General features: G+C 39.3%; 48 protein-coding genes and 1 pseudogene (1 of these 49 running past the window's edge). 44 read left to right on the top strand and 5 right to left on the bottom strand.

The genetic code is table 11. The features are described 5' to 3' along the window. Nucleotides 1-817 carry the 3' portion of an MATE family efflux transporter gene (locus BMX21_RS09535; RefSeq protein WP_092043768.1) on the top strand. It extends 542 nt beyond the left edge of the window, so only the last 817 of its 1,359 coding nucleotides appear in the window; the start codon falls outside the window, past its left edge; it ends in the stop codon at nucleotides 815-817. Between the two features lie 342 nt (nucleotides 818-1,159). Beyond that, nucleotides 1,160-3,955 carry an alpha-L-rhamnosidase gene (locus tag BMX21_RS09530; RefSeq protein ID WP_177173992.1) on the top strand — a complete coding sequence of 932 codons (2,796 nt, stop codon included), beginning with the start codon at nucleotides 1,160-1,162 and terminating at the stop codon, nucleotides 3,953-3,955. Nucleotides 3,956-4,025: 70 nt separating this feature from the next. Here BMX21_RS09530 and BMX21_RS09525 read toward each other — a convergent pair whose 3' ends face one another. Further along, nucleotides 4,026-5,879, bottom strand: a complete 1,854-nt coding sequence (locus BMX21_RS09525) for a diguanylate cyclase (protein WP_092043762.1) — start codon at nucleotides 5,877-5,879, stop codon at nucleotides 4,026-4,028. Nucleotides 5,880-6,153: 274 nt separating this feature from the next. On the opposite strand from BMX21_RS09525, the gene BMX21_RS09520 reads away from it, so the two are divergent. The 5 genes from BMX21_RS09520 to BMX21_RS09500 all read left to right on the top strand — a co-directional run bounded on the left by BMX21_RS09520 (nucleotide 6,154) and on the right by BMX21_RS09500 (nucleotide 9,749). Next, on the top strand, nucleotides 6,154-6,960 hold the full coding sequence (locus BMX21_RS09520) for a Cof-type HAD-IIB family hydrolase (protein WP_177173991.1): 807 nt from the start codon (nucleotides 6,154-6,156) through the stop codon (nucleotides 6,958-6,960). 30 nt (nucleotides 6,961-6,990) lie between these two features. Continuing rightward, on the top strand, nucleotides 6,991-7,332 hold the full coding sequence (locus tag BMX21_RS09515; RefSeq protein WP_022756014.1) for an arsenate reductase family protein: 342 nt from the start codon (nucleotides 6,991-6,993) through the stop codon (nucleotides 7,330-7,332). Between the two features lie 77 nt (nucleotides 7,333-7,409). After that, on the top strand, nucleotides 7,410-7,976 hold the full coding sequence (locus BMX21_RS09510; RefSeq protein ID WP_022756013.1) for an N-acetyltransferase: 567 nt from the start codon (nucleotides 7,410-7,412) through the stop codon (nucleotides 7,974-7,976). A 19-nt stretch (nucleotides 7,977-7,995) separates the two neighbouring features. Then, nucleotides 7,996-8,667, top strand: a complete 672-nt coding sequence (locus BMX21_RS09505; RefSeq protein WP_022756012.1) for a DNA alkylation repair protein — start codon at nucleotides 7,996-7,998, stop codon at nucleotides 8,665-8,667. Between the two features lie 158 nt (nucleotides 8,668-8,825). Then, complete coding sequence (locus BMX21_RS09500) at nucleotides 8,826-9,749, top strand: aldo/keto reductase (protein WP_022756011.1); 924 nt, start codon at nucleotides 8,826-8,828, stop codon at nucleotides 9,747-9,749. 153 nt (nucleotides 9,750-9,902) lie between these two features. Here BMX21_RS09500 and BMX21_RS09495 read toward each other — a convergent pair whose 3' ends face one another. Continuing rightward, the gene (locus BMX21_RS09495; protein ID WP_034490124.1) at nucleotides 9,903-10,679 is read right to left on the bottom strand and encodes a transglutaminase domain-containing protein; all 777 of its coding nucleotides are present in this window, start codon (nucleotides 10,677-10,679) and stop codon (nucleotides 9,903-9,905) included. 76 nt (nucleotides 10,680-10,755) lie between these two features. Then, the gene (locus BMX21_RS09490) at nucleotides 10,756-12,006 is read right to left on the bottom strand and encodes an RNA-guided endonuclease InsQ/TnpB family protein (RefSeq protein WP_092043756.1); all 1,251 of its coding nucleotides are present in this window, start codon (nucleotides 12,004-12,006) and stop codon (nucleotides 10,756-10,758) included. A 421-nt stretch (nucleotides 12,007-12,427) separates the two neighbouring features. Between BMX21_RS09490 and BMX21_RS09485 the strand changes: the two genes are divergently transcribed. After that, nucleotides 12,428-13,519, top strand: a complete 1,092-nt coding sequence (locus tag BMX21_RS09485; protein ID WP_022756010.1) for an NAD(P)H-dependent flavin oxidoreductase — start codon at nucleotides 12,428-12,430, stop codon at nucleotides 13,517-13,519. Between the two features lie 362 nt (nucleotides 13,520-13,881). Continuing rightward, on the top strand, nucleotides 13,882-16,326 hold the full coding sequence (locus BMX21_RS09480) for a glycoside hydrolase family 31 protein (RefSeq protein ID WP_177173990.1): 2,445 nt from the start codon (nucleotides 13,882-13,884) through the stop codon (nucleotides 16,324-16,326). A gap of 277 nt (nucleotides 16,327-16,603) precedes the next feature. Here BMX21_RS09480 and BMX21_RS09475 read toward each other — a convergent pair whose 3' ends face one another. Further along, entirely contained in the window at nucleotides 16,604-18,622 is a 2,019-nt protein-coding gene (locus BMX21_RS09475; protein WP_092043751.1) for a DUF2339 domain-containing protein, read from the bottom strand. 225 nt (nucleotides 18,623-18,847) lie between these two features. Between BMX21_RS09475 and BMX21_RS09470 the strand changes: the two genes are divergently transcribed. Both BMX21_RS09470 and BMX21_RS09465 read left to right on the top strand, forming a co-directional pair. Further along, on the top strand, nucleotides 18,848-19,306 hold the full coding sequence (locus BMX21_RS09470; RefSeq protein WP_092043748.1) for an NUDIX hydrolase: 459 nt from the start codon (nucleotides 18,848-18,850) through the stop codon (nucleotides 19,304-19,306). Nucleotides 19,307-19,572: 266 nt separating this feature from the next. Continuing rightward, nucleotides 19,573-20,148 (top strand): DJ-1 family glyoxalase III, encoded by a 576-nt coding sequence (locus BMX21_RS09465; RefSeq protein ID WP_022756052.1) that lies wholly within the window; start codon nucleotides 19,573-19,575, stop codon nucleotides 20,146-20,148. A gap of 56 nt (nucleotides 20,149-20,204) precedes the next feature. Here the strand turns inward: BMX21_RS09465 and BMX21_RS19680 are convergent, their stop codons facing one another. Beyond that, entirely contained in the window at nucleotides 20,205-22,166 is a 1,962-nt protein-coding gene (locus BMX21_RS19680; protein ID WP_242952905.1) for a flagellin N-terminal helical domain-containing protein, read from the bottom strand. Nucleotides 22,167-22,604: 438 nt separating this feature from the next. On the opposite strand from BMX21_RS19680, the gene BMX21_RS09450 reads away from it, so the two are divergent. The 33 genes and pseudogenes from BMX21_RS09450 to BMX21_RS09300 all read left to right on the top strand — a co-directional run bounded on the left by BMX21_RS09450 (nucleotide 22,605) and on the right by BMX21_RS09300 (nucleotide 57,268). After that, nucleotides 22,605-23,831, top strand: coding sequence for an EAL and HDOD domain-containing protein (locus BMX21_RS09450; RefSeq protein ID WP_092043746.1), 1,227 nt, complete (start codon nucleotides 22,605-22,607; stop codon nucleotides 23,829-23,831). A gap of 92 nt (nucleotides 23,832-23,923) precedes the next feature. Further along, nucleotides 23,924-24,715: a CPBP family intramembrane glutamic endopeptidase gene (locus tag BMX21_RS09445; protein WP_092043743.1), complete on the top strand. Its 792-nt coding sequence runs from the start codon at nucleotides 23,924-23,926 to the stop codon at nucleotides 24,713-24,715. A gap of 154 nt (nucleotides 24,716-24,869) precedes the next feature. After that, nucleotides 24,870-26,393 (top strand): autotransporter outer membrane beta-barrel domain-containing protein, encoded by a 1,524-nt coding sequence (locus BMX21_RS09440; protein ID WP_092043739.1) that lies wholly within the window; start codon nucleotides 24,870-24,872, stop codon nucleotides 26,391-26,393. A gap of 406 nt (nucleotides 26,394-26,799) precedes the next feature. Further along, nucleotides 26,800-28,425, top strand: a complete 1,626-nt coding sequence (locus BMX21_RS09435) for an ABC transporter ATP-binding protein (RefSeq protein ID WP_092043736.1) — start codon at nucleotides 26,800-26,802, stop codon at nucleotides 28,423-28,425. A 30-nt stretch (nucleotides 28,426-28,455) separates the two neighbouring features. After that, nucleotides 28,456-28,704, top strand: coding sequence for a hypothetical protein (locus BMX21_RS09430; protein ID WP_092043733.1), 249 nt, complete (start codon nucleotides 28,456-28,458; stop codon nucleotides 28,702-28,704). A 39-nt stretch (nucleotides 28,705-28,743) separates the two neighbouring features. Continuing rightward, nucleotides 28,744-29,994 (top strand): MFS transporter, encoded by a 1,251-nt coding sequence (locus BMX21_RS09425; RefSeq protein ID WP_092043730.1) that lies wholly within the window; start codon nucleotides 28,744-28,746, stop codon nucleotides 29,992-29,994. 377 nt (nucleotides 29,995-30,371) lie between these two features. After that, nucleotides 30,372-31,532, top strand: a complete 1,161-nt coding sequence (locus tag BMX21_RS09420) for an MFS transporter (protein ID WP_092043727.1) — start codon at nucleotides 30,372-30,374, stop codon at nucleotides 31,530-31,532. Nucleotides 31,533-31,912: 380 nt separating this feature from the next. Then, a complete protein-coding gene (locus BMX21_RS09415; protein WP_092043724.1) occupies nucleotides 31,913-32,944 on the top strand; it encodes a helix-turn-helix domain-containing protein in 1,032 nt (343 codons plus the stop codon). A gap of 54 nt (nucleotides 32,945-32,998) precedes the next feature. Continuing rightward, nucleotides 32,999-33,823 carry a GNAT family N-acetyltransferase gene (locus BMX21_RS09410; protein WP_177173989.1) on the top strand — a complete coding sequence of 275 codons (825 nt, stop codon included), beginning with the start codon at nucleotides 32,999-33,001 and terminating at the stop codon, nucleotides 33,821-33,823. A 156-nt stretch (nucleotides 33,824-33,979) separates the two neighbouring features. Then, the gene (locus BMX21_RS09405) at nucleotides 33,980-34,399 is read left to right on the top strand and encodes a GNAT family N-acetyltransferase (protein ID WP_034483717.1); all 420 of its coding nucleotides are present in this window, start codon (nucleotides 33,980-33,982) and stop codon (nucleotides 34,397-34,399) included. A gap of 515 nt (nucleotides 34,400-34,914) precedes the next feature. Beyond that, the gene (locus tag BMX21_RS09400) at nucleotides 34,915-35,304 is read left to right on the top strand and encodes a contact-dependent growth inhibition system immunity protein (RefSeq protein WP_092043718.1); all 390 of its coding nucleotides are present in this window, start codon (nucleotides 34,915-34,917) and stop codon (nucleotides 35,302-35,304) included. Nucleotides 35,305-35,437: 133 nt separating this feature from the next. Further along, a complete protein-coding gene (locus BMX21_RS09395) occupies nucleotides 35,438-35,887 on the top strand; it encodes a GNAT family N-acetyltransferase (RefSeq protein ID WP_092043715.1) in 450 nt (149 codons plus the stop codon). A 142-nt stretch (nucleotides 35,888-36,029) separates the two neighbouring features. Continuing rightward, nucleotides 36,030-36,152, top strand: a complete 123-nt coding sequence (locus tag BMX21_RS19845) for a hypothetical protein (protein ID WP_278304521.1) — start codon at nucleotides 36,030-36,032, stop codon at nucleotides 36,150-36,152. A gap of 40 nt (nucleotides 36,153-36,192) precedes the next feature. After that, the gene (locus tag BMX21_RS09390; RefSeq protein ID WP_022758094.1) at nucleotides 36,193-36,660 is read left to right on the top strand and encodes an HIT family protein; all 468 of its coding nucleotides are present in this window, start codon (nucleotides 36,193-36,195) and stop codon (nucleotides 36,658-36,660) included. Nucleotides 36,661-37,059: 399 nt separating this feature from the next. Then, nucleotides 37,060-37,971, top strand: a complete 912-nt coding sequence (locus BMX21_RS09385) for a hypothetical protein (RefSeq protein WP_143057237.1) — start codon at nucleotides 37,060-37,062, stop codon at nucleotides 37,969-37,971. A 113-nt stretch (nucleotides 37,972-38,084) separates the two neighbouring features. Then, nucleotides 38,085-38,537, top strand: coding sequence for a tRNA (N6-threonylcarbamoyladenosine(37)-N6)-methyltransferase TrmO (tsaA, locus tag BMX21_RS09380; protein WP_022755733.1), 453 nt, complete (start codon nucleotides 38,085-38,087; stop codon nucleotides 38,535-38,537). Nucleotides 38,538-38,564: 27 nt separating this feature from the next. Further along, nucleotides 38,565-39,197 (top strand): RpiB/LacA/LacB family sugar-phosphate isomerase, encoded by a 633-nt coding sequence (locus BMX21_RS09375; protein WP_092043709.1) that lies wholly within the window; start codon nucleotides 38,565-38,567, stop codon nucleotides 39,195-39,197. Then, nucleotides 39,194-39,448, top strand: coding sequence for a TIGR04076 family protein (locus BMX21_RS09370; protein WP_073388067.1), 255 nt, complete (start codon nucleotides 39,194-39,196; stop codon nucleotides 39,446-39,448). The genes BMX21_RS09375 and BMX21_RS09370 overlap by 4 nt, the downstream gene beginning before the upstream one ends. Before the next feature lie 11 nt (nucleotides 39,449-39,459). Beyond that, nucleotides 39,460-39,606: a hypothetical protein gene (locus BMX21_RS19360; RefSeq protein ID WP_177173988.1), complete on the top strand. Its 147-nt coding sequence runs from the start codon at nucleotides 39,460-39,462 to the stop codon at nucleotides 39,604-39,606. After that, entirely contained in the window at nucleotides 39,596-40,180 is a 585-nt protein-coding gene (locus BMX21_RS09365; protein ID WP_092043706.1) for an HD domain-containing protein, read from the top strand. Before BMX21_RS19360 ends, BMX21_RS09365 begins: the two co-directional genes overlap by 11 nt. Before the next feature lie 15 nt (nucleotides 40,181-40,195). After that, entirely contained in the window at nucleotides 40,196-40,780 is a 585-nt protein-coding gene (locus BMX21_RS09360; protein ID WP_092043703.1) for a hypothetical protein, read from the top strand. 38 nt (nucleotides 40,781-40,818) lie between these two features. Continuing rightward, complete coding sequence (locus BMX21_RS09355; RefSeq protein ID WP_092043700.1) at nucleotides 40,819-41,355, top strand: GNAT family N-acetyltransferase; 537 nt, start codon at nucleotides 40,819-40,821, stop codon at nucleotides 41,353-41,355. A gap of 1 nt (nucleotide 41,356) precedes the next feature. Further along, entirely contained in the window at nucleotides 41,357-41,797 is a 441-nt protein-coding gene (locus BMX21_RS09350; protein WP_092043698.1) for a hypothetical protein, read from the top strand. Nucleotides 41,798-42,067: 270 nt separating this feature from the next. After that, on the top strand, nucleotides 42,068-42,475 hold the full coding sequence (locus tag BMX21_RS09345) for an acyl-CoA thioesterase (RefSeq protein ID WP_092043695.1): 408 nt from the start codon (nucleotides 42,068-42,070) through the stop codon (nucleotides 42,473-42,475). 25 nt (nucleotides 42,476-42,500) lie between these two features. Further along, the gene (locus BMX21_RS09340; RefSeq protein ID WP_027205461.1) at nucleotides 42,501-43,496 is read left to right on the top strand and encodes a hypothetical protein; all 996 of its coding nucleotides are present in this window, start codon (nucleotides 42,501-42,503) and stop codon (nucleotides 43,494-43,496) included. Nucleotides 43,497-43,531: 35 nt separating this feature from the next. Beyond that, nucleotides 43,532-43,657: pseudogene (locus tag BMX21_RS20185) on the top strand (N-6 DNA methylase); the annotation flags it as partial. A 386-nt stretch (nucleotides 43,658-44,043) separates the two neighbouring features. Then, nucleotides 44,044-46,152: a glycoside hydrolase family 3 C-terminal domain-containing protein gene (locus BMX21_RS09330; protein ID WP_092043692.1), complete on the top strand. Its 2,109-nt coding sequence runs from the start codon at nucleotides 44,044-44,046 to the stop codon at nucleotides 46,150-46,152. Nucleotides 46,153-46,309: 157 nt separating this feature from the next. Next, on the top strand, nucleotides 46,310-48,016 hold the full coding sequence (locus BMX21_RS09325; RefSeq protein ID WP_092043689.1) for an SGNH/GDSL hydrolase family protein: 1,707 nt from the start codon (nucleotides 46,310-46,312) through the stop codon (nucleotides 48,014-48,016). 77 nt (nucleotides 48,017-48,093) lie between these two features. Then, complete coding sequence (locus tag BMX21_RS09320) at nucleotides 48,094-50,523, top strand: endo-1,4-beta-xylanase (protein WP_177173987.1); 2,430 nt, start codon at nucleotides 48,094-48,096, stop codon at nucleotides 50,521-50,523. Between the two features lie 35 nt (nucleotides 50,524-50,558). Next, entirely contained in the window at nucleotides 50,559-52,115 is a 1,557-nt protein-coding gene (locus tag BMX21_RS09315) for a glycoside hydrolase family 43 protein (protein WP_092043684.1), read from the top strand. Nucleotides 52,116-52,206: 91 nt separating this feature from the next. After that, nucleotides 52,207-53,949 (top strand): sensor histidine kinase, encoded by a 1,743-nt coding sequence (locus BMX21_RS09310; protein ID WP_177173986.1) that lies wholly within the window; start codon nucleotides 52,207-52,209, stop codon nucleotides 53,947-53,949. A gap of 11 nt (nucleotides 53,950-53,960) precedes the next feature. Beyond that, on the top strand, nucleotides 53,961-55,556 hold the full coding sequence (locus tag BMX21_RS09305) for a response regulator transcription factor (RefSeq protein WP_092043678.1): 1,596 nt from the start codon (nucleotides 53,961-53,963) through the stop codon (nucleotides 55,554-55,556). Nucleotides 55,557-55,621: 65 nt separating this feature from the next. After that, nucleotides 55,622-57,268 (top strand): type 2 periplasmic-binding domain-containing protein, encoded by a 1,647-nt coding sequence (locus BMX21_RS09300; protein ID WP_092043675.1) that lies wholly within the window; start codon nucleotides 55,622-55,624, stop codon nucleotides 57,266-57,268. The last annotated feature ends 403 nt before the right edge of the window (nucleotides 57,269-57,671 follow it).

The raw sequence follows: 57,671 nt of genomic DNA, 5'->3' as shown, positions 1-57,671 counted from the left end.
TGATCCGGTGTTCATATTCCTTTTGGGCATGGGAATAAGAGGCGCTGCGCTTGCGACTATCATCTCACAGGCATTGTCCGCCGCTTATGTTATGAAGTTCCTGTTAAGAAAAGACAGTAAGTACAGACTTCACTTTCTGACCATAGATGAGATCAAAAAGTGCGGCAAAAGAGCCAGAAACATCATAGGACTTGGTACAGCAGCTTTTATAATGCAGTTTACCAACGCTGTAGTTCAGATATCCTGTAACAATGTGCTGTCAGCTGTAGGCGGAGACATCTACGTATCTATTATGACAATAGTCAATAGTGCAAGGCAGATGATGGAGACACCTATCCTTGCTATTACAGAAGGTGCATCACCTATCATAAGCTATAACTACGGTGCCAAAAGGCCAGGCAGGATAAAGCATGCGATCGTGATAATGTTTATCCTTGATATGATCTATTCTGTATCCATATGGTTGATCATCAGATTCTTCCCGGCCTATATAATCGGTATATTCAGTGATGATAAGACTATCCTTGCTGATGCTATCCCTGCATTTAACCTGTACTTCTCGACATTTATTTTTATGACATTCCAGCATACAGGTCAGGTAACCTTTAAGTCACTGGGACTTAAAGGCAAGGCTATATTCTTCTCACTTTTTAGAAAAGTTGTCATAGTAGTGCCACTTACCTACATGCTTCCTTATTTGCTTAAAATGGGAACAAACGGAGTTTTTGCAGCAGAGCCTATCAGCAATGTGGTGGGAGGACTTGCTTGCTTTATCACCATGTGCTTCACAGTAAGAGCTATGTTCAGAGAGACTTGAGTAAGCCTTTATATAGTTAATTAACTGACTTCGCGCTTGGACGGTGCAGTATCATCAAGGGATTTGCAGTGACGGGGCACATCTTAAAATATGTCGTATTATGCCATAAATAAAGTCGCATACAGGTACGTGATTATTTTGCCTATACGTGGTATATTGGCAACATGAGCATTTTAGACAAGGTCATAATAATATAACCTATAAGAGTAAAAAATCTTTAATATGCAGCCAGACTTGTAATCGCGTTGGATAATTATGCTGGATAAACACGCTGGATAATTATGCTGGATGATTACGATTATAAGTCGGGTGCAAAACATAAAGTATTGCGAGGACATACATATGAAGATTACAAGAACTAAACTAAATGGAATAGTTAATCCCATCGGCTATGAATTTAATAAGCTTATTGCATCCTGGAACGTAGAAGATACGGATAGTAAGATCCTTAAAGCCGGCAAGCTTGAAGTTGCAAAAGATAAGGCATTTACCGATATCATATTTAATAAAGAATCAGAATACCTGGATCAGACAGGAGAGAAGATTGATATAACCCTAAGCCCAAGGACCCGTTATTACTGGAGAGTTACTGTGACTGGTGATAAGGGCGACAGCGCTGTATCAGATATTCAGTATTTTGAAACAGGTAAGATGGACGAAGACTGGAGTGGTAAGTGGATTGCGGCTGACGGCGACTATCATCCTATTTTTTCTAAAAAGATAGATCTTGAAAAGAAGGTTACAGCTGCAAGACTGTATGTCAGCTGCCTTGGCGTATTTGAAGCCTATATTGATGATAAGAAGATAGGAAATGAGATCCTGACTCCATACATCAATGATTATGAGACAGGCATGCAGATCATCACCTTTGATGTGACAGATGATCTAAGGAGCGGCTGCACACTTAGCATACAGGTTGCCAAGGGCTGGTATATGTCAAACTTCGGTCTTGATAATGGAGTCAACTTTGGCGACAGGATGGAAGCTATAGCAGAGCTTCATGTGACATATGAAGATGGAACGAGCGAAGTTATCGGCACAGATTCAAGCTGGGACGTTGCAGAGTCTGATGTCAAAGAGTCAGGAATCTACTACGGCGAAGACCTCAACAGATCTGCAGGTATCGTAGAAAAGGGTAAGGCTATAGAAGTTCCTGCAACAAGGAAACTTCTTGACAGGTACAGTATCCCTGTTATCGTCAAGGAAGTTATTCCTGCCAAAGAGATCATTCATACTCCTGCTGGCGAGACTGTTATTGACTTTGGTCAGAACCACGCCGGTGTTATGGAGTTTGACGCAGACTTTCCTAAAGGGACAGTTATCACTATCGACTGCGGCGAAGTCCTTCAGAAGGGCAATTTCTACAGAGATAACTATCGAAGCGCAAGATCAAGATTTGTATACACCTCAGATGGAAGAAAAGAGACTGTTCATCCAAGATTCACTTTCTTTGGATACAGATATATAAGGATCCAGGGATGGCCTGAAGATAATGAACTTACATTAGATAAGGTCCGTTCCAATGTCCTGTACTCAGATATGGAGCGAACAGGCTATATTGAGACCAGCAATCCCAAAATTAACAGACTCTACGAGAACTGCATCTGGGGACAGAAGTCCAATTTCCTTGATATGCCTACTGACTGCCCTCAGCGCAATGAGCGTCTTGGCTGGACAGGCGATGCACAGGTATTCTCTCAGACAGCAAGCTACAACATGGATACAAGAGCTTTCTATAATAAATACCTGAAGGACCTGTATTATGATGCGAAGCGTCACGACGGAGCTGTAGCGAGCTTCCTTCCCTCTAATGCAGGTCTTAATCAGGCGGCAACAGCCAGCATATGGGGCGATGTAGGAACATTTGTACCAAACGTTCTCTACAATACATTTGGAAGCCTTGATGACGTGAGAGAGCATTATAGCCTTATGAAGGGCTGGGTTGATTACATGCACCGCTATGATAAGGAGCATGGCGATAAGGGTCTTTTCATACTTCCATTCCAGTTTGGAGACTGGCTTGGACTTGATGGTATTACAGAGCAGAGCGTCAAGGGCGGAACTGATGATGGCTATCTTGGATCTGTATATTATTACCGCTCAACAGTGATCACAGCCAGAATGGCAGAGCGCCTTGGCTTTGAAGCTGACAGGAAGGAGTACGATGATCTTGCGGATAAGATCAGGAGAGCTATACTAAAAGAATACTTCTCACAGACAGGAAGACTTGCCTGTGATACTCAGGCAGCATATATAGTTGCTCTTGCCTTCGATATCTATGTAGACAGGGATAAGCTCATAGATCAGTTCATAGCAAGACTTAACAAGGACTGCTATCAGATCAAATGCGGCTTTGTAGGAGCACCTCTTTTGTGTACTACACTTGCTAAGTGCGGACGCATGGACCTGGCATATCACTTTCTTCTTAGCGAGAACTTCCCAAGCTGGCTCTACTGCGTCAACCTTGGCGCTACAACCATCTGGGAGAGATGGAATTCGCTCCTTGAGGACGGCTCTATCTCAGGTACCGGCATGAATTCACTAAACCACTATTCATACGGAACCATCGTACAGTTTATGTATGAATATATAGGTGGCATCACACCACATGAAGCCGGATTCAGGGTAGCTGACATATGCCCTCAGCCATCAATGAGATTCAGGCATTTTAATACATGTATGACCACCGCATCAGGCAGATATGTATCAAACTGGAAGATAGCAGAAGATGGAACACTTACTCTTAACATAGAAGTTCCATTCAATGCCAAAGCCAATGTAACACTTCCAAGATTCTCTAAAGAAAAGCTGTCAGTATCAGAATTTGATGCTTCTATCATAAATGATGATGGAAAGGTAACACTTGATGCAGGCACCTATGAGATTTCATATATGCCTTGTCATGACTATAGATGCATATATTCAGAGAACACCAGACTATCAGAGCTTGCAGGAGATAAGGAAGTACTGGATCTTTTGAAAAAAGACCTTCCGCAGGCATATGGAGCTATTGAAAAGAAAGATAAGGAAATGGGTAACCTTACTCTGGGAACCCTTCCCACACTTTTCTACATGGGATTTAAACCTGAAGTTGTAAATGCAGTTAATGATAAAATCTTTGCATTAAAGCGCTGGTGATCTGATGACCTACATGTAACACAAACGTCCCAAATCCTTGCAGTATCCTTGAGGATTTGGGACGTTTTAGTTACTGAGCTGTTTTCATGCTTCTTTTTTTAGCATACATACGCTCATCGGCAAGGCCTATTGCTTTACTGATTATATCCTTGCCGCCTTCATACTTAACTGTTGATGTACCTATACTTGCAGATACTTTAAAATCAAGCTTATTGCTGAACTCTACGAGTTTTCTTTCTATATCTGATACAATCTTATCCAAATTGTATTCGCCTATGATAATGGCGATCATCTCATCGCCGCCTGCTCTGGTGCATACGGAACCTTCAGGAACAGCTTCCTTAAGCGAAGTTGCAACAGCTTTGATTGCTTTGTCCCCTGCCATATGTCCCAGATTATCATTTATCTTTTTGAGGTCGTTAAGATCCAGCATCAGGACATTGACGGTTTTACCTGCTATATTGACTTCAGTGAAACGTTCGTTTAGCTTTGACAGAAAAGCCAGCCTGTTATAAAGACCCGTCAGAGCATCTTTTTGATACATCTGCCTTAGCTTGTCCCTAAGGTAATTCTGGTGCTTGGTAAGGACATAGCCGCCTATACTCATCTCAAAACAGTTGGTAAGGTTAGGAGTCTGACTATAATCTATCAGCATAGTTCTTGGATAGGAAAAGCATATAAATCCGCAGCATTTATCCATGTATACAAGGCTGTTGAATATAATAGGCTCCCCCGGTTCCATTATCTTATCAAGATGAGGTACTACTTCGCATGGTTCATAAGGATACGGGGCATAATCGTCGTTATAAGGATCGAAGACTACTACCTGAGAACCTTTTGAGACATCGTCATAGAAGAAGTTTTTCTCAAAATCGAAACAGGATTTTTCTATAATAACAATAGCATGCTCAGCATATTTGCCCTTAAGGAATTTAATATTACCAAGTACATCCTTGTCCATCATTATCTGGGAGATAATATTCTGGTAGACATGTATCTCGTCCTCATGATGGTAAAAAAGGTTGTTGAGCTCGCTGACAGTTGTCTTGACATGAAGATCTGTCCGTGGACATCCGCAGGATTCACTTGCTACAAATTCAGGTACAACCAATCTGGTAGAAAGGGGCTTGCCTGAGAGAATATCTACAACAGCGTCATATACACTGTGAGCTAGTTTATTATTATCACATACAGCAGTAGTAATACCCGGAGTAGAAAGAAAGGCTTCATCAATCCCGTCAAATCCGGATACAAGGACATCCTCCGGAACACGTATACCATTTTCATTTAAAACGTCGCATACATTTATAGCCATAATATCATTGGCACAGATTATAGCATCAGGGAGAGTATCTCTTTGCAGCAGCTTATAAGTCTCTTCTCTGCAGGGCATGGCCCAGAATTCACCATAGCTGACCATACTTTCGTCAAAAGAAATTCCATTTTCACTGATCACTTTCTTAAAAACATTAAGCCTGTCTTCTGAGAATGGATTATTGACATGACCGGCCATAAAATGAGGCCTTTTTACTTTGTGATCTTCGATGATGTGCCTTACGACTTTTTCAAAACCATTGACATAATCATAGTTGACCATACTGACATTGTCGTACTGACCGTCAGCTACGATCACAGGCACATTATAGGAAGAAGCTTTGTCGATGATACTTTGGGCTACTTCACGAACTTTGATCTTCTCGTTCATGATTATGACGGCATCAATCTTATCATATGGAATAAGACCAAAGACTTCTGTTTCAGGAGAAGTACGGTTGGTAATACCGATCTCTGAATTCATAGCATAGATGAAAAGCTGACAGTTAGCACTTTTTAGCCTTTTGTTAAGTTCAGAAAGAAAAGCAAATTCCTGAGGCTCGTATATTCTGTATGTACATAAAGCAATGATCTTTTTGCCGTTAATCATCCTGAATCTCCCTCTTGGTGAAATACATCACAATATCTATTTTAGTTCGTTTTTGTGAATAATCCAAGAAGTCAAAAAAGATTAATAGCTACAATCTATTGTAATTTGTTTTGAGCTAAAAATATATAGTGTATGCTCGCCTTTTAGCTTAGAACTCTTACCTGCCCAATCAAGAGGGAGCTTGAGTTAGAATGACATAGAATAGCAGAGTAAGATATATTATAATGGTGACTGTACATATCAATATTAGAAAAGATCGGAGATATAGATTGAAGTGAGGGATGTAAAGATTGTCTTTTCAGATATAGATGGAACTCTTTTAAACAGCAGGCACAGGATGCTTGATAGTACGCATAAGGCTATAATGGATCTGCAAAAATCAGGTATACCTTTTGTAATAGTAACAGCAAGAGGTCCTTCAGGCGTTAGGCCTATCTTCAAAAGATACGGCTTCGTCTGCCCTATGATATGTTATAGTGGTGCGCTTATTATTGATGAGAATGACAGGATTGTGTATTCTGAAGGTTTTGACGCAGAAGATGCAAGGAGTATCATTTCATATATTGAAGAGAGCGGTTTTGACTGTACCTGGAACATCTATTCGGAAGAGCTGTGGATTGTTAACGACAGAAGCGATAAGCGCATCCGCATAGAAGAGGAGATAGTGGAGGTTGATGCACAGGAGGGAAGTATAGATCTACTTCCGGAAGGCGCTATAGTCGGAAAACTCTTATGTATGTGCGAACCTGAAGCTATATGCCATATCGAGGATGAGCTTAAAAAAAGGTTCCCCAAGCTGTCTATAGTTAAGTCTTCGGATATACTTCTCGAAGTTATGGGAAGAGGGATCACTAAGGCAAGCGGTATAGAGCGTGTGTGCACAGATCTTAGTATCCCTCTTGAAAGCGCGGCAGCTTTTGGGGATCATTATAATGATGCGCAGATGCTAAGAGCCGTTGGGATGCCATTTCTAATGGGCAATGCACCTAAAGATATGCAAAAAGAGTTTGAATGCGTGATAGGAAGTAACGACGAACCATCCATATATAAGGCACTAAAAGGACTGGGGATTATCGATTGATATATTTATTATAGAAAAAAGGAGCAGAACGTGAATATACAGATATTTGGAACCAAGAAATGTAATGACACCAAGAAAGCGCAGCGTTTTTTCAAAGAGCGCGGCATTAAGTTTCAGTTTGTAGATATGAATGAGAAGGGTATGAGTAAGGGCGAGTTGTCATCTGTAGCAGCTGTTAACGGAGGCTTATCAGAGATGGTCAATCCAAATGCCAAAGATCAGGACGCCGTTAACCTTTTTAAATATATAGCTGATGAAGACAAGCTTGAGAAGCTTCTTGAAAATCAGCATATAATCAAAACTCCAATCGTTAGAAACGGTAAGCTTTCTACAATAGGCTATCAGCCTGATGTATGGAAGAAGTGGGAGTAATCTGACCAAGCACGTATTTGATGCTGGGTACGGCCAAGTTCCAAGTGAATTCTAGTGATATGAGGTTAAGTTTTAAAATGAAGTTAAAGCAGCTTGATATAGTATTAGTTACAAAAATATATAAAGAGCATATGGTTATAGACTTTCCAAAGGAAGAGTTAAAGCCACTTGATATGATCCTGAAGCTTATTGAAGAAAACAGATACGAGGCAATGGGGCTGTACGATGGTGATCTGTTAACAGGATATGTTTTTATAGTCAGGATAGATAATAGTTATCTACTTGACTATATAGCTATTTTCCCAGAGTATCGTAATGATGGTAAGGGATCGAATCTTTTATCGCTTCTTGCAGAGCACCTTGATGATGCAGATAGTATCATAGTAGAAGTGGAAAATCCTAAGTATACTGATGACGGCGCTTTGGCAGATCTCCAGACAAGGAGGATAGGATTTTATAAAAGGAATGGATGCCGCGACACAGGACTACAAGTTTCCTGCTTCGGAGCCAAGTTCATAATCCTTGAAATGGGCGCAAACACTATAGAAAGCGTAGATAAGACCTGGGAGCTATATGAGGCATTTTATAGGAGTTTTCTTCCTGAAGATAAGTTTATAGGGAACGTTTATAGGATTTTAAAATAAATCAGAAGGGGGGGACCAGATGAGCGTATACGAAATGCTATTAGAAGCAAAAGACGACAAGTACAGAGATTTTCAAGTAAAGCTTGTTCCAAATATATCGCCTGATACCATCATAGGCGTTAGGACTCCTGATATGAGGAAGATTGCCAAGGAAGTTTTTAACAGTCCTGAAAAGGATGAGTTTTTAAAAGAGCTTCCTCATAAGTATTATGAAGAGAATCTCGTACATTTTTTCATAATAGCTATGATCAAGGACTTTGACGAGTGTATTGAAAAGGTTGAGGAGTTCCTTCCGTATGTTGACTGCTGGCCGGTGTCCGATCAGGCAACTCCCAAGTCTTTTAAGAAAAATCATGCAAAGCTTCTTCCATATATAAAGAACTGGATAGCGTCAGACCATGTCTATACTGCGCGTTTTGGAATACGCATGCTCATGAATGAATTCCTTGATGATGATTTTAAGGACGAGTATCTTGAACTTGTTGCATCCAAGGAAGGTGATGACTACTACCTTAAGATGATGGTTGCCTGGTATTTTGCCACAGCTCTTGCCAAAAAATATGATGAGAGCGTTAAATACATTGAAGGCAGGAAGCTAGATGACTGGATTCACAAGAAAGCTATCCAGAAAGCCGTGGAAAGCTTCCGTGTGACAGATGAGCATAAAGAGCATCTAAAAAAATACAGATAAACATATAAAGCCTGGCCAAGTCAAATATTCCAGGTGTTACCAAAAGTGTTTTTTGAATATTAAAAATAGAAACTTCGCATTTGTCAAACATTTACAAGGAGTGATGTATGTTTGGAAAATGCGAAGTTTCATGATGGAAAAAAGAGTAGGAGGCCCATATGATCAAAATCGCAGGCAAGGATACAGAAGTATCAAGAATTTTCTACGGAACAGCCGCTGAACCTTTTCAGTCAGGTGGCGATGGGACAGACCTTATCGAGCAGATGGTGAATATTGGTGTTAATGCTATAGATACAGCCAGAGTATACGGCGGCGCTGAGGAATCTGTAGGCAGATGGATAAGGATTGGTAATAACAGAGAGCGTGTTACTCTTTTGACCAAAGGTGGACATCCTGACATGCTCTGGAGGAGCCGACTTAGGGAGAAGGAGATCAGGAAAGATCTGAAAACATCCCTTGATAAGCTATGTACAGATTATGTCGATATATACTTATTGCATAGAGACGATCCGGAAGTTCCTGTAGGCGAAATCGTTGAACTTCTAAATGATCTTTATAATGAAGGCAAGATAAGGAGTTTTGGCGGATCTAACTGGACGCATGAGAGAATAGAAGAGGCCAACAGGTATGCAAGTGACCACGGCCTTATACCTTTTGCCGTATCAAGCCCATGCTTTAGTATGGCTGTTCCAACAAGGGAGCCTTGGCCGGGGTGCATCACTATTGCAGGTGATGACAATGAAGACGCAAGGAAGTGGTACATAGACAATCAGATGCCGGTCATAGCATATTCTGCCATGGCAGCAGGCTTTTTTAGCGGCAGATTTAAAAGTGAAGATTATAAAGGGGCCAAAAAAGTCATGTCATCTGACAATTACAAGACCTATGTAAGCGAAGAGAACATGGCTTGTCTTAAAGTCTGTGAAGATATTGCAAAAGAAACCGGCTTATCTGTATCACAAGTTGCCTTCTCCTGGATATACGGACAGGATATGAATGTGTATGCTGTTGTCAGCACAAGGAGCGTAGAGCGCATGAAACAAAATGTTGATGCGATGATAAGGGCACTGAAACAAGTCTAAGTTCGAAGTTTAAATTATTAAAACACATAGTAAAAAATCCCGCCTGCAGTACATACAAAAGATGATGCATGTATTGCAGGCGGGATTTTTGCATTAGGTCAATCGCGAGAGAATGACCTCTACTTTTATACAAAGTATAAAACAGATCGGGAATTATATTGCAGTTCTTCCTTCGTTTTTACCTATATTGATATAGTGATAATAGAGCATTTCTGCATTAGGTCCGATAGCTTGTTGAAGATCCGGATATCTGGTGTAATAAATGTATGCATTAAACTCATTGTTATTCAAAGGAGAGGTTAAAAGTGAATTTACATTTGCATTAGAAGAGGCAGAATCTAAGCTTTCAATTGTTGTAGATGGCATGAATGATGCAAATCTTGCAGCTGCTTGAGCAGCAGTGATATGTGTGATAAAACCTGTAGCGTCCACTCTTGACCACAGATCTAATTCACAGGAAGACAGGCATGGCACGTATCTGCCATTCATAGAAGAATATGTAACAGCAAAACGTTGCAATGTGGAAGAGCTACTTCTTCGCTGAATTGTATCCTCTATATTGGGATCAAAAAGATATTCAGTTCCGCTTACTTTAATAATTGCCCATGCGTGATTTGTGAAGTCACCGCTTGTAGTGCGGACATCTCCGTGGACAAAGTATGACGGAAAACCCAATCCTCTGCTAAGGTAAACAAATGCACGTGTATATCCATAGCAATCCATATATCCAAATACATCTGAATAATTTCCATACTCAAAATTTGTAATGATCCAATTGTAGACAGCCAGGAGTTTTTGATAGTTCGTCATATCAGCAGTGACTATACCTGCGAGATATGCTTGCACAGTTGTATTCAAGTCATTCTCAGACATAGTTGTCATCAGGTCACCGCTAAGTATACAACCATCTACTCTGTGTGAACTACCCATCACCTAAAGGTAATGGGCTTCTAAGAGCCTAACGGCTCCATTTAAGAAGTTTGATATTTAAGTTTCCACCTGATATTCAGGCAATCCTTATTCTTACAGGCGTGTCCACATCGCCTCTACCGTATAGGATACTAAGATCCACAACGCTACTTTTACGCATTATATTTAATGCCCCATTAATATCGGCATTTAATTCAATCCCTCTGGCAGTCTTGTACATTCCACGATGTATTCTGTTACCACTGAACTGATATTCCTTTGGATTGTCATCATTGTAAATAGGGATATCATCTTTATCCCAAAATGATGACCTTGATGTATAGCTTTCTTCCTGCTCAACATAAGTAATACCATTAAGCTCGCAGAGGTATGACAGTTTATCCCTCAGTATTCCATAGGGTATGTTGACAAAATTCTGATTGTTCTGTTTGCCTATATGAGAACTCCGTTGAAATGTAACATTATATCCTGCTACAAGGGTTCCGATATCGTTAGAGATACAGTAGTCTATAACCTTACGTGCAGCTTTGCTCATATAGTCATTTACTTTATTGTTACGATCACGAGCAATGGCTTTCTGACGATTTGTAGTCTTTTTGCCAAAATGCTGCTTGTCCTTAATGGACTGCAGGCGGGCATTTTCTTTGTTAAACCACTGGTTAATGGACTTGAGTCTTCTTCCGTCGATTATGAACGATCTGCCATTATTTGATACTGCGGTTACAAGATTGTTTATACCAAGATCGAGCGCCAGTGCATTGTTTTTGTTAAGATTTCTTTGAACACACTCAGCTTCGTAAGTGTACTGAATTTCAAAGAACCTGGCATGAGCTTTTGGTATGATACGTATCTCTTTAACCTTTTTATCAAGCAGGATCGGCGGTATTGTGATTTCAACCGGCTTGTGGGTTTTCTTAAAGCTGTTTGAAAACGGAAGTATCAGCTTATTTCCGTTAAGTCGTACAAAACCTATAACAAGTGTGGTATACCCGTCTTTTGGAAGATAATTTGGCAGTTTGCAATCTTTAAAAGCATATTTACCCTGTTTTGCAAGTTTAAGTAAGCCAAAGAATGACTTGAAACTGCCGTCTACTTCTTTGAGGATCTGCTGTGCCATATTTGAATTTAAGGTCTTGTAATTAAAACTGTTCTTTAACAGAACATAGTTCTTCTCATACTTCAGAAACTTGCCTTCAGTAAAGTAATACTGCCTAACATTATAGATGGCTTCATTTGCAAGATTTTTAGCTGAATGACACAGTTCTCTTATTGAACGGTAATCGTCTTTCGATAGATGTTTTACCTGCTGTTTTACAGTAAGATACATACAGTTTTCTCCTTTCATAAGACTCGGATCACTCCTGTATATATATTATATCATATGTTTTACCCAAAAGAATGTGTTGAAGTAAAATGCACACATCTATTAGTGACGCCATTCATCCCACGACCTAAAGGTCATGGGTTTTCTGGCTGAATTATTATAAAAAGATAGTAAATAATTGTTTTATGAATTCAAGGACATAGAAATACATCCATGTATTTCTATACCTGTCCAGCTACATCCTGTAACAATGCATGATATCTGAAGTCAGTTATTCTCGGAGATAAACTCAAGTTGCTAAGATATGATATATAAAAATATTTAATTAAAAACATTGCATTATATTTTACACAGATTTATAATACCTTCATACGTAGTAATAAATACTACATGAAATAGTTTCGAAATACAATGGAGGTAGGATATGATCAAAGGACTTAAAATTGGAGATAAAAGTAGCAAGTATCCCATCATTCAGGGAGGCATGGGAGTAGGCGTATCCCTTCACAGACTTGCAGGGACAGTTAGTAGAGAAGGCGGAATAGGAGTATTATCAGCAGCTGATATAGGCTACCTTGAGCCTGACTTTGAGACAAATCCCAAAGAGGCTAACATGCGCGCAATTAAGACAGAGATAGAGAAGGCAAGGAAGATCGCAGGACCTGATAAGATAATCGCAGCCAATATCATGGTCGCTATGACAGACTATGCAGGGCTTGTTAAGGAATTTGTAAAGCAGGGCATAGACCTTATCATATCAGGCGCAGGACTCCCCCTTAACCTGCCGGAATTCATAGAAGGCAGTAAGACCAAGATCGCACCCATAGTATCCTCGCTTCGCTGCTGTCAGCTTATAGTCAAGACCTGGCGCAGGAAGTACAACTACGTCCCTGACATGATCGTGATAGAAGGACCCAAGGCAGGCGGCCACCTTGGCTTTAAGAGAGATGAACTTTTTGCCCAGGATGATAAGAAGCCTTTGCTTGAGACTATCACGTCAGAGATAGTATCTTTTGTCAGAGATCTGGAAAAAGAAACCGGCAAAGAAATCCCGGTAATCGCAGCAGGCGGAGTCTTTGACGGAAGAGATATACAAAAGTTCTTATCACTTGGCGCAGACGGAGTTCAGATGGCTACAAGGTTTGTTGCAACTGATGAATGCGATGCATCAGATGCATTTAAGAATGCCTATGTTAATGCATCTGAAGAAGATATACAGATAATAGACAGTCCTGTCGGTATGCCCGGAAGAGCCATCCGCAACGAGTTTATAAAAAGTAAAGAAGACCATAAACTCTCTATAACAAAGTGTTATCAGTGCATTAAGACCTGCAATGTCAAGGATGCGCCTTATTGCATCACCAAGGCACTAATAAATGCTGTCAAAGGGAACCTTGATGAAGGCCTTATCTTCTGCGGAAGTAACGTGGGCAGAGTTAAAGAGATAGTACCTGTGCACGACCTGATACAGGAGCTTATGTCACAGTGTGAGGCTGCATCGGTGCGGACTGCATAATATGACGTAAGGGTCAAAAGTCATTTCGATTCGAGCTTGCTCGAAATCGAATATGAATTTATGACCCGCAAAACATGAGCAAAGTAGCACGTAGTGCGGATTTGCGAATGTTTTAGGATTGTGAGAGTTTCGAAGAAACGGAACAATCCGTTAGTCATAAGGTGTCAAAAGGAACTTTTGACACCTACCTCATAATATCATAATAATTGTTCTTTTTACCGCAACGAATGAGTATTATTTATAAATCCCGGAGTGTAATATCAACTTATAGAATTACTACATTTGTAATAAGCTCAAAGCTTCCAACTTAGACTGTGAAGTTCGAGTAAATGATGAGCAAAACCTATAAGGAGACTACACCAATGCTTTACTGCGAACCATATCCTATATTAAAAATAGCTGATGTAAAAAGAGAAAAAGATTTTCTGACACTTAAGCTTGCGCAGGGTATCCAGCGCATCATCCCAGTCAGTGACAGAAGTATAAGAGTTATATATACCAAAGATGACAGTATTAATGAAGAAAATATCAATAATAAGCCCGGTATCATAGATCTTGAGCCATATTCTGACTGGACCTTTGAAGAAAGTGACAAGGAAGTTGTCATAAAGCTTCCAAAACTTAAGGTAGTCATTAAGAAAAATGGAGCTTCTTATACCTACTATGATGAAGAAGGCAACCTCCTTCTTAAGGAGCGCAGAGCCAGAAGCAAGGAACTTGATACAGTACCTGTATATGCTATAAGTGAAAAAGATATTCAAAAAGAATATATAGATACAGCTGATGGTCGCAAAGAAGTTGTAAGAAAAGCTGATAAGATCAAGATAAGGGATGCGTATAGAACACGTCTTTCTTTTGAATTCGATGATAATGAAGCTATCTACGGCCTTGGTCAGCACGAAGAGGGTTATCACAGTCTTAGAGGAAAGAGAATCTTCTTAAATCAGGGCAACCGTAAGATCGCAATTCCTATGTTCATATCAACCAAGGGCTACGGAATCCTTGTTAATACCTACAGTCCTTCTATCTTCAATGATGCAGAAGACGGAACATATTTTTATACAGAAGCCGACAGTGAGATGGATTTCTTTTTCCTGAATGGATCTGATGAGAAGATGGACGGTGTCATAAGGCAGTACAGGAAGATCACAGGTAAGGCTGTAATGCTTCCCAAATGGGCATATGGCTATATCCAGTCTCAGGAAAGATATGAAACTTCCGATGAGATCCTTAGTATATCAAAAGAATACAGAGACCGTAATATAGGCCTTGACTGCATAGTACTCGATTGGTGCTCCTGGAAGGATGGACAGTGGGGACAGAAGAGCTTCGATCCTGAAAGATTCCCTGATCCGGACGCTATGACCAGTGAACTACATAAAGACAATGTACACTTTATGATATCTATATGGCCTAATGTTAACGAAGGCACAGACAACTATAATGAATTCAAGGAAGCTGGAGAGCTCCTTCCTGGCATCAATATTTATAATGCTCTTAGCAAGAAGGCAAGAGAGATCTATTGGAAGCAGGCTTATGAAGGACTTTTCTCCCATGGTATTGATGCATGGTGGTGTGATAACTCTGAGCCGATAGCTCCTGAGTGGAACTATGCAGTTAAGCCTGAAAGCTCCAAGATATATGATGAATACTGCAATCAGCTTCCTATGCATATCCCTGCAGAGATGACCAATTCCTTCGGACTATATCATGCTATGGGAATCTATGAGGGTCAGCGCGGGCAGTATGCTAAGAAGGATCAGGATATAGAAGAAAAGCGTGTTGTTAATCTTACAAGAAGCGGTTATATCGGGCAGCAGCGCTTTGGTACGATCCTGTGGTCTGGTGATATATCCGCAAGCTGGGATACATTTAAAAGGCAGATAGCAGCAGGACTTCACTTTAGCGTAAGCGGACTTCCATACTGGACTACCGACATTGGAGCCTTTTTTGTCAAGAACGGATTGTCCTGGTTCTGGAACGGAGAGTATGATCTTGGGCCAAAAGACCCTGCTTACTGCGAACTGTTCACTAGATGGTATCAGTGGGGAGCTTTCCTTCCAATATTCAGAGGCCATGGAACAGACTTTAGAAGAGAACTCTGGCAGTTCATACTTGATAAGGATCCGTCACAGGATGCAGACGGACTTAAAGCAACATCCTTCTATGATGCTCTTGTAAGAGCAAATCATATGCGCTATGAACTTATGCCATATATCTACAGCCTTGCAGGTGCTGTATGGCATGACGATGATGTGATCATAAGGCCGCTGTCATTCGAGTTTACTGAAGATAAGAAGACCTGGGATATCATGGATCAGTATATGTTTGGTAAGAACATGATGGTATGCCCCGTTACAAAGCCTATGTACTTTGATCATGATGAGGATGGCAATTGTATCAGTATTAATACAAATGATATAGATGCATCAGAATCCTTTATACGCAAGGTATACCTTCCGGAAGGTTGTAACTGGTATAACTATAATACAGGAGACAAATACGAAGGAGGCCAGTACATTAAGGTAGAAGCTTTACTTGATACAATTCCTGTATTTGTCAAAGAAGGTACTATTATCCCGGTGACAGCTTTTGAAAGATCAACACAGGAGCAGACAGGAGATATAACACTTCATATATTCGGCGGAGCTGATGCCTTCTTTTCTTTGTACGAAGATGAAGGTGATGGCTACGGCTATGAAAAGGGAGACTATACTATTACAAAGATCGAGTACATAGACTCTCAGAATAAAGTGCTGGTTGATGGCGCACTTTCAGGCAGATTTAAGGTTGAGATCATCAAGTAAATAGACCGCAAGGCAGAATAACTCCAACGCAAAATGCTCCCAAGGCCTCTTGGGAGCATTTGCCGTTTTTCTATCTTATGAGGTAGGTGTCAAAAGTTCCTTTTGACACCATATGACTACCGGATTGTTCCGTTTCTTCGAAACTCTCACAATCCTCAAACATTCGCAAATCCGCACTGCGTGCTATTTTGCTCATGTTTGGCGGGTCATAAATTCATATTCGATTTCGAGCAAGCTCGAATCGAAATGACTTTTGACCCTTACGTCATCTTATGAATTATGACTTTTGATCTGGATTGTTCGAATGGAGTTTTTTATCAACAGCGTTGTAGATCATATTTATTACAAAGCACAACATACCGCTTATAAAGAAGCTGATGACTTTACCTACAGTAGAGCTTGCAGATATATCTACAAATATAAGCTTGAAAACGCAGATCATAGCTAGGAGCAGGCCGAAGATTCTAAGACCTTTATAATCATTCATGAAACCTGTCATGATGCATATGATAGCCATGATAAGAAGTATGATGGATACTATAACAGCATCAGCATCGAATGTGTGCAGGCATGCAATAATAAGCAGCAGATATTTAAACCCTATATAGAAATCCCAGCAGATCGTGTGTCTATCCAGAAGCTCTTTGGAATTAATAGTAAAGATAGCTGAGATCAGCACGACATATATTATTTTGAATATAGTCAGCATTACTTCATTTTGACCTATGATAGACAGATCTTCCATCTGACCTGTAGTAAGGTACCAATATGCGTGGAGCATTATCAGTACATTGATGATGTAGGAAGTTATCCGGGCTTCTTTGATATTTCCATGCCTTAGTTTGAATAAATAGTTGACTCCGCCGCATATGAGCATCATCAGAAGATATGCATATCCTTCCAATGCAAGTGCATCATGATATGCTGAATCCGGCGAGATATAGCACATTCTAAACAGGAATGATCCAACCAGATATACAAGTACGACATGGCTTCCAATGACAGCTTTTAGCTTTTTTATATTTAGAACATAGTAACATACATAATATAGGGCAAGAGGAATAGCCATATACAGGTATTCCCATATCATTATGTCTTTCGTGGTAGCAGTAATATACAGATACATCAAATATGAGATGATCTGCGGGATGAACAGATTGATCTTCCTTCTGTCTTCTACGATCAGAGCTGTTATCATGAATGCTCCGATAGCGAAATAGGTTATGATCTGGAATAAGATCCTGACGAATACTTCATCTCCCAGTATTCCGCCCAGATACCAGGAAGATCTGATAATAGATGACACTATATTTATATGAAGCAGATATACATATAGGATGATGGGCAATATGCCTTGAACAGCACCTGCTTGCATATTGCCAAGTGTTCCGCATTGCAGAGTGCAGGATATATGATAGATGCAATATATCGTAATGATGCACATAGCTACCAGAACCAGGACTTCATCTATATGATAAAAAATAGGAATGAATGTCAGTAGACAAGCAATACCGCCTATGAGTTCTGTAACATATATCTTTTTGTAAAAGATCTGTTCATATGCTAAAAGAAGGATCTGTGTAGTAATGATATAGCTGATAATAAGAAATGATAAGGTCTCATTGCTATCAAAAATCGACAATGTAACAGACATGAAGATGCCTATCTGTGCTATAGTCCTAAATATTGTATTATTAACCTTTGAAAGATATATACTGCCTACCCAGATGAATATCAGTGCATACAGTATATAAGGATTTATAAAACCAAAGACTATATAGGTGATAAATAATGAAACGAATATAAGCCCATATCCACACCCGGTCAGTGCTATATAGAACTTGTTTTGAGGAGATTTTTTCATTAATAAAAGTCCCGGTATAAGAAAAGAAAAGCTGGCAATGAACATAAGAATGGTCTTGGCAGTATCATTAAGATTTGGAAGTATAAGAGATGCAAGGAGTATCGCTGCTATGAATATAAGAACACAAGCGAATATACCCATGAGTCTTTTGCCAAGAATATTCTCAAAATCAGTTGTTCTTGTTTTGATTACATGTTGTGGCACTGTTTGTCTATATTCATAAGGTGCATTTGTGGTAGTATTAGGAGAGGTATTGGCATAAGAACTGATAGGAGTCGTGAACATATTGATATTTGCATTATCACTAACTGTTTTGTTATTGGAAATGCTAAGCTTATTCTGGACATATTGCATCTGATCTTTTAGATTATTGACTTCAGATGTAAGATTTCTTACTTGTTCTTCGAGAATAGCGATTCTATTTTCGTTCATAATATACCTCATACTGTGGATGATTTTGAATTAGGGATCATGAATCTGTAACACGATTATCAGATTCAATATATAACATGAGTTGTATATTGTCATTTGTTTTGGATGGAATGACAAAAAAATATGACGAATTACATATGTTTAGACAAGTGCAATTATAGTTAGTTGCCAATATTATTCTGAAGCAGGAATTATACTGTTAATATACAAGTAAAAGGGGACAATATGGTAGTTTCAACACTTTGCTATTTGGAAAAAGACAATAAGTATCTCATGCTCCTTCGTAACAAAAAAGAGAAAGACGTTAATGAAGGTAAATGGATAGGAGTCGGCGGTAAATGTGAAAAGGGCGAAAGCCCTGAAGAGTGCGTGATCCGCGAGACTTTTGAAGAAACAGGAATAAAACTTGAAAGTCTTAAAATGAGAGGCGTTATGACTTTTGCATCTGAAGGCTGGGAAGATGAGTATATATTCGTATATACATCTGATAAATTTTCAGGACATATCACAGAATGCAATGAAGGCGAGCTTGCATGGATAGATAAGGACAAGATCATGGTCTTAAATCTATGGGACGGCGACAGGATCTTTCTGGATATCATGATCAATAGTGATAAGCTCTTTTCAATAAAACTGTCTTATAAAGGCGATGATATTGTAGACAAGCAGCTATATGTATATTAAATAAAATAACATTCCCTGTTACGTCCTGTAACGGTGGAGCTGCATAAATATATTAGCATTTTTTATTAGAAGGGTATTATTATAGTTATCAAAGTGTTAGAATTAGTAGTGTGATAAAGGCTTCCCTAGTTTTGAGAAGCGCTATTTATCTTATTTATCAGATCTTAAAAATTATGGGGTACTGGTGCGTTTTCTTGTTTATGAAAATCTAATATGAATGAGAAAGCCGCTAGTCCTGAACTATTTATGTGAAGGGAGACACTGTTATGTTCAATGCCAAGACCGACAAGAAAACTGCTTTAATTTTTGCTGATGGATGTGAAGAAGTAGAAGCTCTCACAACCTATGATATTCTGTACAGAGCAGGTATTCCCTGCACTAAGGTTTCTATAAATGCTGATGAGTTTGTAAAGTCATCTCATGAAGTTGTTATTAAATGTGATACCACAATTGATAAGGTCAACTTTGAAGAGTATGACATGATAATCCTTCCCGGTGGAATGCCCGGAACACCTAACCTTCGCTCCTGTGATATCCTTTGCAAGGAGATCATCACCTTCGCAGGCTTTGGCAAGGGTATAGCAGCTATATGCGCAGCTCCTTCTGTTCTTGCAGAGCTTGGTATCCTTATAGGTGTTAAGGCTTGTTGCAATCCTTCCAAGGAAGCTGAGATCGAATCAGAAGGCGCTGTTGTATCAAGGGAGCAGGTTGTAGTATCTGGCAATATCATCACAAGCCGTGCTATGGGTACTGCGATTCCGTTTGCTCTTGCGATTGTTAAGTATTATCTTGGCGACGGAGCAGCTTCTTATATCAAGTCCAACATACTGTATTCAGGCTGATACGGATTTTTTGTAAAAAAATATAAGTCTGTCGCGTGTATATGCGGCAGACTTTTTTACTGCAGTAGTGACATAACGCCTTGATTGGTCTGGTTGGCCTGGGCCATCATGGACTGACCTGCCTGCTTTAAGATATTGGTAAGTGAGTACTTTACCATTTCAGAAGCCATGTTAGTGTCTCTTATCTTGGACTCTGCATCTTGTGTATTTATACGAGTATTATTATCGTTTAAGTATGCATGTGCCAATTTGTTCTGCTGGGCACCAAAGTTTGAACGCTGCTCGGATATGATATTAAGCGCATTCTTGATAGTATCAATTCCTAAACGTGCAGAAGCTGATGTAGTAATTTCCAGATCTCTTATTCCAATTACGCCGTTATTGAGCTTTTCATAACTGATCGGTATATTGTCGTCTGGGTCAGCACCGCTTTGAATGATCATGCTGATCTGTCCGCCATATATAGGTACATCAACTGTACTGGTTTTTTCTGAAGGAGAATACCAGTACATATAGTCTGAACTATTTTGGCTTAAGTCAAGGACAGTATCTGATTTAAGCACGGAATTGACCTTTGCCAGAATGGTAGATTCTGTATCCGTGGTGCTTACAGGAATATTAATATACATATTTCCGATATTGGATCTATCTACACCGTTATAGCTAAAAGATGTATCACTAACCAGATCAAAGTTAATAGTAATGTTTCCGCTTGCATTTGTGTCTCCTTGATTTTCCTCGGTTAATACACCAAGAGAACCCGTTAGTGATTTCATTACTCCGGCAAGATTTCCTGATTGTGAATGAGAAAAGGGAACTTTTTGATGCTGATAGTTATAACTCCACCAGATATTTTCTTTTTCAGGACGCTCATCATATGAATAAAAAGAAACACTGGCTGAAGTTGCGGTAACACCGCCAACACCGGACATGTTAAATTTAAATATCCAAGGGGTAGTGCTTGTTTTAGCTACATTTATATCAGAAGTATTGTTTCCTGATATTTGTGTCAGGTTTGAACTGCTTGTCAGCGTAGGTTCTATGAAATCATCATTTGTGCTTGAGGCAAAATCATATGCGTCATCAGTTCCGGCAGTTGATGATTTTTCTTTTGCATATATATTAATATTGGCACTAACAGTAATTCCGTTTGCATTTGCAGGAACGTCAAAATTACCAGAAGCTTTATCTGAATAATAAATGCTTATGCCCGCATTATTAAGCGCAGTTACATAATCTGCAATTGTTGCAGGATCTGATATAACGTTCATATTAATAGTTCCACTAAAAAAGCTTTGTATTCCTGATCTGACAGCATCGCTATAACTTGCTGGCAGATGATCAGCTATACTAAAGTCATAGTTTGAAGCTTCAAGATCATCCCAGCTTATATAGTCAGTCGTATAAGTGTTTCCGTCAAAACCTGTCCAGCTAACTTTTATTCCGTTAGTATCATCTGCTGAAACCTTGCAGGTACTTGGAATTGGCATATAATCCTTGTTGGAACCGGTGATTGGATAGTTTCCATAGCTCTGATTACTTACATTAAGTGCTTGCGTAGGTGCATATCCTATAAGTACGGGATTAGGGATATCTACATTCCATATATATCTATCGTTAAATGATGTTGTAGCAAAGATTCTGTCAGACTCCTCTTTGATTGCCTGGACTTCCATGTTGATATAAGAACGGTCTGAATCAGTAAGAGTGTCATTTGCACCCTTTACGCACAGTTCGTTCATTCTTTGAAGAAGATCATGGGTTTCATTAAGAGCGCCGTCTGCTACCTGAACGAAACTGATTCCGTCCTGGATGTTATCCTCGGCCTGACGAAGGCCCCTTATCTGACGACGCATTTTCTCAGAAATTGCAAGACCTGCAGCATCATCTGCTGCCCGGTTTACTTTATATCCTGATGCGAGCTTTTCAGCTGATTTGGAATTGCGCTCTGCAACCAGACTGTACTGCCTTTGTGCATTCATTGCAGAGAGATTATGTTGTATGACAAAGCCGCCCATAGTGTATTCCTTGTAAAATAAAAAATAAAACGTCCTTGTCACCTTCAGAAATACATCCCTGTATTCCTGGATATGTAGCATTTACATCTTGTAACAACGAATGTAGAAACTCATTCATGCGTTTTTGCATCTTACTGTTACAACCTGTAACGTACTACATAGAAAGTATCCTCACTTTCATTCTATATATCGGTACAGATGCAGTATTTACTTATGTTTTTGGCATTATCTTTTTTGGCATATAACAATAATAGTTGGAAGCTAATTTTGGTTAATATATTGCTTATGATTTGGCCAAAATGACCGATATATAATTGCGGAGAAGATTTCTTTTTTATTTTCTTTTACAATATTTATATCTAGAATGTTTAGAAGCGCAGCAGGAAGAGATTTGTAAGCTTTGATACTAATCTAAAGCCCTTAAAAGGAGGCTCTTATATGCTAGCTACTTTGATGCCACTATTTGGCGACAATATGGAAGTTCGTGCCTACTCTATTTTTGCCCAGAAAGCAGATTCATATATGAATCCGCTGGCCTTATCAACCAGCGTCTTCGATGGTGCCGGCAATATTGCAGGATTTGAGATAGTAGACAAAATAGGTCTTGATACGATAGCAGATGATCATGTTGTATTTATAGAGATAAACAATATTGCTATTTTTTCAGATATAGCAGGGCAGTGCTTTGCTCCTCATGATAAGGTCGTGCTTCTTATAGATTCTTCTATTAAACCGGAAGAAAACTATATTAACAGAATGGACGAGATCATGAAGGAAGGCTTTAAGTTTGCAATGAAGAAGCTTAAACCAATAGACTTTGAGAATTATCGCCCTGTCTTGGAGAAGTGCAGCTATATCTTTTTAGATCATAAAAACATTGATATAGACAAGGCTCATACCTATTTCTCGCATATGTACAAGGATATGAAGCTGTGCGCAGTCAATGTTAATACAAGAGAAGAGTACGATGAGCTCTCTGGCAAGGCAAGCTATGACCTTTATGAAGGTGAGTTTTTCAGAACACCTATCACCAAGCAGCAAAAAGAGCTTGCGCCTTTTAAGGTTACCTATCTTCAGCTCCTAAATGTAGTAAACGAATCAGACTTTGAACTTACAGATGCAGCCAATGTTATAGGGCAGGATGCCGCTCTTGTCGTAAGGCTTCTTGAGATGGTCAATCATATGACCTCCAATAGAGGTGTATCCTCTGTAAGACATGCAGCAGCTCTTCTTGGGCAAAAAGAGCTTAAGAAATGGATCACAACTGCTGTTACCAAGGAACTGTGTTCGGATAGACCCAGTGAGATCACCAGAATGTCCATGATAAGGGCAAGATTTGCAGAGAATCTGTCCAAGTATTTTGAACTGGAGCCTTTTAGCTCAGAGATTTTTCTTATGGGCCTTTTCTCAGTACTTGATCAGATCCTTGAAAAGCCTATGAAAGAGTGTCTTGAGATGGTCAAGATCTCAACTGATATAAGACAGGCACTGCTGGATCATAAGGGACGTATATACCCTGTACTGGAATTTATACTTGCCTATGAGGATGCAGATTGGAACGAGACGCTGAGACTTATGCTTCTTAACAAGATTGGTAGGAATGTAGTCTATGATGCATATCTCGAAGCCCTCGACTGGTACAAGAAGATAGTTAACATTAAATAACTCACTTGGACGGCATTATATATCTGCAAAGGTTTTGCGAACGAAGTACCTTTATAGTGGACGCCTGCACATAAAAAGGTTAAGGAGAAGCTATGGGAGATAGTAAAGCTTTAAGTGGTAGGAAGTATTCGGGAATCGTGATATGCATTGCATTTGCCATCATGTTCATACTTGCAGATTCTATCATGGGCATTTATTTTGGCGGAGTTATCTACCATGTCATAAAAAGCGCCCTGATGATCCTTTTCTTCGTGGTAGAACTATTTGTATATCTAAGATTCTACGGCAAGGAATCCGCCGGCGAGATTATCTATACCAAAGACTTTCTTAAGGGCATAAAAGCAGGATTTGCCATATTTTTGTATATCCCTTTTGTGATAGTCACTTATTTTGTGGTTGGTAAGCCGGCCTTTGTAAATACGACTATACCAATTGTACTGTCGTATCTTGTCCTTGAGCAGTTAGCAGCTTCTATATTTGAAGAGTTCTCCTTTAGAGTTTTTGTATGCGAAGGATATTTTCTTGAAGATGATAAAACAAGTGTTAAGCGCATTGAGTATGCATTAGTGTCAGCTGTTACCTTTGGCCTTGCACATGCAGCTACAGCTACGACGCTTAATAGCGCAGCTATAAGATTTTGTATGGAGACGGTATGGGGATTTGCATTCGCTGCTGTCTACCTGTACTCTCATAACATTCTTGCAGCAATGCTCCTTCATTTCCTTACAGATGTAGTCATAAATTCTACCAATCTTATTAAAGAGTGGACGCCGAGTGATCTCATGACAATACTGGACAATTACGGATACTTTGTAGTCATGGGCATAATACTTGCAATGTCTGTTATTGTAATATTAAGACAGCCGGAGCGCCTTACTCAGTAGCCCGTTTATTTCTAAATTGTTTATAAACTTCCATTAATTCCAAACTCTTTTAACTTAAATTTAGTTTTGTGTCTCATACTCCATATTAATAACAAACAAATAATTCCGAGAAGAACAAATGAAACACACTCGGAATCAGAAAAAGGAGCTAATCATGAAACTAAAAGAGTTAAAAAGAATATTATCAATAGCAATGATAACTATCATGTGTACAGCTGTTACTGCATGTAGCAGTCAGACAAGCTCGGCTTCAAGTTCAGAAGAAACATCAATCACACAGGAAGTAGAGGCACAGGAGAATGAAGCATCAGGTCAGGATCAGGAGGTTGAAGCCAAGGACGTAGCTGATGGCGAGATGCCTGAAGGAGAAGCACCTGATGGACAACCTGGAGAAATGCCTGATGGAGAAGCTCCCGGAAACCCTCCCGATGGTGAAGGCGGAGGTTTTGGAGGCGGCGGAAACAGTAGCGCCGACATAGACTACACAGGAGCTACAACTATAACAAGCGCTGATTCTCAGGATGGAGAGACATATGAAAGTGATACTGCTGATGAAAGCGCACTTCTTATCACAACAAGTGATGACGTGACGATCTCTAATGGCACAGTAACCAAGACAGGTGATTCAGATGGCGGAGACAACTGCAATTTCTACGGCCTTAATGCAGCAGTTCTGGTCAAAGACGGATCAACAACCACTATTACAGGGATGACCATCACATCTGATGCAGACGGAGCTAACGGCGTATTCTCATATGGCGGCAATGGCGGTCAGAACGGAGCAGAAGGTGATGGAACAACAGTTATTATTTCAGACAGTACTATCACAACTACAGGTGACGGATCTGGCGGTATCATGACAACAGGCGGTGGTATTACCAAAGCCTCTAACCTTACTGTAGAAACAAGCGGAAGATCATCAGCTGCCATCAGAACAGACAGAGGTGGCGGAACAGTTACAGTAGATGGAGGAACATATACTACTAATGGACTTGGGTCACCTGCTATATATTCGACAGCTGATATCACTGTTTCAGATGCGACTCTCGTATCCAATCTCTCTGAAGGAGTCTGCATCGAAGGTATCAATTCGATCACATTAAATGACTGTGATCTCACAGCCAATAACACAGATACTAACGGCAATGCTACATTCTATGACTCTATAATGATCTACCAGTCAATGTCAGGAGACGCTGACAGCGGTACATCAACATTCACTATGAACGGCGGATCACTTACAAGTAAGAATGGTCATGTATTCCATGTGACTAACACAACAGCTGTGATCAACCTTGAAGATGTAGAGATAGTTAACGAAGATTCAGACAATATCCTTCTTTCTGTATGCGCAGATGGTTGGACTGGTGATAACAACACAGCTACAGTTAATGCAAGTAGCCAGACCTTAGAAGGAACAATCCTTGTCGGAGATGATTCTGAGCTGACACTTAATCTTACCAATGGATCAAGCTTCACAGGTACTATCAGCGGTGAGATAACCAATGCAAGCGGCGAGACGGTTTCTACAGAAGTCGGAACAGTATCTGTATCTATAGACACAGACAGCACCTGGACACTTACAGCTGACACCTACATCAGCTCTTTTGACGGAGATATTTCAAGTGTAAATACTAATGGATACACTCTTTATGTAGATGGTGTAGCTATGAATTAAGAATAATTGTAATAAAAAAGACTGATGCGTAAGCTATACTTTATGCATCAGTCTTTTTTTATCTTGCATCACAAATGCAGATATGCTACTATCGTTTTGAGTTTGAAAAAAGAGGTAAATGAATTTTATGAGTATAAAGGTTTTCTAATCTAAGCAAACAAATATAAGAATCGCCTGATACCCAGGCTTTATTTTTGTACGCTTAAGATAGATAACCATATGCTTATAACCTTCATTCTAAGACAGGTTTATTAATCATGGTTTATTCTGCCTTGCGTACAAATTGTGCGCAGGGCATTTTTATTGCCCTGACTTAAATATTTGCAAGATTGGAGAGAATACCTTGATTAAATACTTTTTACAAAACAAGAAAAAACTCATTACATACCTTTTATTATCCCCGACAATGTCAATCACATCCGTGCTGTTTGCAAGCGCCCTTGAGCCCCTTGTGAATTCGGCGACTCAGAAGGACGTGGCAGTAATGCTGCGTGCAATTATGGCCTTTGGACTGATCGTAGTCGCAGACCTGACAGCATCCTTTTTTCACAAGATATCAAGAGAGAATCTGAGAAAAGAATTTCTTGTAGGCTTTAAGAATGACCTTTTTGCCGGTATCATGAGCAAAAGTTTTCAGGAATACAGAAAAGAGCCGCCATCATACTATGTATCAATGATGCAGAGGGATGTGAAAAAAGTCAGTACAGACTATTTTGACAGTGTCTGTGGCATATACAGAGTTTCCATTAGCTTTATGGTAACAGTGCTGGCTCTTATAAGAGTTAATCCTTTGATCTGTCTTATCAACGTAGTGATCGCACTTCTTTCAGTTCTGATTCCAAAGATATTTGAAAGAAAGTTAAGAAGTAATTCGCAGGATGCGTCAAAGTCAGCATCGGAGTACCAGAGCGTTATCTCAGATGCATTTATAGGCTTTAATACGATCAAGCTTTATTCTGTAATTTCAAAAATCAAAAGACAAGTGCAGGACAGAAATGAAAAAAGTGAAGATGCTGAGTGCAATCTATTAAAGACTAACTATAAGGTTTCATATATGTCAGTGATATGCACATCAGCAGGATTTGCTCTTACGATAATTGCAAGTGTAGTATTTGTTTTTCTTGGGAAGATCAGTATTGGCGGTGTGCTTGCCTTATCGCAGCTCATTGGTGGAATACTTGCTCCTTTTCAGGATGTGCCTATTTTCATTACTAATCTTAAATCTATAGCAGTTGTAATAGATAAATTGAAAAAGTATATTGAAATAGATGAGCAGGATCCGGAAGAATCAGCGCATAGCATTACGGATTATTCGTTAAGCATAGAGAACGCAATGGTTTCTTTTGATGATAAGAAGGTTCTTGATGGCGTGAATATCACCTTTGATCAGGGCAAAAAATATGTGATCATGGGTGAAAGCGGCTGCGGAAAATCCACATTGGTCAAGCTTTTTATAAAAATGTCTGAATGCGCCGGTGGAAGAGTTCTGCTTGGGAAAAGGGATATCAAGAATATTCCGGACAAAGACCTCTATAACGTTGTCAATTATATGCAGCAAGAAGTCTTTTTATTTGATGATAGTATTAGAAATAATATCACGTTATACAAAGATTATTCACCTGAAAAGATTCGGTATGCGATTGAGTGTGCAGGCCTTAAGGACTATGTTGAAAGCCTTGAGTACGGCCTTGAAACTAAGATTAACGGTAACGGATATAATCTTTCCGGCGGTGAGAAACAGAGAATCGGCATTGCCAGAACTCTTTTGGCAGGAGCGAAGGTATTTATATTTGATGAGATCACTTCAAATCTTGATGTTGCTACTGAGCATTTTGTTGAGAATCTTATCATGAACCTTAAAGATGTGACTGTTATCATGATCACGCATAGGATCAATGACGCGACATTAAGTAAGGCTGACGAGATTCTGGTCATGAAAGATGGCAATATCAAAGAGAAGGGAAACTTTAGAGAGCTTCTTGATGCCAGGGGCATGCTATATGGATATAAGATGATCGCAAGTACAGTTTAAAAACAAAAAAAGTTTGAACAGGAGAAAGATATGGATACATTATTTTTGATACTATGTGGAAGCGTTGAAGAAAGCACTTCTGAGCCTCACGACAAAGTAGGCGTGGTCTCGGTTGTCTACGTCTCTAATGATAAAGAAAAGATTGACAGTAAGCTGGGAGATCTTCAGAAAACACATCCTGATAATTTCTATATGGCTTACGAAGTGCCAATGGATACTGATCTGACAACACTTGAACATTATCCTGGGATTGAGATTTCCAAAGAAGACTTAAATTAAAAAGACTTAAAATAAAATCAGAATTAAAGGAATATTGACATGAAGTTTTTAAATCAATACAAAAATCTAAGTAAAGAAATATATGTCCTGTTCTTTGGGCGAATAGTCACAAGTATGGGTTCTCTTATCTGGCCTATCATGACATTGATACTGAAAAACAAGCTCGGATACAGCGCAACGACTATCGCTACGATTGATATGGTCCTTGCGATAATCCAGCTTCCACTCGTCATGGTTGGAGGTAAGCTTGCTGACAGCGTCAACAGGAAGAAGATAATTGTCTGCTGCGATATGGTTACAGTTATCTGTTATTTTATCAGCGGACTTATTCCTCTGTCTTTTATCAGCGTTGCGCTATTCTATATCGCAGGCCTCTTTGCGACAATTGAAGGGCCGTCCTACGATGCACTTGTAGCAGATCTTAGCGATTCAGATAACAGAGAGCAAGCGTATAGCCTTCAGTATCTTGGCATGAACCTTGGACTTGTACTTGCACCAACACTTGGCGGATTATTATTTGAAAACTATCTGTGGCTGGCGTTTATAGTAACATCAGTTGCAACATTCTCTTCAACCCTTCTGATCCTTATTTTCATAAAAAAGCTCAGTGTTGAAAAAAAGCATGTCAGCGAATATGAGGAAAAGAAAGAAGGTGTGGGAATATTTGAGATCCTTCGTGAGAGAAAGATACTGATCCTGTACTTGGCAGTATCCGGCTTTTGTGCTCTGGTATATTCAGAGTTCAATTATCTTCTGCCGCTTCATATAGAGAATCTGTATGCGGCCAAGGGGGCAACGATATTTGGACTTCTGACAAGTACCAATGCCATAGTTGTCGTAGTTGGAACTCCACTTATTACTACATTCCTTAGTAAGATCATAGATGTCAGAAAGTTTCTTATAGGAGAAGTGCTGATAGTAACAGGGCTTGTGAGCTATACCTTTTCGGGCAGGATAATTTCTCTTTACTTTGTGCTGATGATTGTTTTTACATTAGGTGAAATATTTTGCACCATAGCCAGCGCACCATACATGACAAGGCGTGTTCCGTCAACTCATTGGGGCAGAGTTAACTCTGTGATCAACATCGTCTGCAGCGCAGTTACATCTATTGGCAATATCTATATCGGTAAAATGGTAGATGTATACGGCTACAAGCATGCATGGATCTTGGTGGCGGCTGTTGGATTTGTTGCCATAACATTACTTGTTGTATTAAATGTATTGGATAAGAAAAGCTTCCCGCTTCTCTATAAAAGTGACGAAGAATCGGAATCAGCTGTGTCTTGAGCGGAGCAGAAGATCAATGACCTCCATATCGAAGGTATGCCGAGAGTTGATAAGCTGAAGGCGCTAATCCGGGTGTGGAGCAGTATTGACGCCGCTTTATCAATGTGATAGTGTAATAAATAGCTTAAATATGCGAGGTTGAGAACGTGAGACGTTAATTATTTGACTAAAAGTGTATAGGAGACAATGAGATAACCTGTTTTACGGGTTTGTTTGTGTACGCTTCAAGTCAGATGATTACATTTTACAGGTGCCTTATCTAAATAGGGGTTATTTGTGATGAATCAAGACTGTAATGCGTACCATTTTAGATGTGCGTACTACAGTCTTTTTGCGTACAAAACTTTTAGAAAAAATAATTAACGGAGAATAAAATCATGAAAAACAAATTACATATAGACAACCTCGAAATTATGGCCTTTATGGATGGCCTGGTTTTCTTTTCGCCGGTATCATTGCTTATAAGGACAAAGGCAGGACTATCGCTGGAACAGTTCTTTGTCCTGCAGGCTTTTTTATCAATAATGATATTCGTATTTGAGATTCCAACCGGTAAGATCACAGACAGAGTAGGATATAAGAAAACGCTGGTTTTGTCACAGGGAATGTGGCTTCTGGCAATGATTCTTTTGATGCTTTCATTTTTCAGTGGAAACTTTGCGGTATTTATGATAGAGGCAGTTGTTGAAGGTATTGCCATCAGTTTTTCTTCAGGAACTTTAAGTGCCTATCTTTATCAGCAATATGAATCAGATGAGTATGTTGTAAAGAATGCCAGGATTGGCAACTGTGGAACGGCAGGATTTATCGTAAGTGCAATAACTTATGCCGGACTCTATCACTTTTTTGGACTGGAAGGTTTGCTTGTGGCAACAGTTATTTCCAGTGCATTGGGACTAGTTGCAAGCTTTGGGATTGAGAAGGAAAAGCATCTTAAGGAAAAAGAAGTTACGGAAAAGAAGGTAAAGAAGCTGGCATTCAACCTGGAGAACACGATGATCGTGGTGATCCTTGCCTGCGTCAGCATTTCTTTTATCCTGATCAATTTCTTTTATGTTGACAAGCTGGAGGCACTCGGAGTATCGGAAGAGTGGATGACTGCTATAATTTTGGGCTATTCACTGGTTCAGATGCTTTCAGAAAAAATTCTTGATTTGATTGATTCAAAGAAATATCTTCTGACCTTTATGTTGGGATTCCTGGCGGTTGGCGCGATGATGATTGGATTTGGACTAGCGGATAATGTGCTTATTATTATTCCGATCATGTTGCTGCTTCCACTATCTGTTACTGTACCGGCTTATATTTTTGATGAAATTGAAAATAAGGTTATCGATGCAAACGGCCTTGAAAACTACAGAGCAGAGGTTTTATCTATTTACAATATGGGCGTCAACTTTGTGGAAATAGTATTTCTTTTTGCTTCAGCTTTCGTATCAAGAGCTGGAATGTCATTAAGTTTCGTCCTCACAGGATGTGTTATGGGTATAATAGGAACCGTAGGGTTCCTGATTTTCGGGAAAAGGATTGTGGAATAAAATATGGATAATCAGATGAGACTGCATAAGATAGCATTAGGGGAAAGAACAGAAGAAACGGTTAGAATCTATTTTGAAAAAGCTAAGCAGCCGGAAATCCGGCTGCTAAGGCTTATTGTATTTAGGGGCAAATTATATGAGAATCGGATTGGTTTATTAGAGGTGCAAGGATAATGATATGATGAAGAACAGATAATAATTGTCCAGATAAATGTACGTTGTGCCAACTTGACGTCAGATACAGACTCAACTAAAGATAGAATCAACTAAAAATATTCTCGATTGATTCGTATACAATCTGTACCTATAATCTGATTATAGAAAAGAGATGGCCATTTCTTTATAGAAAAATTCAACACCAAGTTGAGAAAGGGCTTTATATGATAGGTAAACAGATTAAGTATTTTAGATTACAGAAACAGGCAAAGCAGGAAGAATTGGCTGAGTACCTGGGGGTATCATATCAGGCGGTTTCCAAGTGGGAGACAGGCGCCAGTGACCCGGATATATCACTTCTTCCAAGGATTGCAATATTCTTTGGGGTAAGTATCGATGAGCTTTTTGAGCTTCCCTATGAGGAACATATGCAGCGCATCGAGAACATGATCTTTAACGAGAGAAGAATTCATCCTGATACATTCAGACAGGCAATCAGCTTTTTGGAAGATAGGCTTAAACAGGATCCAAAGGATATACGTGCCCTTGGAAACCTTGCAAGTATATACAACCACAGAGCACATAGTGATCACGAACTGGCTTCAGACTATGCACAGAAAGTATTAGAGATGGATCCGGATGACAAGGGCGGATGGGCTGACTTCCTCGAAGCTAATGGAGGCGTCTGCGGCGATGAGTGGTATGATAACCATTTTCACGTGATTCGTTTCTTTACAGAATTGTTGGATAAATATCCGGGGAATTACCGCTGTCTATATGCTCTTTTGGAAAATATGATTGTAGATGGCAGGTATGATGATGCGATTCCGTATATTGAACAGATGAAGAAAGCCAGAAAAAATCATCAATATCTCTTGTATACAGGTGATGTGGCATTTGGTAAAGGCCGCTTGGAAGAGGCAAAAGAGATCTGGGAAAAAATGATTAAAGAGTTTCCCAATGAGTGGCAGGCATTTTGCGATTTAGGGGATGGATACGCCAAACTCGGAATGTATGATAAGGCCTTGGAAGCTTACGAAAAGTCTTTTGATATGCAGGAAAAGCCCAGAATTGCAGAGGGTCTTTGCTCAATGGCACAGCTACATGAATCACACAAGGAATACGATAAGGCTATCAAGGATTATCAGAGACTGATTGAAAACCTCAAGGAAGATTATGACGTGACCGAAGGTGAGCAGGTTGACAGATATGTCAGAGAAATTGCCAGGTTAAAGGGAATTAAAAAGAATAAATAAATTACGAAAGGGATGTGCACTTGGTATGAGTCACATCCCTTGTATGAGGAAAATATGATAAAAAGTGTTACTAAATTAAATGAATATGATGCCTTTATTAACAGCTTCTTGGAGGATTCAAAATTTTCCGATCCTCATCTGACCCAAAGACTTGAAGCAGGTGAAAAGCCTGAGGATATGCTTACTAAGAAAGACCATCACTGTTTTGTTACTGAGAATAGCGATGGAATCAATGGCTTATTCATTCTTTTGATCATTCCTGAGGAAAAGTATCTTGAGATGCTTATTGGAATTACAAGAGAAGAAAGCGCAGTTGAAGATTTGCTTTCATTTATAGAAAAAAGTTATCCTGGATACGAGGCTGACTTTGTTTTCAACCCGCGTAATCATCTGATCAAGGATGGCTTAATAAAGCGCAGCGCGGATTTTGACAAAGAGCAGCTCAAGATGGTTTATACCCATAAAATGCCTGAGTGCAAGATTCCATGTATAGAGCCTCTTTCTGAAGAATATACAGAGCAGTATCTTAAGATGCACACCAAAGATGTGTATTGGACCGGTGAAAAGGTTATGGAAGCTACTGATCGTTTCAAAACCTTTGTGGCAGTTGAAGATGGCGTTGTGACTGGGTATATTGATGTTACTCATTGTTTTGCTGAGAATGAGCCATTCGACCTACTGGTAAAAGAGGAATATCGCAGAAAAGGCTACGGCAGACAGCTTTTGGCTAAGGCGCTTCTAGAGAATGAGCCTAAAGATATGATGCTTCTTGTGGACTTTGACAATGGGCTAGCGATTAACCTTTATGAATCAATGGGGTTCATAAAGAAGGAAAAAGGGAACCTGCTGACTGCTTATTGGAAAGTACAAGACAGATGACGAATGGTTTGAGTATAGAATTAGTAATAAAAAAGAGTGAGGTATAAGATGAAAATAAAAAGATTAACTGCATCTTTTATAATATCAGCTATGGTCATTGGAACAGTTGGATGCTCAGATCATTAAACAAAAGAAACAGAAGGAGACATAAAAGGTATGGCAATTACTTATTCACAGCAGATCCCGGACTTGCAGACATATTATGATTTAAGGAAGTCAGTAGAGTGGAACAACTTCTGCCCTGAGCAGTCAGAAAAAGCAATCAATAATAGCGTTTACTTTATATTAGCCAAAGATGGCGATCTTCCTGTAGCCATGGGAAGAGTTGTTGGAGACGGAATGTATTTTACCATAGTTGATGTAGTAGTAAGACCTGAGTATCAGGGACAGAAGATCGGATCTACTATCGTGAACAGGCTTGTAGAGATTATACAGGCAGAAGCTCCCAAAGGCGCAAGGCTTAGCATTCAGCTCATAGCTGCGCAAGGCAAAGAGCAGTTTTATGTAAAACAGGGATTCAAGATCCTTCCACACGAGAACTGTGGACCGGCCCTTAGAAAAGTAATATATACGTAATAAATGACAAAACCCGGAATAAGTAACTTATTGGAATCTGAATACTGGATATATGCTGAGTTTCAACTTCAATCAAAAGAAGAAACAAGGCGTTGAAAGAGTTCAGATAGGGGATAAAGTTCTATTTGAAGGAATTGTTTGATTTGATTTTTTACCTTTGCCTTGCGTACAAAGTGTGCGCAGGGCATTTTTGTTGCCCTGCCTATAACTACAAGGTTAGTATTTATACAACTAATATTTAGATGAAAAATCCATACTAATTCTGCATTTCTGATATATTATTACCATGATCTGTGGTAGAATAATGAAACTATGATTTTGATATATATTGCGTATTGTAGCCTATAGTAAACGACTTTAGAAATGCCTTATGCCAGTTATCTAATGCTGGCATATAGGACATTTGATGATTGGCAAAGTGCATTTCCTTAAGCCATTTACTATAATTAAGGAACTATGACAAGACCAAAATCTCAGAACTCATAGAAGAAAAAGACAACAAGTAGGAGCAGTAAATGGTAGATTTAAGTAAATCAATTGAAGAACTGGAAAATGATTACTGGGGCGAGCCTACACATGATACGTACATTATTGTTACTTGTCATGAAGCCAGGCAAAAGCCCATTGAAAGCTTATCGGATGAAGAGATCAGATGTTTGATCGGACAAAAGATCGGACTTAAATACCTTCTTCCAATAGCGATAGAGATGTTAGCGGATGATCCGCTTGTGTGCGTGACACATTTTGAAGGAGACCTTCTTCTGGCGTTACTTAGCCTTAATGACAGGGATTGGACAGATAATCAGGAAGAATTAGATTCCCTTAAGAAGATAGTCGAGGATAATCGTTCCGATATCGAAGCGAATGAAGAAATACCAAGTGAACTATTAGATAGGTTTAAATAAGAGTGCTCTTGATGATTCAAACCGACTTCCAGGAGCATGACTCTTCAGAATGAGCTGATAGAAAAGATTGTATGCAAAAAAATAAAAGTATACAAATAGCATAATAAGTATCTATATGATGTAAGGAAATGATATGGCAATAAGACAAGCAACAATTTCAGATGTATCTCGCATAGCAGAGCTGATAGTTACAAATTATCGTACTAATTTTTATCCAATCTTTAAGTACGATGCATTCTATTTTGGCGAGTTAAATGTTCTTGATACAGCGAAAGAATATTTGGATAATCCGGATATTCTGAATAATACCTATGTTTTTGATGATGGTGTAGTAAAAGGCATGATAAGGCTTGATGACAGGCAGATCGTAAAATTGTTTGTAGAGCCGCAGTTCCAGAGCCAGAAGATTGGTGCAAAGCTCCTTAACTTTGCTACCAAAGAAAAGAAAGCGGACTGGCTTTGGGTTCTTGAGCAAAACGAAAGAGGAATAGCTTTTTATAAACGCAACGGATTTGATTTTACAGGAGAAAAAATGCTGGAAGATGATTATGTTTCTCTCCTGAAAATGAAGCTTCAGAAATAATTATTGAATCAGACTTTTTTGTAGGGTATGAATTTAAGCAAAGCCTTTTGAAAGTTCAGCAGGCTATACTTATATGGATGCGTACTGGTTGATGAAGAAGCTGTAAAAGCTTGCATTGGGATTTGCACAGGAGTAGACGAAAATGGAGTATAAGTTTGCAACAAGGGAAGAATTATCTGTAGAAGAAACAGTGCAGACAGTTATTTCTGAATTAGAAGAGAGCTGGATCTACAAGCTGATAGATCACGAGATAGAGAAGGTATAATAATGTGTGGTGCTAATATTACGGTTTATGGGGAATGAAAATGTGCGGAATATGTGAAAGAATAAAAGAGACAAAAGAAGGAAAAAATCCCTTTCTTGTTAAGGAACTTGAAACGGGATTTGTGGTTATTGGAGATTTTCAACATTTTAAAGGATATACTCTTTTTCTTTATAAGGATCATGTTGTGGAACTGTTTGATCTTGATAAGGAAACAAGAGCTAAGCATTTGCAGGAGATGACTCTTGTTGCAGAAGCTGTCAAAAACGCTTTTGGAGCCGAAAAGATGAATTATGAATGCCTTGGTAACGGCGAAGGTGGTGCACATATACACTGGCATCTTTTCCCAAGAAGAGCTGGAGATATAGAGAACTATGGCAACAACGGCAAGGGACCAGTTTGGTGGTATCCTATGGAAGAAATGTATGCTGATAGTAATAGACCCGGCACCGAAGAACTTGAGGAGATGAAAGCAAAGCTTCTTTGCGAGCTGGATAAACTGCTTAAATAAGCAAAATGAGTGGATTATTATGAATACTATTCTGATTGGTACATTTTCTATCACAGCATTGGTATTCGTGTAAGAAATAGAAAGTTTGGAGAATAGAGAGGGGAGAGTTGTAAAATAACAACTAAAGATATTCATCTAGGCAAGGGAGTATGAAATACAGTGAATAAATATATTAGAACCATAGAAATAATCATGGTATCCATAATAACAGATTTAATTTTCCTTATATCAATTTTATCGGCCGAATTCGGATTTATGTCTATTTTCCATATACTTCTTATCCTGCTTCCGTTTTTGTGCAGTATTTTGTTTTATATGATCATTCAGTCTCCATCGCGAAAAGAGAAAGTGGCTTTCAATTTATTCAGGATATTATTATTGCTTGCTTGGGTGAAATTTTTGGATTTTAGATTTCTTGGAGGCGACTCACAAGAAATGTTCTTAAGTTATGTTTTGTTAGTTATTTTCCTGGATGCAGTTTTATCTGTACCTGTTTTTTATCTAATAGGATGGTGTTTAAAAAGGAAACAATTAAGTGTTACCTTGGGCATTCGTTGCAAAAGTATTGTAATGGTATTGCTGACCTGTTTTATGATCATTACAATTTCCATTTTGCTAAAAAACTACTGGCATTATTTTGATGGTTCGTGGTCGGCAACTTATGTTGGTATATATAGTAATGATAAGGTTGTCCTTGATCAGCATTATTTTTGTTACAACGACGTAGTTGAAGCAGATTTTAAGGTTAGAGGCAGTACTATAATATTGGATATGGATTCTATACGAATAAAAGAGAATTCATCAGATCTTTATTCAGATTCTCAAAAGCAATATATGTTAGACGAAATCATGACCTTAGCTGAAAAAAATGGCATTAACCTGTCAGGTTCGAATTCCCAAATGTGGTTCGCCTATGACTGGGACCATTTTGAGGCAACCTCTTTAGGACGAGTATATGACACGGTTCCACCCTATAGATATAATGATGTTCCGTGGTGGGGGTCTTATGTTGATAATGATACTAATGATAAGGTTGTTCTTGATCAGTATTATTTTTGCTACAACGACGTAGTTGAAGCGGATTTTAAGTATGGAGACGGTGCGATAGTATTGGATATGGATTCTATACGAATAAAAGAAAATTCATCAGATAATTATACAGATTCTGAAAAGCAGCAAATGTTAGACGAAATCATTTCTTTAGCTGAAAGTAATGGCTTTCACCTGGCAACTTCGGATGGGGAAGTGTGCTTATACCTATACCATCATAGCTTTACAAATTTTAACGTTTTCCATCCAGTACTTGAGTGAGACTTGGCATAATTATTACTAATTTGGGCAGGGATGAAAAAATGTTTTTTGATGTTGATGATTTAAAGACAGAAGATTTGGATTAACATGAGCTTTACTTGAGGAGGACTGCTATGAAGATTGAAATGGAACCAATTGGCTATGTTAGAAATGAAGTTAAGGACAGAAAAGATGTTTCCTGGGGTGAGGATACTTCTTCTATAGTTCTGGATTCCCAATACATTTCAGGATTGAAGGGACTCGAAGATTTTTCTCATGTGATCATTCTTTATCATCTTGATAAAGCAAAGTATGAAAAAGATAAACATCTGCAAAGAAGACCGCAGAACAGAGAAGATATGCCACTTGTCGGTATTTTTTCCCAGAGAGGAAAAGATAGACCTAACCGCATCGGAATGACTTCCGTCAAAGTGGTTTCTGTTTCTGAGGATACGCTGGTTGTTAAGGGACTTGATGCCATAGATGGCACTCCTGTTTTGGATATAAAACCGTATTACCCTGTATATGATAAGAAAGATGCGGCTGTCCCTGAATGGGTAGATCGTTTGATGGAACATTATTTCTAAATATACTTTTTGTAGAGGATTATTTTAATGAAAATAGCAATTATTCAGGCAACCTCACAGATTAGTAAAAATAAGTTGCTGTATTCAGCAGTAGAGAAATATGCTTCCGGATCAGAAATATACAATTTTGGCTGCTCGGAAGATGATATTTGTTCATATAGCTATATAGATATATCGCTATTGATAGGATTATTGCTGGCGAGTGAATCAGTTGATTTTGTTGTTACCGGGTGCTCTTCCGGGCAGGGTATGATGCTTGCTTGTAATAATATGCCTGGAGTTTTGTGCGGCTATGTACCAACACCAAAAGATGCATATCTCTTTGCACAGATTAATAACGGCAATGCTATATCACTTCCACTTGGAGAAGAGTATACGTGGAATGGAGCAGATAATCTTGAAAAGACAATCGAGAGTGTTTTTTCCGAGCCATTCGGACAGGGATATCCCAAAAATGAGAGCGAAAGAAAACTCAGAGATACTGCGATATTAAAGAAGATAAAGGCTGATTCACAGATAAGCTTTTTGGAGCTACTTGATAAGCTGGACGAGGAATTACTTAAAAAGATGCTTAGCAAAAAGGATGTCATAATTTTTGTATTAACTAACGGAACGGATCCTGAAATTGCTAAGCGGTTAGGCGAGGAATTAAAAGCATGAATTATACAGATAACAAGGTTAAAGTTACAGTAATAGAAAGTCATTGCCCCAAATATAAGGAAGGCGATGTTATACGTTTTGTAGGAAGTGATCTTGATAAAGAAAATAGTGATAACGTATGCATGGTAGCGATGCAGGCTATTTATCCTTTTATCTATGCATTCAGAAGAGGTGGCAATCTCAAGAATGGACCATATCAGTGCATAGACTGTGGCGAAACTGTAAAATTCAATATCGAGATTGATTCTTAGAGAGGAAAAATATGGAAATAAGAATAGCGACCAATGACGATATTGAATACATGATGAGTAGCAGGCTGGAGATGCTTAAGGAGGTCAACTCCCTTGATCCGGACAACAAGATTACTCATGTATCAGTAATCTTTCGTGGAGAAGTAAATGTTGAGTGACGATGCCCAAAAAAAGATTATTAGCAATGCAATTAAATATATACAGAAAGTATTCGATAATAATTCGGACGGACATGATACAGACCATTCTCTAAGGGTTTATCACAATGCCCTTTCTATTAGTTCTAAGTATCAGGAAGCGGACTTGTTTGTGATCTCTTTGGCAGCTATTCTTCATGATGTCGATGATCACAAACTTTTTAATACCAAGAACAATCAGAATGCGAGAACTTTTTTGGAAGGTCAGGATATTCAGGTTGAAACCATAGAATGGATAGTGGATATTATAAATGGAGTATCCTTTAGTCATAATAAGGACAAGGTGCCTGAGACTCTGGAGGGAAAAATTGTACAGGATGCAGACAGACTTGATGCAATTGGAGCTATAGGAATAGCAAGAACATTTGCGTATGGCGGAAAGCATGACAGGTCTTTGGAAGATTCATTAAAACATTTTGATGATAAGCTTTTACTTCTGAAAGATTTGATGAATACTGAGGCAGCAGCTGATATAGCTAGTGAGCGCCATGCGTTCATGGAAGCATTTCTGAATGAGTATAGAAAAGAGTGTTGAAGAGAGGGGAGTGTTATGGGGAAAATACCATCTGTAGAAGAAATAAAGAATTACTTAGAAGCGGTTGAGAACGCTAGTAGGGAAAATCATGTAATAAGAGGCTCTAGCATTGAAGAAATTGCAATGAAGCGCAAATTAACATTACCGTTGATGTCAGCATGTGAGCAAATTAATGCTGATCCTGAAAAAATATGGAAATTATGTAAGAAATTCGCTCAGTTCTCACATGTCCCGATAAAGCTAAATGAATATGAGCGAATGACTTCATTTGCTCAGGAAGAATGTATTGTAGATACTGTATTAAAAACACTTGAAACATATCATCCTTCTGAACAACATACCAGTGCTGATTTTGAATTTGATATAATAGGCTATTATTACTGTATAGCTCTAATTTCTCAGTCGGATTATAGAATAGAAGACTGTAAAAACAGGATTCATGAAATATGTCGTTTTTATATTCAGAATCCGAGCAATAGTATTGATGTGTTAAAAAGAAATATGTCTGTACTAAAAAACAAGCGTCCATACTTAAGGGAATATGAGGAATACCTTGAATTAGAAAACATTTCAGAAGAAGATCGATCTGTTTATGATTAAATAGAATCTGGTTGTAGTTACTGTATAGGAGAAAAGAAATGAACAATCAAGAAGTTGTAGAATCTAAAAGACTGATAATGAGGCGCCTTATGCCTGAAGATTATAAGGTAATGACTGCCTGGGATATGGATGAGAGAGTCTTCAAGTATTTGCTTGGCTCTGCATGTAAGTCTCCTGAAGAGCCACTTGCATGGCTACCCAAGAAAGATCCCACTTCCAAGATCAATATACTCATGCTGGTGTCTGATAAAGAGGATGGACATGCAGTTGGAATCTACGCTCTTAACCATGATGTGGACAGAGATGTGTGGACTTTATCTTATGTCAACAGATACGATGACTGGGGTAAAGGCTATACCGTAGAAGGAATGAATGCACTAATGATGCATGCAGCAAAGGTCTATGGGGCACGCACATTTGAGGGTGAGTGCGCAAAGGAAAACATAGGAAGCAGAAGAGTCATGGAGAAACTTGGGATGGTGTACGACCACAGTTCGTCATATACAAAAAATGATGGAAGTGCAACTTTCGAATCAGATGTATTCCTGCTAACAATCCAAAAGGAGAAAGGTTAAAATGAAAGTCAGAGAATTATATGATCACATATGTACGTTATCGCAGGACTTGGACATAACAATCATAGATATTAATGTTTGTACCATGATTATAAAAGAAGGCAAATTGTTCCTTGCAACTGGCTATGAGGATACGCCTGAAAATGAGGATCCTGAGCTATGTCCATTAAGAGCTTATTATCTGAAAAAATATCTGGATGAACATAAAGATGTCTTTGACTATGAGGTGTACTGCAGCACTTATCCTTACAGCGATAATACTGCAAAGAAACCGTCTGTAAAGACCAAAGTTACACCTGTAAATCTTGACTTATATACCAAGGATGCCGTTAACCTTCTGGCTCCGGAAGAGCTTGATGAAAATGGTATACCTCTTTGGGTTAAAGCTCAAAAAGAAAGAAAGCCTGGCTTTTTTGAGAGGTTGTTTGGAAAAAAAGAATGAGAAAAAATAAATTGTTTACGATAACTATTGTATGTACTTGATGAACAGATGGATCGGACTGATTGGACTATACTAGACTGAAAATGCGAAAGCTCTAAATAAAACACCCGGAAAAGCTCTGTAATATCTTTTGATAGAGATAACAGAGCTTTACACGCAGTGAAATAAGCCGGATGACAAAAAATCTGTCATCCGGTTCATTTTTTGTTATAGTAGTACATAGTTTAATAATTTGAGATTAAAGATTTTTTGATAAAAGAGGTTTATAACATGGAATACACACACATCGTTCAGTATTACGAAACCGACAGGATGGGAATAACGCATCATTCAAATTATATCAGGTGGATGGAAGAAGCCAGGATAGATTTTCTGTCTCAGATTGGATGGGACTATGCAAAGCTTGAAGAAATGGGGATAATATCACCGGTTTTGAATGTGAACTGCGACTATAAAATCAGTACTACGTTCTCGGACCATGTTCAGATAAGTGTCAAGGTCAAAGAGTTCAAAGGCGTTAAGCTCCATCTTGCATATGAGATGAAGAACAAGGCGGGTAAGACTGTATGTAAAGCTACATCTTCTCATGCATTTTTAGACAGAGAAGGAAGGCCTATACGTATGAAAGACGAGCAGCCTGAGCTTTACAAGGTACTTAGCGATCTGGCTGCGGAGTAAGAGTTTTAGAGGGAGAATAAGTAACATGAGTAACAAAGAAGAGTGGAACAGAATTTTGCAGATAATCGGGGATGATGCATGCGACGAAGATAAGGAATTTAAAGGCAATTGTGTAAGAAAGTTCAATTTCTTAAGAACTATTTTTTATATTGTTGTATTTGGAAGTGCCTTTTATATCTTTCAAGGTGGAAGGCTTATTCCGCATGATAGTACCTGGCTTAGGCTCATTGTAGTAGCTATTTTACTTACAGAAATATTATACCTTAAGCAAAAAAGAGTTCTTCACCGCGAACTTAACAGATATGCCTTCAGAGAATGCCGACCGGATAAAGGCCTTTCAAGGTACCTTTCCTTTGTTCCGACAACCCTGAACAAGCAGATGTTGTGGAGTGTTACTCAGTATAATTTCGGAAGCATTTTGTATAGACTTGGAAAAATAGATAAAGCGTCTAAATGTCTTGGCCTTATGCAGGAAGCATCCGCAACAGCCAACAATATGCTGATAGCTTTGCATTTAAAGCAGCTTATAGCGCTTTACTACAATGACTATGATACAGTTAAATCCTGTGCGGACGAGGGATGCAAGCTTTACCCTAAGGCTAGGCATTCTATATGGAATTTTAAGATATACAAAGACTTGCAGCTGTACAGAGACTATGCTTATTGCTGCATAAATAATGACTATGAAAAGATATATACCGTACTTGGCACTCCTCAGGAAAGACCTTTGGATGAAGTTGCAAGGCAGTACTATCTGTATCTTACAGCCAAAAAGCTTGGTGATATTGAAAATGCTGAGAAATACAAAAAGTATATATCTGAAAATGCCGGAACTACCTGGTATGGCAAAGCTGTTGAAGCTGACTTCATTCCTGAAGAAAAGCCCGATAACTATCCTGGGTATGTTGTAAGTGATGAAAAGCTACATAATCCAAGTAAGGTGGATAGGGAAAGACTAAAATATTTACTTATAGGAGTACTGATCGTTCTTTTGTTTTACTATTTACCAAGACTTTTTTGAGGATTTAGTGTTAGAGGCCAAAATATGATCCTGCTTGTGGTACTGGAGGAATGCTTTCTGTAGCGGAGGAATATCTTCATAGTCTTAATGCGTCTACAGAACTCGTGTCTTTTGGCCGGGAGATTAATGATCAGACTTTTGCTATTTGCAAAACCAATTGAATAGCTATATATCATTGTATATAACTAAAAAGCGAGCATCATCTGGCGTTTTACGATAGATGATGCTCGCTTTTGCGTTATTTATCGCGGAAATTTATTTTCGCTTTTATATCGCAATATATGAGAAGTAATTGTGTATATCTGAATAGAAGACTTTGCAATTAATAAATATAATTCTAAATATCATGTTACAGGTGTAGATGTTGTAACCTGTGCAATAAAAAGCAATTTAAGAATAAAGCTATAACAAACTGAAAATCATACATATAGGGAATGCTAAAACTTTGGGGATTCCCAGGAATCGGCTAAGACTAGGGCAACCCTATATACATGAATTTTCAGAAGCTATTTATAGCTGTTAATAAGATGAGAGGTACTTTAAACCAATGAACAGAGAAGAAGCAAGAAAAAAAGCTGAAGAGCTTGTAAAAAAGATGACCTTTGAAGAAGTGGCATCACAGCTGCGTTACGATTCTCCGGCGATTGAAAGACTCGGAGTTCCGGAATACAACTGGTGGAATGAAGGACTTCACGGACTTGCCCGCAGTGGAACCGCTACTGTATTTCCTCAGTCTATAGGACTTGGAGCAACATTCGATAAAGAGCTCATGGAAGAGATCGGTAACTGCATCGGTATAGAAGCAAGAGCCAGATATAATGAATCTTCCAAGAGAGGCGACAGAGATATCTATAAGGGACTTACAATCTGGTCACCCAATGTCAACCTCTTCAGAGATCCTCGTTGGGGAAGAGGACAGGAGACATACGGCGAAGATCCTGTACACATCTCCAAGATGGCAATTCCTTTTATCAAGGGTATTCAGGGCAAAAAGAAGACTATGCTTGCTGCAGCCTGTGCTAAGCACTTTGCTGTACATTCAGGACCCGAAGCTCTGCGCCATTCATTTGATGCAAGAGTAAGCCTTAAGGAGATGTATGAGACATATCTTCCCGCATTCGAAGCTTGTGTCAAAGAAGGCGAAGTTGAAGCTGTCATGGGCGCTTACAACAGAACTAACGGCGAGCCATGCTGCGGACACAACTATCTTATGAAAGAAGTCCTTCGTGGCAAGTGGGGATTCAAGGGCCACTTCGTATCTGACTGCTGGGCTATCAGAGACTTCCATGAGAATCACAAGGTTACAGCTACTCCTGAAAGAAGTGTCAAGCTTGCTCTTGAAGCAGGATGTGATGTTAACTGCGGCTGCACATATCAGAAGATCCTCTCTGCTAAGAGAAAAGGACTTATTGATGAGAAGACTGTAAGAGAGTCTGCTATCAGACTTTTTACAACACGTTTCATGCTTGGAATGTTTGAAGAAAATGAATGGGATAGCCTTGGATTTAAGGATATCGATACCAAGGAGCACAGACAGCTTGCTGACAAGGCTGCTCTTGAAAGCGTTGTCCTTCTTAAGAATGACGGCATCCTTCCTCTTGATAAAAAGAAGATCGGAAGCATTGCTGTAATAGGACCTAATGCTGATTCCAGAGCTGCTCTTATAGGTAACTATCACGGAACACCCGGAAGACACGTGACTGTACTTGAAGGAATCATGGACGAAGCAGGAGATGACATAAGCGTACATTACGCTAAGGGTGCTCACCTCTTCATGGACAAGGAAGAGAACCTTGCCAAGCCTTTTGACAGAGTTACAGAAGCTGTTATCGCAGCTGAGAATACAGATCTTACAGTTCTGTGCCTTGGACTTGATGAGACACTTGAAGGAGAAGAGGGAGATACAGGTAACTCCTATGCTTCAGGAGACAAGAACACTCTTGAGTTCCCTGAAAGCCAGGAAGTTCTCTTCGATGCACTTGTTAAGACAGGTAAGCCTATCATCCTTCTTGTTATGACAGGAAGTGCTATGGATCTTAGATTTGCCAACGAGCACTGCGCTGCAGTCCTTCAGACATGGTATCCGGGCGGACAGGGCGGTAAGAGCATCGCTGATATCCTCTTTGGTAAGGTATCACCTTCAGGTAAGCTCCCTGTTACCATTTATAACAGCCTTGAGGATCTTCCTGAGTTCACAGATTACAGCATGAAGGGCAGAACCTACAGATTCATCGAAGATGACAACAAGGTTCTCTTCCCATTTGGATATGGTCTTACTTATTCCAAGACTAGCGCTAAAGATCTTAAGGTTGTTAAGGACTTCGCAGATGGAGATGCACAGGTAGAAGTTACTGTATCCAATACAGGAGATGCAGATGTAAGTGATGTACTTCAGCTTTATCTTAAGGTTGCTGACTCAGCACTTGAAGTTCCTAATGCTCACCTTGTAGACTTCGAAAGAGTTGAACTTAAAAAAGGCGAGACCAAGACAGTGACATTCACAGTACCTAAGAAGTCACTTATGGTTGTAAACGAAGAAGGCGAGAGAGTCTTCGAAGGCTCCAAGGCTGATATATATGTAGGATTTGCAGGACCTGATAATAGAAGCGCTGAGCTTACAGGAACATCTGCTGCACATGTCAGCATTGAGTTTTGATCAGATTAACTAAATAATTCGATATAAAAATCGTATATCAGGATTTTGCTAGAATATAGTATTTGAATTATATATATAGAAAAGAATATTTAAAAAGTAAAGTCAAAAGTGGCATATCGTATTCTGCGATATGCCATTTGGAAAAGAGGAATTTAAAATGCGTGGACCGGTTGCTCCAAGAGATCCGGAGAAAAAGAGACAGTTTTACTTTCTGATGAAGGATAAGAATGTATTTGCCTTCCCAACACCTGATGGAAAGGGAATCACTCCCATCTATCTTGATGGCGGAAGACTTATAGAAGCAAGTAAGTTCGTTGGTAATCTTTCTGATGAAAATCTTATAGATATGCTGAAAACAGCGCAGGGCTTTAAGAAGCTCGTTCATAGTATCGGAGTAATAGTTGATGGCTGTGACAAGGATACAGAGTGTAAGTTCGTATTCCAGTTCTATGGCAAGAATGACCTCCTCGGAGGCGGAACACTTCTTGAGATGCCTGTAGCTTGTAACGGAGCTGAGCACCTTCTTGATCTTTCTGCTATCGATCTTACTGATGAAGATAAGGAAGTTGGTCAGTGCCGCTTTGAATATGGCGCTAATGACTTTACTGCCAATGTGACAGTTAAGCTTTATCTTAATGACGGATTTGATGCACCTGTTCAGGAAGAGGATGCACCAGTAGATCTTGAAAGCGCAGAATTTGCAGCACATGTAAGGGACAGCGTCCTTCAGGTTGGTAACTCCTACAGATTCAACAAGGCTGTAGAAAAGGCAAGACGCGGAGAAGATACAACGATCGCATTTATCGGCGGTTCCATAACACAGGGCGCCGGTGCTGTTCCGATCAACACAGAATGTTATGCATATAAGACATACGAAGCTTTCAAAAAGCTCACAGGAATGGATGAAAACATCCATTATGTAAAGGCCGGTGTTGGCGGAACCCCTTCAGAGCTTGGAATGCTTCGCTATGACAGAGATGTAAGAAGAGACGGTGAGGTTGAACCGGATGTTGTTATCGTTGAATTCGCTGTTAATGATGAAGGCGATGAGACCAAGGGTGTCTGCTTTGAAAGTCTTGTCAGAAAGATCTGGAATGGCAAGAGTCAGCCTGCAGTTATAATCCTTTTCTCAGTTTTTGCTAACGATTACAATCTTGAGGATAGACTCAGCCCTGTAGGTAAAGCCTACGATCTTCCGATGGTAAGTCTTAAAGCCTGTGTTACAGACCAGTTCTATAAGACCAAGGATACAGGAAGACTTATTACTAAGGCACAGTATTTCTACGATGTATTCCATCCGACCAACACAGGCCACAGCGTAATGGCTATGTGCCTTGAGCAGGTAATGAAAGACATGCTTGATAATAAGAGCGAAGCAGATACAGATTTTGACAAGGTGGTATCACCTATCGGTACTGACTTTGAAACAGTTGTTCTTTTTGACAAAAAAGATAAGCCTGTAGAAGCTCTTATCGACGAAGGTGATTTTGACAGCACAGATACAGAGCTTCAGGCTGTTGAGATGAACATGGACATTAAGGGTACTAAGCAGTTTCCAAATAACTGGAGATTTGATGCCAAAAAGCACGGTTCATTTTCAAAGCCATTCACAATGGAAGTTGAAGCAAAGCGCCTTGTTATCATAAACAAGGATTCAGGAAGCCCTCTTGAGGGAGTAGCTGATGTATACGTTGATGGGGAATACGTTAGAAGCATCAATCCTTTGGATAACGGCTGGGTACACTGCAATCCTCTGATAATCCTTAATGATACAGAGTGCAAAAAGAGAAGAGTAGAAGTTAAGATGGCTAAGGGAAGCGAAGAAAAGAGCTTTACGATTCTTGGATTTGGAATTGTAAGATAAGTCTTCTGCGATTGGTCTTTTGATTTATTTATAAAAACGGGTATAAAACTATAAAGTATTGACTAGAGGTTATGACAATGAAAAGAAGAATAGTTGGGTTATTACTTGCTTTAAATATGGTATGTTTGGCAGGCTGCACCGCCGCAAACAGTGGTGGTCAAGGATCCTTAGCTCAGGGTGAAAGCACGCAGCAGGCAGCGCTTGAAGCATCAGCGGATTCATCTGCAAACGCATCAGACTCAAGCGCTGCAGCTTCTACACAGTCAGCTGGCAACACTTCAATATATGAAAAGGAGTGGTACAAGGAAGCTATAAAGTCCGGACTTCTCTCAACCGGTACAAACGGAAGATTAGAGAATTTTGTCAATAAGCTTCGAAATGGTGAAAAAGTCACCATCGCTATGATCGGCGGGTCAATTACAGAGGGCGGCGGAGTTAAGGATACTACAAAGTCTTATTGCGATCAGTTCATTACAATGCTAGGGGAGCAGTATCCTGATGCAGAGATTGAATATGTAAACGCCGGTGTTGGCGGTACACCTTCTGCGCTTGGTATCATGCGCTATGACAAAGACGTTACATCGCTTTGCAGCGAAACTCCTGATCTTGTAGTTGTAGAGTTTGCAGTTAACGATTATGAAGAGCCTACCGAAGGAAGAGCCTATGAAAGTCTTGTAAGGCAGATACTGGAAGAAGACGATGAGACAGCAGTAATGCTGATGTTCGCAGTCTTTAAGTCCAAGTGGAACCTTGAAGATCTTTACATTCCTGTAGGTAATCTGTACGGACTTCCAATGGTAAGTGTAAAAGACGGTACAGCTGCAGCATTTGAGTCAGGAGATCTTTCAGACAGCCTTTACTTTAGTGATGAGTATCATCCAACAGCTCTTGGTCACAAGATCATGGCTGATACAATGATGAATCTCATAAATGAGATAGACTCTAAGATCAAGACCAAAACAGCAACTGATAAGATTGCTCCTGTTCCTGAGACTTACTATTATTCACCGGATTTCCTTAACATGAAGCTGGTTACAAGTAAGGACTCAAATGGAGCCAAGGTTAGTACCGGAAGCTTTACTCTTACGGATACTGAGGTTCATCAGAGTGTCAGGAGCGACGAAGTAACATTCCCTGATAACTGGTCACGAGACGTCAGCGGTAACGAGCCTTTTGTTTTGGAAGCCAATTGCAAGAACATCCTTCTTGACTACAAAGCAGCTAATAACTCAGAATATGGAGAAGCAGAAGTATATGTAGATGGCGAGCTAATGCTTACTATCGATGCTAATAGAGCTGATGGCTGGAACAATAACAATGTAGAGATTGCATTTGATGATTCTAAAGTTTCCTCTCACAAGCTTGAGATCAAAATGGCAGAGGGAAGTGAAGACAAGAAGTTCACAATCCTTGCAATAGCTTATTCTGATGAAGAGATGAACCTTACACAGGACAGAAGTGCTAAGGCAGCTGCTTCTGAACTTGCCGGAACCACAATGCTTGATGTGTACAAAGATTCATTTAAGCTAGGCGTTGCTCTTCCTAATAATGTATTTAATAGTATGACTGATTTTGATACTGCAGTTAAGGATAACTTTAACAGTATCACTTGTGAAAATGAGATGAAGCCTGAATCGCTTCTTGACAAAGAAGCATCTGCAAGTGGTCTTCCGGATTCATATTATGAGCCGGCTGTTCATTTTGATAACTGTCAGCCTAGTATCAATTACTGCGAAGAAAACGGCATCCAGATGAGACTTCATACTCTTGTATGGCACAATCAGACTCCAAGATGGTTCTTTACAGAAGATTACACAGATGACGGCGATCTTGTTGACAGAGAGACTATGCTAAGACGAATGGAGAGCTATATAAAGTCAGTCCTTACATATTTTGACAAAGAGCATCCTGGTCTTATCTATGCAGTAGATGTTGTTAACGAAGCCTTTGACGTAGGCGACGGAGATGAGAACGGAATCAGACAGAAAAACAATCTCTGGTATGAGGTTGTGGGTCCTGACTATTACGTAAGAGCATTTGAATATGCAAGTAAATATGCATCTGATGATTATTCTCTTTTCTACAATGACTATTCATGTATGTGGAAAGGTGATCTTATCCTTGAGAACCTCTCTGAAGTCAAAGAAAATGGCTGGATAGACGGAATCGGAATGCAGTCACATCTTTCAACCAGTGATGATATTGATAAGTTCCTTGAAACAGCCAAGTCCTTTCTTGATGCTGGATATGAAGTTCAGGGAACAGAGCTTGATATAGGCGTTAAGTCAAGTACTAATGCTGAATTTCAGAAGCAGGCAGATTTGTATAAGGCATATTTTGAAGGAATGCTTGAACTTAAGAATCAAGGCTATAACGTAACCAGCATCACAGTATGGGGCATCGACGATGCACATACCTGGAGAAGCGGCGAAGATCCGCTCCTTTTTGATAAGGATCTTAAGAAAAAAGATGCTTACTATGCAATAATAGAAGATTACGAATCTTGAGAAAAATATAGAAAATTATTACGAGGAATAGACCGATGCAGAGTTTGAATCCTATTATGAAAACTGATTATCCGGATCCGGATGTTATAAGAGTTGGTAATGCTTATTATATGGTGAGCACAACTATGTATTTTTTCCCTGGATGCGCTATTTTAAGATCTTATGATCTTGTGAACTGGGAGATAGTTAATTATGTTTTTGACAAACTGGAGGATAGCTCTGCTGAGAACCTCGAGAGAGAAGAAAGCATATACGGACATGGAATGTGGGCTCCGACCCTCAGATTCCATAACGGAATATACTATATAGCTTTTTCATCTGTTGATATCAAAAAGACTTACTTTTTTACCACAGATGATATTGAAAAGGGCAAGTGGGAGAAACACTATATGGATGGCTTCTTCCATGACTTATCACTTCTTTTTGACGATGACGGAAGGGTATATGTAACTTATGGCAATGGAGATATCTGGATCACAGAGCTTGAGCCTGACCTTTCTGCTATCAAAGAAGGCGGCCTTTCCAAGATCATAATAAGGGATACAGATGATGTATATCTTAGATATGAAGGCTCTCATATCTACAAGATTGACGGCTATTATTACATCTTCCTTATACATTGGCCCAAGAGCGCCGGAATGAGAACACAGGTCGTATACAGAGCAAGTGATCTAAACGGCGAATTCGAAAGAAAAGACCTTGTGATCGATGATATCGGCAATCCCGGAAGAGGCGTAGCACAGGGCGGAATCGTTGATACTCCTGACGGAAAATGGGTTGCATATCTGTTCCAGGACTGCGGTGCAGTAGGAAGAGTACCGGTAATAATTCCTCTTACTTTCAAGGACGGCTTCCCATATGTAAGTGATGATCTTAAGATTCCTTCTGAAAAAGAGATAAAGAAGTTTCTTGATACTCAAAATTTGGCTAAAGATCATAAATATGATAAACTATACACTTCGGACGATTTTAAATACGATGTGACCAAAACATCTCATCCTGCTCTTAAAAAGCAGTGGCAGTGGAATCACCTTCCCTGTGATTCAGGCTGGAAGATCAAGCATGAAGGCGGTCTTGAGATCAAGAATACCAAGATAGCAACTAACCTTGTTCATGCCAAAAATATGCTCACCCAGCGCATGATGATGCCAAAGTGCTGCGCTCAGGTTACAGTTGATGTAAGCGGTCTTAAAGACGGAGATGTAGCAGGAATCTGCGCTATGCAGGGATGCTATGGCCTTGTGGGTGTCAGAAATCAGTCCTTCCAGAAAGAGCTTGTCGTTATGGTCAGGAAGAAAGAGGAAGTTGACAGATTTGACAAAAGAATAGATTATCTGCCCGGTAATGTCGTATTTTCGCGTATAATAGATACAGACGTCGTTACGCTCAAGATTTGTGCTGACTTTACCGGAGGTAAGGATACTGCATATTTTTATTATGATGCGGGCGACGGAATGATTGATACAGGAATTAATCATAAGCTTCATTTTGGTCTTGATCATTTTACCGGATGCAGATTCGGACTATTTAATTTTGCTACCAAGCAGCCCGGTGGAAAAGCTATTTTCAACGACTTTGAATACGAAGCTTAGGATGATTACTGTCACCCGGGTTTTGTAAATGAAAAATAGCATTAATACAAATAATATTTATAAAAACAGTATTATAAAAAAGCTCTATTCAATGAGCATCACACAAAAAATAATAATATTCTACTTGATATTCGTTATAATACCCTTGTTTGTTGTAGACGGTATTATAGCAGGTATTATTTGGAATGCAGAAAAAACGGAGAGGCAGACCTTAAATAAAGGCGTTGCCTCTTCTATTGAGTTTACTCTTGGTTCTGATTTTGGGATGATCGATGAGATGACTACATCGGTATATCTCAATAGCGGAATATATGATTTTCTAAATACAAAATATGCTTCGGAATATGACTACTACATTGCTTATGGCAATCTGCGCAAGACCTCGACCTTATGGGAGCTTGCAAGCCTTGAGCATTGTAGTTTTAATTTTTATGCGGACAACTCTACACTTGTCGGTGGTGGCGGAATTCAGACTATAGACAGTATCAAGGATACTCTATGGTATAAGGATTTTAAAGCCTGTGGCAGTAACAAGCTCTTATGGTTTGGTTATTACAAGGATGAGACCAGAAATATAGAAAAATCCAAGCATATATATCTGATTCAGGCTTTGGATTATTATCCGAAGCCTTCTAAAGAAAAAATACTCGTATTTGAACTTAGCTACGATTATCTTATTAAGGAACTTACAGAGCTTTCAGGCATTAACGAAGGTGTTTTGTTTGAAGTTACTCAGAAAGACCGTGTAGTTCTTTCTAATGATATCTCAGATACAACTTATGATGATTTCAGGATCAAAGCTGATGAAAAGAGTATTGACTATTCTATAAAAGCTAAGCTCTATGGCTGCGATATCGATATTAATGTATTAAAAAGAGAAAACTATGTTAAAAGGGCAGTAAATAAATATATTACTATTGTCCTTATTCTTGTTGCTATAAGCTTTATCATGCCGCTTTTTGGACTGACTTACTTCAGGGCGCTTTTGCTGAACAGGCTGCTAAGACTAAGTAGTACAGTTAAGAAATATAATGACGAACACTTAGAGCTTGCAACTGATACAGAAGGCGATGATGAGATAGCACTTCTTGCCAGAAACTATAATACTATGGCAGAGCGTATCAATTATCTTATAGATACTGTCTATAAACAAAAACTTAGAGAAAGTAAATCCATCATGGCAAGGCAAAAAGCGGAGCTTTTAGCACTTCAAAGCCAGATCAATCCTCATTTTCTCTTTAATGCTCTTGAGAGTATCAGGATGCACAGTATCATCAAAAAGGAACAGGAAACTGCCAGGATGATAGAGAATCTTGCCATAATCCAAAGACAATATGTCGAATGGGGAAGTGATATGGTCAAGATCAAAGATGAGATGAACTTTGTATCCGCTTATCTTGATCTTCAAAGCTATAGATTTGGCGACAGGCTTTCGTATTCTATTGATATAGACGATGAAGCCCTGGAATACGATATTCCAAAGCTGTCCATGGTAACTTTTGTGGAAAATGCCTGTATTCATGCTATAGAACCTAAAGCCTCAAAGGGTTGGATCTTCGTAAGAGCATATATCAAAGATGATAATATGTATATAGAGATAGAAGATACCGGAATTGGAATGGATGATGAAGATGTCTTGTCTCTTTCAGATAAGATGAATAATGCAAGTATAGATATGCTCAAAACCAGTGGCAGAGTGGGAATTATCAATGCATGCCTGCGACTTAAAATGTATGCGGGCGAGGGGACTTATTTTGACATATCTTCAGAAAAAGGGGTAGGAACTCTTATAACTATTAAGATTCCTGCTGATAAGAATACTAAATTAAGATAAGGATAGTAAAAATGCTCAGGGTATTGTTAGTAGATGATGAACCACATATATTACAGGGACTTAAAGCTCTTATAGACTGGAATAGCGAGGGCTACGAGATCGCTGCGACATTCTCAAACGGTCAGGATGCTCTTGACTATCTTAAGGATAACAGGGTTGATCTTATAATAGCAGATATCAAGATGCCGGTTATGACCGGTCTTGACCTGTTGAAAGAGATACGAAAAAGCGGTGTAAGCGATGCAGATTTTGTTATCAGCAGCGGTTTTGCCGATTTCTCCTATGCCCAGACTGCTATCAAGTATGATTGTAAGAGATATATATTAAAACCTGTTGATAAAGAGGCTTTATTAGAGATCCTTGGTGAAGTTAAGCAAAGAAATCACACTCAGGACAAGGCTCCTATATCCAAGGAGATGGAAGATGCATATTTTGAGCGTGATCTTATAGGTGTTATAAGAGGCAAATTCGATGATGTCATGCTGGGAAGAGTTCTTAATAAGATAAGTGATGATGATATCGTAAGATATATAGAGATACAGGCAGAAGAAGCCTTCCTTCCTGACGAAGACAGGGATGAATCTGACAAGATCGCCATGCAAAGGAAGATATACGAAGCTGCCAAGGCATTTCTTTCGGATAATGAATTTAATGCTGTATTTGATCCATCAGGTCATGATAACATTTATGATGTGGGATTTATATATACAAGATCCCTTTCTGTGAATATGGGATGTAGTGAAGAGGACTATTTTATTAAGCTTCACGATTATATACGCGACTATACCAATTTTGAAATAAATCTTTTTGTTGGTAAAAGCGTCAAGGGGCTCAGGAATACAACAAAGTCCTACGGAACAGCCCTCCGGCTTAGATTCTTAAAAGGCTTTAGAGAAAAGCAGAGCATATACAACTACGATGATAATGATATAAAAAATAGTAATGAAAAAGTACTGATATTAAAAGATTCTATTGACGATTTCGTCCGAGCTGTCGAAGATTATGACAAAGACAGAATATTAGAAACCGTAGAAAAGCTCTACACAGATGTAAGAGAGTCAGGCGCCAGCAGCTTTATTGATATTAATATCAATTATATAGTTTTCCAGCTTATCAATCTTGCAGCCAAGCTTGATGATGATATAAACCAGGAAGAGATACTCAGGATAATTAGTGAGAAGACCTTTGAAAAAGGCGCTTTAAGAGGCAGTAAAGAGCATTTTAAACAGTTTGCTCTGGAATATGCCGATTACCTCTCTCAGCTTCGTAAGAACGTCTCCACAGGCGCTCTTGCCGATATAGAAAGAGAAGTAAGAGATAATTATATGAGCAATCTTACGTTGAAGGGTCTTGGTGACAAATATTATGTTAACAGCGCTTATCTTGGTCAGCTTTTTCATAAAAGATACGGCTGCTCTTTTAGGGATTATCTGCATAATTACAGGATTGAAAAGGCTATATCGCTTCTACTTACAACAGATATGAAGATCTATGAGATAGCTGCTGCAGTTGGTTACAGGGATGTAGACTACTTTGTCAACAAGTTCATCGCAGTAAAGGGATGTACCCCTGCCAAATTCAGAAAACAGGAGAAGAAAGACAATTAAAGTAAAATGTCAGTAAAGACAATTAGAGTAAAATGGCACTTAATGCCATATATACGAGGTTTTATATGAACAGAAAAAAGATAATAGCTGTAATTCTTGTGGCTGTATCAGTTTTTATATTGATCCTGGGTAATAGGCTATTATTTGGGAATAACAAAAAGATCATAGAATTCACAGCCTTTTATGCGGCTCCAGGAATAGAGCTGAATAAGGACAATGAAATAAAAAATATCATAGCAAGTAAGACCGGCGTTATGGTCACAGAAACCTGGCTTCACGGTCAGACCGCCCAGGATGCTGTTGCCATGCTCATAGCATCAGGAGAATATCCTGATTTTATAGATGGCGGAGATGCTTCTAAGCAGCTCTATGAAGCCGGAGCGCTTATAGCCCTTGATGATTATATAGACAAGTATCCCAATATCAAGGCTTACTATTCTGATGAAGAATGGGACAGATTAAGACAATCCGACGGACATATATACTGGATTCCACAGTTTAGTAATTATAAAGGCAAAGATACTTCCTGTACCCATAATGATGAGGCATTCTGGATTCAGACAAGGGTTTTAAAGTGGGCAGGATATCCCGAGGTTAGAACACTGGATCAGTATTTTGATCTGATAGAAGCTTACTATGAAGCCAATCCTACTATGGAAGATGGATCAGAGATCATCCCTTATACTATACTGTGCGAAGACTGGAGATATTTCTGCCTTGAGAATGCACCGCAGTTTTTGGATGGATATCCAAATGACGGATCTGTTATTGTAGATCCTGAGACTTTGAAAGTAATAGATTATAATACTACGCCTACTGCCAAGGCATATTTTATGAAGCTCAATGAGGAGTTTCATAAAGGTATAGTCGATCCTCAGTCATTTACTCAGACATATGAAGAGTATATAGCTAAGTTATCTACAGGAAGAGTTCTGGGAATGGTAGATCAGTGGTGGGACTTTGCAAGCTTTGCTCTTGATTCTATCAAGCAGGCTGGTCTTGATGAGCAAGGCTGTGAATATGTACCTGTGCCGGTTACTATCTCTGAAGACGTACATAATCAGTGGCATAGCTCAGGAGATCAGCTCAATGTATCGGGAGGAATTGCTGTTACAGTTGATTGCAGCGACGTTGATGCTGCTCTTGGATTTATTAATGACCTTCTAAGCGAAGATATACATAACTTAAGGTTCTGGGGACAGGAAGGAGTAGATTATCAGGTTGATGACAATGGAGTATTCTACAGAACCCCAGAACAAAGAGAAAAACTCTTAAATACAAACTATAAGATGTCTCATATGTGCTACTATCCATATTTTCCCCGTTACAGAGGCACAAGCGATGACGGTATCAATTCACTTCTTCCAGAAGACCAGCCGGGAGAATATTATGACGGGCTTAGCGATAGCATCAAAGAGTGCTTCGATGCCTATGGAGTTAAGACCTATGTGGACATGCTTGGAAGTAATGAAGCTCCAGGCCCCTGGTATCCAATGTATTCATACTCCAACAGTATGACCAATGCAACCTCCGGAGGCCTTGCCTGGAACCTGATGGGTCAGGTCAAACACGAATACCTTCCCCAGGTGGTAATGGCAGATGATTTTGAAGCTATGTGGAAGAAATATATGAAAGCATATGAACGCTGCAATCCACAGGATTTTCTGGATGAGATGCAGGCTGAGCTTGATAGAAGAGTTTCATCTAAGTAAGTAACTTGCACCTGTAAAAAGACTCAAAGTGATGTTTTTTACAGGTGGGAAGTCTGTAAATAAGAAGCGCCCCTTCCATTTGGAGTGGGCGCTTTCTTTGTTTGCGCGCCATGGGTGCGCTCTAACGGGTGAAAGTCCCGAACACGCCCAGATAGTGGGAAGTGTATAGCTGAACAGCAAGGGTGTCCATCGTGAGGTGGAATCTGAAGGAAGCTGTGAGCAAATCTCTGGTCCGACGGACAGAAATCACATATAAGGCTAGGCTACGAGAGATAAGTTGGCAAAGAACAACGAGGTCTAATAACTATCACATTTGTAGTAGCAGAGTAAATGTGGCGGATATATGGAGAGAAAGAGCGTGCGCCTTAAGCGTGGAGGTCTCACAGTGGTTTCATTAGCCTAG

This window comes from Butyrivibrio sp. TB (genome assembly GCF_900110805.1).
Taxonomy (GTDB): domain Bacteria; phylum Bacillota; class Clostridia; order Lachnospirales; family Lachnospiraceae; genus Butyrivibrio; species Butyrivibrio fibrisolvens_C.
The sequence above is the reverse complement of the archived record's forward strand: the minus strand, read 5'-3'. Positions and strand labels throughout refer to the sequence as shown.

What these genes read in the sequence shown, in the direction of transcription:
- BMX21_RS09530 (WP_177173992.1), top strand. Translation starts at nt 1,160, where the DNA reads ATGAAGATTACAAGAACTAAACTAAATGGAATAGTTAATCCCATCGGC.
- BMX21_RS09525 (WP_092043762.1), bottom strand. Translation starts at nt 5,879, where the DNA reads ATGATTAACGGCAAAAAGATCATTGCTTTATGTACATACAGAATATAC.
- BMX21_RS09510 (WP_022756013.1), top strand. Translation starts at nt 7,410, where the DNA reads ATGAAGTTAAAGCAGCTTGATATAGTATTAGTTACAAAAATATATAAA.
- BMX21_RS09505 (WP_022756012.1), top strand. Translation starts at nt 7,996, where the DNA reads ATGAGCGTATACGAAATGCTATTAGAAGCAAAAGACGACAAGTACAGA.
- BMX21_RS09500 (WP_022756011.1), top strand. Translation starts at nt 8,826, where the DNA reads ATGATCAAAATCGCAGGCAAGGATACAGAAGTATCAAGAATTTTCTAC.
- BMX21_RS09495 (WP_034490124.1), bottom strand. Translation starts at nt 10,679, where the DNA reads ATGGGTAGTTCACACAGAGTAGATGGTTGTATACTTAGCGGTGACCTG.
- BMX21_RS09490 (WP_092043756.1), bottom strand. Translation starts at nt 12,006, where the DNA reads ATGTATCTTACTGTAAAACAGCAGGTAAAACATCTATCGAAAGACGAT.
- BMX21_RS09485 (WP_022756010.1), top strand. Translation starts at nt 12,428, where the DNA reads ATGATCAAAGGACTTAAAATTGGAGATAAAAGTAGCAAGTATCCCATC.
- BMX21_RS09480 (WP_177173990.1), top strand. Translation starts at nt 13,882, where the DNA reads ATGCTTTACTGCGAACCATATCCTATATTAAAAATAGCTGATGTAAAA.
- BMX21_RS09475 (WP_092043751.1), bottom strand. Translation starts at nt 18,622, where the DNA reads ATGAACGAAAATAGAATCGCTATTCTCGAAGAACAAGTAAGAAATCTT.
- BMX21_RS09470 (WP_092043748.1), top strand. Translation starts at nt 18,848, where the DNA reads ATGGTAGTTTCAACACTTTGCTATTTGGAAAAAGACAATAAGTATCTC.
- BMX21_RS09465 (WP_022756052.1), top strand. Translation starts at nt 19,573, where the DNA reads ATGTTCAATGCCAAGACCGACAAGAAAACTGCTTTAATTTTTGCTGAT.
- BMX21_RS19680 (WP_242952905.1), bottom strand. Translation starts at nt 22,166, where the DNA reads ATGGGCGGCTTTGTCATACAACATAATCTCTCTGCAATGAATGCACAA.
- BMX21_RS09450 (WP_092043746.1), top strand. Translation starts at nt 22,605, where the DNA reads ATGCTAGCTACTTTGATGCCACTATTTGGCGACAATATGGAAGTTCGT.
- BMX21_RS09445 (WP_092043743.1), top strand. Translation starts at nt 23,924, where the DNA reads ATGGGAGATAGTAAAGCTTTAAGTGGTAGGAAGTATTCGGGAATCGTG.
- BMX21_RS09440 (WP_092043739.1), top strand. Translation starts at nt 24,870, where the DNA reads ATGAAACTAAAAGAGTTAAAAAGAATATTATCAATAGCAATGATAACT.
- BMX21_RS09435 (WP_092043736.1), top strand. Translation starts at nt 26,800, where the DNA reads ATGTCAATCACATCCGTGCTGTTTGCAAGCGCCCTTGAGCCCCTTGTG.
- BMX21_RS09430 (WP_092043733.1), top strand. Translation starts at nt 28,456, where the DNA reads ATGGATACATTATTTTTGATACTATGTGGAAGCGTTGAAGAAAGCACT.
- BMX21_RS09425 (WP_092043730.1), top strand. Translation starts at nt 28,744, where the DNA reads ATGAAGTTTTTAAATCAATACAAAAATCTAAGTAAAGAAATATATGTC.
- BMX21_RS09420 (WP_092043727.1), top strand. Translation starts at nt 30,372, where the DNA reads ATGAAAAACAAATTACATATAGACAACCTCGAAATTATGGCCTTTATG.
- BMX21_RS09415 (WP_092043724.1), top strand. Translation starts at nt 31,913, where the DNA reads ATGATAGGTAAACAGATTAAGTATTTTAGATTACAGAAACAGGCAAAG.
- BMX21_RS09410 (WP_177173989.1), top strand. Translation starts at nt 32,999, where the DNA reads ATGATAAAAAGTGTTACTAAATTAAATGAATATGATGCCTTTATTAAC.
- BMX21_RS09405 (WP_034483717.1), top strand. Translation starts at nt 33,980, where the DNA reads ATGGCAATTACTTATTCACAGCAGATCCCGGACTTGCAGACATATTAT.
- BMX21_RS09400 (WP_092043718.1), top strand. Translation starts at nt 34,915, where the DNA reads ATGGTAGATTTAAGTAAATCAATTGAAGAACTGGAAAATGATTACTGG.
- BMX21_RS09395 (WP_092043715.1), top strand. Translation starts at nt 35,438, where the DNA reads ATGGCAATAAGACAAGCAACAATTTCAGATGTATCTCGCATAGCAGAG.
- BMX21_RS19845 (WP_278304521.1), top strand. Translation starts at nt 36,030, where the DNA reads ATGGAGTATAAGTTTGCAACAAGGGAAGAATTATCTGTAGAAGAAACA.
- BMX21_RS09390 (WP_022758094.1), top strand. Translation starts at nt 36,193, where the DNA reads ATGTGCGGAATATGTGAAAGAATAAAAGAGACAAAAGAAGGAAAAAAT.
- tsaA (WP_022755733.1), top strand. Translation starts at nt 38,085, where the DNA reads ATGAAGATTGAAATGGAACCAATTGGCTATGTTAGAAATGAAGTTAAG.
- BMX21_RS09375 (WP_092043709.1), top strand. Translation starts at nt 38,565, where the DNA reads ATGAAAATAGCAATTATTCAGGCAACCTCACAGATTAGTAAAAATAAG.
- BMX21_RS09370 (WP_073388067.1), top strand. Translation starts at nt 39,194, where the DNA reads ATGAATTATACAGATAACAAGGTTAAAGTTACAGTAATAGAAAGTCAT.
- BMX21_RS19360 (WP_177173988.1), top strand. Translation starts at nt 39,460, where the DNA reads ATGGAAATAAGAATAGCGACCAATGACGATATTGAATACATGATGAGT.
- BMX21_RS09365 (WP_092043706.1), top strand. Translation starts at nt 39,596, where the DNA reads ATGTTGAGTGACGATGCCCAAAAAAAGATTATTAGCAATGCAATTAAA.
- BMX21_RS09360 (WP_092043703.1), top strand. Translation starts at nt 40,196, where the DNA reads ATGGGGAAAATACCATCTGTAGAAGAAATAAAGAATTACTTAGAAGCG.
- BMX21_RS09355 (WP_092043700.1), top strand. Translation starts at nt 40,819, where the DNA reads ATGAACAATCAAGAAGTTGTAGAATCTAAAAGACTGATAATGAGGCGC.
- BMX21_RS09350 (WP_092043698.1), top strand. Translation starts at nt 41,357, where the DNA reads ATGAAAGTCAGAGAATTATATGATCACATATGTACGTTATCGCAGGAC.
- BMX21_RS09345 (WP_092043695.1), top strand. Translation starts at nt 42,068, where the DNA reads ATGGAATACACACACATCGTTCAGTATTACGAAACCGACAGGATGGGA.
- BMX21_RS09340 (WP_027205461.1), top strand. Translation starts at nt 42,501, where the DNA reads ATGAGTAACAAAGAAGAGTGGAACAGAATTTTGCAGATAATCGGGGAT.
- BMX21_RS09330 (WP_092043692.1), top strand. Translation starts at nt 44,044, where the DNA reads ATGAACAGAGAAGAAGCAAGAAAAAAAGCTGAAGAGCTTGTAAAAAAG.
- BMX21_RS09325 (WP_092043689.1), top strand. Translation starts at nt 46,310, where the DNA reads ATGCGTGGACCGGTTGCTCCAAGAGATCCGGAGAAAAAGAGACAGTTT.
- BMX21_RS09320 (WP_177173987.1), top strand. Translation starts at nt 48,094, where the DNA reads ATGAAAAGAAGAATAGTTGGGTTATTACTTGCTTTAAATATGGTATGT.
- BMX21_RS09315 (WP_092043684.1), top strand. Translation starts at nt 50,559, where the DNA reads ATGCAGAGTTTGAATCCTATTATGAAAACTGATTATCCGGATCCGGAT.
- BMX21_RS09310 (WP_177173986.1), top strand. Translation starts at nt 52,207, where the DNA reads ATGAGCATCACACAAAAAATAATAATATTCTACTTGATATTCGTTATA.
- BMX21_RS09305 (WP_092043678.1), top strand. Translation starts at nt 53,961, where the DNA reads ATGCTCAGGGTATTGTTAGTAGATGATGAACCACATATATTACAGGGA.
- BMX21_RS09300 (WP_092043675.1), top strand. Translation starts at nt 55,622, where the DNA reads ATGAACAGAAAAAAGATAATAGCTGTAATTCTTGTGGCTGTATCAGTT.